Raw genomic sequence first — 57671 nt, forward strand, 5'->3', positions numbered from 1 at the left:
TTCTGCCACCACTTAGCTTACATGAAGCCTTAGAGACAACCAAGATTCATTCGGTGGCTGGTAAATTGGGGGTAGAAGCATCTCTCATAGCCAAGCGTCCCTTTCGTTCGCCTCATCACACCATAAGTGACGTAGCATTGGTAGGTGGGGGAGGAAATCCGCAACCTGGGGAAATATCCCTTTCTCACAATGGGGTATTGTTCTTAGATGAGCTGCCTGAGTTTAAGCGTACGGTACTTGAGGTGATGCGGCAACCCTTGGAGGAGCGAAAGGTGACGATTTCCAGAGCAAAGGTATCGGTTGACTTCCCGGCAAATTTCATGCTGATAGCCAGCATGAACCCTTGTCCCTGCGGTTATTATAACCATCCGGAAAAGGAGTGTGTCTGTGGTCCGGGAGTGGTTCAAAAGTATCTGAACAAGGTCAGTGGACCGTTGTTGGATCGCATAGATCTTCATGTGGAGGTGACACCCGTGAGGTTTGATGAGATGACATCCAATAGAAAGGCCGAGTCCAGCAGTTCCATCAGAGAGCGGGTCACCAAAGCCAGAGAAAGGCAGGTTACCCGGTTTGACGGGCAAAAGGAAATCTATTGCAACGCCATGATGCCCTCGCACATGGTAAAGGAAATTTGTATGATCAATGATGCTGGGAAGGCCTTGCTCAAGACAGCCATGGAGAGGTTGGGTCTGTCAGCAAGGGCCTACGATCGGATTCTAAAAGTATCAAAGACCATAGCCGATCTTGCGTGTAGCGACGAGATTAAAGTGGAGCATTTGGCAGAGGCTATTCAATATAGAAGTTTGGATAGAGAGGGCTGGGCTGGTTGAAAAGGTATTAGATATGCAATTTTTGACAATTTTCGCGGGGTTTCATTTGGAATCTTTGTAAAATATTCCTTCCTTTAAATCAGCAATTTAACAGCCTCCCACCTTTTCTAACTACTAAAGATTTGTTTGTCCTTGTTCTCGTATTACGAGATAGGCCTGTGGATTTCGTTTGAGGGATAGGGGTAGATTAGGCTCAATTGTCACTTTACTCAACAACCAACGATGTGGTCCAAAGATAAAAGAATTCAAGAAGAGCTAGGGTTGGCCAGTTCCACCTCCGTTTTTGCAGCCGGTCTAAGCATGACTGGAGAAATCCATTCCAAAAGTGATATTCGTATAGAGGGGGAAGTTAAGGGGATAATCGTAACCAAAAAGAAGTTGGTGGTTAGTCCGTCCGGTTGCATACATGGGGATGTGTGGGCCCATGAAGTGTGTGTGATGGGTGAAGTTAAAGGTAATTTGAACGTACAGGGATTGGCTCGACTAACCGCTACCTCTAAGGTTCGCGGAGAAGTGATTTCTGCCTCCGTAGAAATAGAGGCGGGATCAGATTTTGAAGGTGCAGTAAAGCGAATTGAGCAAAATCAAAAGGCAGAGCCTGTACTCAAAGAGCTGAAAATGATCAAACTCAGTAATACATCACTATCAGGAGGGAGGACATTAAAGCAAGTAGGAGAGCGATAGGGTTCACTTGCCTAAAGTTTTCAAACCAGACGCTAAGTCCTCCGTGAGGTCTGCTATGTTTTCTAATCCCACCGACATGCGTATGAGGTTTTCCGGAGATTTCGAATCTGGTCCTTCTACGTGTGCCCTCCGCTCAATAAGGCTTTCCACTCCCCCTAGACTGGTGGCATTGCTGAAATAACGGAGAGATTGTACAAATCTGTCACTTTCTTTAGCTCCACCCTTTACCAAGAAAGTGACCATGCCGCCAAACCCTCGCATCAGTTCTCCTGCAAGCGTATAGCCTGGATCAGAAGGCAATCCCGGGTAGATAACTTTCTCCACCAGTGGGTGTTGGTGCAGGTATTCTGCCACTGCTTGCGCATTGGCGCAATGTCCCTTCATTCGATAAGCGAGGGTTTTGATGCTTCTGCATAGTAGGTAGCAGTCAAAAGGAGAAGGGACTGCCCCTCCTATGGCCTGAACAGTTTTGATGCTTTGCCAGAATTCATCGGCTTCTTTGGTGACGAGTATTCCCGCTAGTACATCGCTGTGCCCTCCGATATATTTGGTCGCACTATGCATGACCATATCGGCACCAAGGGTCAGGGGATTTTGCAGGATGGGCGTGGCAAACGTGTTGTCGCAGATCATCCTTACCTTGGCTTCCTTCGCTATCTGTGCAATCAAAGGAATGTTTGTGATCTGAATCAATGGATTGGAAGGGCTTTCGACCCAAATTAAGCTAGTCTCAGGTTTGATGGCCGATCTAACCTGCTCCGGCTGCGTCATATCGACAAAAGTCACCGCAAGAGTATCCCGAAATACCTCCAAGAGCTGTTTTTTTAGTCCGTGGTACATATCCAATGGCGCGACCACATGGGAGCCCTGTTCGAGGCATTGAAAAACCGCCATGCCAGCAGTATTCCCCGAAGAAAATGCAGCTGCTTCCCTGCCAAGCTCCAAAGCAGCCATTACCCTTTCCAATGAAGCACGGTTTGGATTTGCAAATCGTCCATACACCAGCGAACTTTCTCCGTGTAAGTAGGTAGTAGAAAGTGTAATCGGTTGAATCACGGGCTGGTAAAGGTCATTGACCTGATTGGAAAGATGGATAGCGGCGGTTTCCGGTTTCATAGGTGTGAGGGTTACCGGATGCGATCCACCGACCTAACCAACATCTCATCTTTACGGATAAACCGGTTGGCCAACATATTCATGATAAGTGCAAAGATGATCGCATAAAACCCAATGATGTAGGCACCTGTCGCCTCTGGATTAAACGTTTCGTTTGCATTGTAGGTGATGAAAACCGTGGCTCCCAAGCATATTCCCATAACCAAGGAATTAATCATGTTTAAAAACATCTGCCTGGTTCTGTTTTTATATTGCAGTAAGCTGTAGACAGCTATGAGACCGGCCACGACCGCCAATATACCGATGAGGTAGTTATTGTTGTGTTCGATAATCTGCCCGGAATTAATGGATGTTGTCACCAGTGCCCATGAGGTGAGCTTCAATTGCTCGGTTTGGGAAGGATTGACCTGTACCCAAATGGTAAGAAACGGCAAGGAAAACATGGTGATTGCTACCAACAGCAGAAAAACGGATTGAAGACGTTGTATCATTTTTTATAAATTTAAACAAAGTAAGTTCGGAAAATCATTTTTCGCAAGGTTTACGCCGAAAGCAGCTTTAATTTTCAGGGTTGGCGTATCTTTGTGAACCAAAAGGAAGTTGATGAAAAGGTATTTTCTGGAGTTGGCCTATCAGGGCACAAATTACCACGGGTGGCAGATCCAAGAAAACGCTACTTCGGTGCAGGAAGTGGTACAGCGAGCCCTATCTACAATCCTGAGGACGCCAATTCAGATAATGGGCAGTGGTAGAACCGATGCCGGAGTCCACGCCAAGCAACAATTTGCCCACTTTGAATGTTTGAGCATTGGTGACAAGAATGACTTTCTGAAAAAGATCAATTCGGTATTGCCTCCTGATATTGGTGTATTCCAAGTGTATGAGGTGAAAGACGATGCGAATGCCCGTTTCGCAGCCCAGTGGAGGAGCTATGAATATGTGATCGGAATGCGAAAAAACCCCTTTGAAGATGGGTTAGTATGGAGGTGTTTTTATGAACTGGACATAACCCAAATGAACCTCGCGGCGGATTTGCTCCTTAACTACGATGATTTTGAGTCTTTCAGCCGAATAAAGACGGAGACGAAGCATTTTCGTTGTAAAATAAAAAATGCCTATTGGGAACAAAAAGACCACCATTTGCTTTTTCATATAACTGCAAACCGGTTTTTGAGAGGTATGGTGCGAGCTATTGTAGGTACCTTGGTTTTAGTAGGTAGGGGGCAATTGGGTTTGGGCGATTTTGAGGAGATCATTCAGGCCAAACGCAGGGTAGCTGCGGGTGCTTCAGCCCCGCCACAGGGCTTGTACTTATCGAAGGTGGTCTATCCAAGTCATATTTTTATTTAACGAGTAAGATTTTGAGTCTAGAGAAAGAAAACGTAAGTAGTGGCGAAATTCTGGACATGGATGTCCTGAAAAAACTTTATCTGTTCGTAAGGCCCTATCAGCGACATTTCTATTTTTTGGTGGTTTTGACATTGGCCTTAGCGGTTTTAGCACCTACACGGCCCTTGTTGATTCAGATTGCGATTGATGATTACGTTAGCGTTGGGGATGGGATGGGGTTGTTGAGAATCACAGGCTTTTTGGTAGGTCTGCTGGTGTTGCATGCCATCGTTCAGTTTGGACATACCTATCTATCTGGATGGATAGGTCAGGTCATTATACGGGACATCCGCACGAAGCTTTATCGGCACCTGCTCAAAATGCGGTTGAAATTTTTCGATAATACTCCCATCGGGCGCCTTGTGACTAGGAGTATTTCGGACATTGAAACGCTCGCAGACGTATTCAGTCAGGGTTTGGCATCTATCATTGGGGATTTACTGCAATTGGTGGCTATTTTGATAGTCATGTTTTGGGTAGATTGGAAGCTCACCCTCGTCAGTTTGAGTACGCTTCCTTTACTGATCGTCTCAACGTATGTGTTTAAGGAAAAGGTAAAGGAATCTTTCAATGAGGTCAGGAATGCCGTGTCTAATTTGAATTCTTTTCTCCAGGAGCACATCACGGGTATGAATATCATTCAGATATTTAACCGGGAAAACAGGGAGTTTGAAAAATTTAAAGATATAAACCGGGAACATCGCAAGGCACATTTAAAGTCTGTTTTGTACTATTCGGTCTATTACCCGGTTGCAGAGATCATTCAAGCGATCGGCATTGGGTTGGTAGTGTGGTACGGAGCCACTGGAGTGTTTGATCTGGAATTGAAAGTTGGTATACTCATTTCGTTTATTATGTACCTGCAGTTATTCTTCAGACCAATCCGAATGATTGCCGATCGATTCAATACATTGCAAATGGGAGTGGTGAGTTCTGCTAGGATTTTTAAGCTTTTGGAGAACAATGAACAGATTCCCGATGAGGGATCTTTCAGGCCAGATCGAATTCAGGGGAACATTTCTTTCCAAAATGTTTGGTTTGCCTATAACGACGAGGAATGGGTATTGAAGAATATCCAATTCGATGTGAGGCACGGAGAGACGGTTGCTTTGGTGGGGGCTACTGGGGCCGGTAAATCCTCTGTAATTAACCTGATGAGTCGGTTTTATGAAATCAATAGGGGTAGCCTGTTGTTGGATAACAGGGATATTCGGGAGTATTCGCTGGAGACCTTAAGAAAGCACATTGGGGTAGTACTACAGGATGTTTTTTTGTTTTCAGACACGATTTATTATAACATCACCCTGGGCAATCCAGATATATCGCGGGAGCAGGTAATGGCAGCGGCTGATTTGGTTGGCGCTAGACGCTTTATAGAGCGGTTGCCTGGAGGCTTGGACTACGATGTGAAGGAAAGAGGTGCTACGCTTTCCGTTGGGCAAAGGCAGTTGATTTCCTTTGTACGGGCGATGGTCTATGATCCCGAGATTATTGTATTGGACGAGGCCACGTCTTCGGTGGATACCGAAACAGAGGAGTTGATACAAGAGGCGATCGAAAAAATGATGCAGGGGCGCACATCCATTGTGATTGCTCACAGACTGTCTACCATTCAGCGGGCCGATAAGATCATCGTGCTGCACCAAGGTGAAATCAAGGAGTCCGGGACTCACGAGGAGCTGCTCCGAAAAGGTGGCTACTATGCCCAGTTGCATCAGATGCAGCTGAAATCCTTGGTTGTGGGATAAATTTTCGCCGCCATACATGATCGTACCGGGGGATTTCCCGTTATACTCAAAAAAAACTAAACCAAGATTATTACATTCATTGCTTCATGAAAAAACTACTGTTTTTGATTTTGGCGTTTTCGCCATTTTTTTCCTATGCCCAGCAACATCAACTGGGGCTTCGATTGGGAGAACCTTTCTCCATAACCTACAAGACGGATCTGGATGACCGCTTCTCGGTAGAGGGGCTCATCGGCAGGGGAAGCCCTAACAGTGCAGCGTATTACCGACGGGCATTCGAAAACAACCGCCCGCTTTCTTCGGCGGTATATCAGGGCCATACCGCCTCAGATGCCTTTTCTCTAAATGCCCGGGTGGCCTACCACGAGGACATAACATCTGAGTTTGACATCACGGAAGGCACGCTGCTCGCCTATGTTGGTGTGGGTGCCCAACTACGAAGTGTAAGGACGAACTACGTGTATTTCACTCCGAATCCTGCCGAGCAGACGGTTTACCGAAACGAGTCTAGAACCAATATAGATTTGGGCCCGGAGGGGTATATCGGTTCTGAGTATATTTTTCAGGACCTCCCAATGAGTGTGTTCGCAGAGGTCGGTCTTTTTCTGGAGTTGATAGACCGTCCCGGGCACCTTAAACTTCAAGGAGGGATTGGGGTTCGTTATTTGTTTTGAGGATGAAAAGGAAAGGTATCCTAGTAGTAGGCCTGTTGGTATTCGTGGTAGGGGTCTATTACCTTTTGGGTGGTTTTGCCCCGTTGGAAATAGAGATGTCTACCTGTGAGGATTTTCGGCTAACCGGGTTGTACTATCAAGGTACGCCGCAGGACGAAGCGCTGGGGGATACGTTCAGAAGTGTGGAAGGTCTGATCTCAAATCATGCAGGTAGTTTTCTGCATACGATTTACGAGGTAGAGCCAGCCGGAAAACTGGATACCATGCGTGTTTTTGTGGGTACGGTTCTGCCGTCTCATGAAGAAGGATTCGAATGGATGTCGGTTTCCTGCCGCGAGGCAATTGTGGCGACAATCCGTGCCCATCGGTTTGTGATGCCCAGTCCCTTATCGGTTAAGGCGCAAATACAGTCGTTTGCCGACGAGCAAGGCTTGGAGTTGTCGGGAGTGTTTATCGATAGGCTTCAGGGAGCCTCGGAGGTTTCTGTATGGGCTCCATTGGCGATAGAAGAATGAGTGATTTTCTAAATTTGGTATGATTTTAGTTTAGGTAGCTGTTGTACGTAAAAAGTTTGATTCTATGACGATAAAGATTGAAGGTTTGATAAGGTGGCCGTTGTTTGCAATGGCCCTAGCGTTTCTGGGTAGTTGTGAGGGCCCTGTAGGACCTCCAGGCCCTCCAGGTATGGATGGACTAGACGGTGTTACCATACTGGGTGAGGTTTTTGAAGTAGATGCCACATTTAATCAGCAAGGAGGGTTTAGCGTCCTTGGCCAATATGGATTTGAGATCTTTGAATCCGACAAGGTTATGATTTATCGGTTAGAAGGTGTGGTTGAGGGAAGGGACGTTTGGAGGCCACTACCCCGGATAGAGTACCATCCAAATGGTATCTTTAGTTATTCCTATGACTTTACAACAGTTGATTTTTCCATTTATCTAGAGGGGAATTTTAATCTAGCTACGCTAGGATCCGAATGGCTGCAAAATCAGGTTTTCCGTGTATTGATTCTTCCGGCTGACTTCATCAATGCACGTATGGACTTCAATGATATGGACGCCATGTTGCGGTTGATGGGCGTTCAGGAATCGGATATTCCAAGAATCGTGCTTTGATCTCAGAAGCGTTCGTAGAAAAATAAAAAGACAGCTCCTTATTTTTGGGCTGTTTTTTTTTGTCGATATATAAAGTTGTTGGAATTAAAAAAATATACGTCTATATTTCTACCTTACCTTCACATTATTAACTATCAGATTTATTTGTATGAAAAAATTTCTATTGATCGCATTGGTGCTGGGAATCGCGTTGTTTCCGGCTTGTGAGGGACCGGAAGGCCCTCAAGGTCCTCCCGGTTTCGACGGCCAAGACGGCCGGGATGGGGTAGACGGAGAAGATGGTGTAAGCTTCGTTGATTTGGTTTTCGAGGCTGAAGTGGATTTTAATGAAGAAAATGGTTTTACAGCTGTATTCAATTTCGGAGAAGGGGTTTTTGCAGATGACGGCTTTTTAGTGTTTAGGGAATTTGGGATCACCGAAGATGGGAGGTCTATATGGAGGCTGTTACCTCAGACCATTTATTTAGAGAATGGGATTTTGGTTTATAATTTTGAATTTATCACGCAGGTATTGGCCATATTTATTGATGGAGCTATAGATCCCACAACACTAGCTGCACAATTTACCCAAGATCAATACTTCAGGATTGTCTACATGCCAGGGTTTTTTGCCCAAGGTGGGGCGGCTGCACGTATAGACGTGAGTGACTTTGATAGCGTGATGAAGTATCTTGGTAAAACAGAGAAGGATATCGTGTCGCTGAAGCAGCGTTAACACTAACCTTCTGTTAATATAGAAACCCGGCGACCATCAATCCCGGGTTTTTTTATTATTGTTTGGGCATCATGGCGTATCTTTGCGCCATGCAATTGAAAAACGACTTATTGTTGCGCGTCATCAAAGGGGAGGAAGTAGAGCGAACACCCGTTTGGTTGATGCGGCAGGCAGGAAGGATACTTCCTGAATACCGTGCGGTACGTGACAGCGTTAGCGGCTTTATTGAGTTGGCCAAGACTCCGGAGCTCGCTGCAGAGGTTACTATTCAGCCTGTAGATATTTTAGGGGTGGATGCAGCGATCATTTTTTCAGATATTCTGGTCATACCAGAGGCGATGGGTCTTCCGTATGAGATGGTCGAAAAGCGTGGACCTTGGTTTCCGAATACCGTTCGCAGCGAGTCGGATATAAAAAAGATTCACATACCTGATGTCAAAGACAGCTTGTCTTATGTGTTGGAGGCAATAAAAATTACCAAAAAGGGGCTAAACGGAAGGGTTCCTTTGATTGGCTTTGCGGGTGCCCCATGGACTATCTTTGCCTATATGGTAGAGGGCTCCGGGAGCAAAACTTTTTCGAAAGCCAGGGCTATGTTGTACCAGGAGCCTGTATTGGCGCATTCCCTGTTGGAGATGATTACGATTGCTACGGTGAAATACCTCAAAGCCCAGGTGGAAGCCGGAGCAAACTTGGTTCAATTATTCGATTCCTGGGCAGGTATTCTTCCACCGGACCACTACCGTGAGTTTTCACTGAAATATATAGACACCATCTGCAATGCCATTACAGAGGTACCGGTGACAGTTTTTGCTAAGGGCGCTTTTTTTGCTCGACGTGAGATGGGTGAGTTAAACTGCGACGTAGTTGGGTTAGATTGGAATATGGACATTAGCGAGTCGCGGGAATTGGTGGGTAATCGTAAGGTCTTCCAAGGGAACTTGGATCCCGCCGCACTTTATGGTTCAGAGGATTCTATCAAAGCGGCTACTTCCCGTATGATGGCTTCCTTTGGTGGTGCGAGACACATTGCCAATTTGGGGCACGGTCTGTACCCGGATTTAGATCCGGGAAAGGTGAAGCTTTTTATTGACTTGGTAAAAAGTTACCCGAGGTAATTTTTTTTGGTTTGCGCAATAAATTGATTTTAAGCGTGAAAAGTAATTTTTTTCGTGGATAAATCGTACGTAGAATTCTTTTTGGTTTGTTTTTTGATATTATACAAAACCATAGCTTAATCCTGATTACGGTTTTTTTTTCGAGCGTTACATTTAGCAAATGGTAGGTGGGTTAACATTTGCATTCTAAGTAATTGCTGAATATATTTGCATAAATGTATTTTAAATACAAAAAATGGTTTGTCGTGGTTAAGGAGTTTTAAGTGTTAGCAGTATGGAGAAGTTTTTACAGCGATCAAAAAATGCCGACTTTTACTATGCAAACATCTCAGGGTTTGTGACTGCAAACGGAGATGTTTTTTTTACGGATCCATTTAAACTTTCCTTGAAAAGGGCAATGGACGTACTCGTTTCTTTGTTTTTGATTGTTTTTGTGATGGTATGGTTGTTTCCTTTGATTGCCATAGGAATTAAGCTGTCATCCAGAGGGCCGGTTTTGTTTAGGCAACGTAGACATGGAAAGGGAAACATGATTTTTGAATGCTATAAATTCCGAACGATGCGGATTAACAAAGACGCGGACTCCCGGCAAGCGACAAAAGAAGATCCAAGAGTAACCCAATTTGGAAGATTTTTGAGACGTACTAGTTTAGATGAGCTGCCGCAGCTTTTTAATGTTTTGAAAGGAGAAATGTCTCTAATAGGTCCTAGGCCTCATGCGGTTCCTATGAATGAATTGTTTGGTAAGGAAGTAGAGAACTATATGTTCAGGCATGTTGTAAAACCAGGAATTACAGGACTTGCGCAATGCAGAGGTTTTCGCGGCGAAGTTGAGAGTTTTTATGATATTTACGGTAGGATCAAGTTGGACCATTTTTACATTAAAAACTGGTGTTTTTTGTTGGATTTTAAGATCCTCTATTGGACTATTTTTACGGTGCTGTTCAAGCGAGAGAAGGCTTATTGAGAAGTTGAGCCTTTGTATGAATCCTTTTAGGCTTCATTTGTTGATATGCAACGGTTTTGTCGAAGGCGATCGATCAAAAGGTACTTAAGCGAAAATTGACCGTCTTTGCCCTGTAGTTCGATATTTTATTTTGGTAGAATCTTTGTTTCGGCTCGATTATTTTAGGAATGTTCGAGTTTTCCACACCTAAAGATTTTTAGATATTTAAAAATGTATTACATATACCAAAAAAAGTTTTTCAAATAATTGGCAAATCGTTTGGAACAGAACTGGTAAGGTTTTACATTTGTAAAAATGTATTTCAAATATACATTTATGTTTTTTAAAAATTATCGTGTAGGTAACGCAAATTATAACTGCTAATGTGATGGAAAATGTGCTAGTGAAGAGGGGTGTTGGCCAATTATTTGAGAAAGCTGAAAGAGCAGAGTCTCACGTTAAGGATTATCAAGGTTGTTTATCAGATTCAAAAAAGGTTTTTGCAAAGAGGGTCCTTGATCTTGCGATTTCATCGTTTACGATTGTTTTTGTAATGTCATGGCTTTTTCCTTTGGTGGCGATAGCCATTAAGGCGACCTCTAAAGGTCCTATTCTTTTTAAACAGCAGAGGCACGGGTTAAACAATAAACCATTTTTTTGTTACAAGTTTCGGACAATGGTGGTCAACAAAGAAGCAGATATTAAGCAAGCAACTAAGGGAGATTCCCGAGTAACTGTAGTCGGACGGTTTTTGAGGATGAGTAGTATCGATGAATTGCCTCAGATATTTAATGTGTTGAAAGGTGAGATGGCTATCGTAGGTCCGCGTCCCCATGCAGTGCCCATGAACATGGAGTTTGCTAGAGAGATTGATAATTTTATGTCTCGCCATAACGTAAAACCTGGTATTACAGGTTTGGCTCAATCAAAGGGCTTTAGGGGAGAGATTAGAAACTTCAATGATATTTATTTCAGGTATCGATTGGACGAATTTTACGTAAGGAAGTGGTGTTTGCTTTTTGACCTAAAGATTATATGGACTACGATCAAACTGCTGGTTTTGGGCAATGAGAATGCCTATTGACCGATAAATTTACTTACCTTATTAGTTTGGTGAATTACACCGAAGTTTCGAGTTGGTATCTTTCGTTTGTCCATTTGAGTCTCAGAAAAGATACCATAGGTGGAATGTTTGATAAGTTAATGATTTTCTGCTAGATTTGGGCATTGAAACAGCGCAAAGTTCAGGGTGTTTAGCACGGTCCTGTTTTCCTTGGCATTAGTTTTGATCGAAAGGAGATCAGTTGTTCGATCGCTCTTTAGGATGGATTCTCAGCGATTTTTTTTCCGACATAAAGGAAAACGGCTTGTTCTCTTATTCGATTTTGTTTTCATTTTAAAAAAATCCAAAATTTATATTTGAAAAGAATTAAATTTACGTCTATTCTAATTTTAACGAAGCGTATTATGAGAAATTGGCTTGTTGTTTTTTTGTTGGTTTGGGGGAGTATGGGTTGCGCAAGTCGAAATCTGGTTTTTTTCAGCGATATAAGTGAGTCTGATGTTTATTCGGTGAGGTATTCTGAAATGGTTCAGCCAAAAATTCAGAAAGATGACCTATTAAAGATAACGGTAAGTAGTGCTAGCGAGGAATCTAATTTATTATTCAACGCTGGCATAATGGATACAGGAGTGGAGGGAAGACTTACCCAGGCACAGCGGGCTTTGAATGAAGGATATTTAGTGGATGAACAGGGAGAGATTAACTTTCCCGTTCTCGGCAAAATACAGATAGAGGGCCTTACAAAGACCGAGGCGATAGCGATGATGACAGACAAGGTTTCTGAATATGTGAAGGATCCAATCGTCAACATTAGGTTCATTAATTTCAAAATAACGGTGATTGGGGAAGTGAACCGTCCATCGACCTTGGTAGTACCAACTGAAAAGGTAAGTTTATTGGAAGCTTTGGGTTTGGCAGGTGATATGACCATGTACGGAAAAAGGGAGAACGTTTTAATTATCCGTGAAACGGACGGAGAGCGACGTGCCACCCGCGTAAACTTAAACAGTAAGGAGTTTCTGGAATCTCCTTACTATTACTTGCAACAAAATGACGTGGTTTATGTTGAGCCCGATAGAATTAAAGCCGTTCAAGCGTCCACCAATCAGCGTTCATTGTCGTTGGTAGGCATATCAACCAGTCTGCTGCTGGCATTAATATTTAATTTGAGGATTTATTTAGAACGCAGATGAAAAACAAAGATATTTTATCGGACTTGTTGCTCGATGGATTTACGGAGGATAACGCTAAATCCACTGATTTCAAACAGGTGATATTCCAATATCTTAGGTATTGGTGGCTGTATTTGATTTCTGTTCTGTTTTTCGGGGCCCTAGCCTATGTGTATGTCTTTTTTTCAACTCCGATGTATTATGTGTCCAGCTCCATAATGATCAAGGTGGATAAGAGTTCTGATTTTTCCCAGAATATCGTATTCAGTGAACTGGAAGGATTTGAGACTACTAAACAGATTGAAAACGAAATTGAGGTTTTGGGTTCCTACAGCCTAATGCGGGATGTGATGGAGGAGTTGCCTTTCGAAACAACCTTTTATGTCGAGGATTCCTACTCACGACGTAAGGAGATATATGGATGGCAGGTGCCCGTTTCGGTAGAAGTACATGAGATCAATAGTATCATTGAAGAAGAGCCGGATGATTGGGCCATATACTTGAAATTGGAAGGCGACAAGTTGCTTTTCTTAGAAAATGGCGATTATCGGCCTTATGCTTACGGAGACACTTTGCGCAATTGGTATGGGGCATTTTCTATCCAGAAATCGGAGTCTTTTTCTGCGTTTTCCCCTAAAGATGTATTGTTTTTCTTTAACAACAAAGACCATCTGGCTGGCGCATACAGCGCAAAAATGCGAGTTTCCCTGTCTAGTAAGTTTGCTTCTGTTTTAACGCTTAGTTTGTTTGATGCAGTTCCTGAGAAGGGAAAGGATGTTATCAACAAGGTGATTGAGGTCTATAATAAACAGGCGGTTAGGGAAAAGAATACTACCGCGGAAAACACCATTGCTTTTATTGACAATCAGCTAGCTTCTTTGATCGATGAATTAAAGGAGGTCGAGCGTGAGATAGAGGTTTATAAGCGGCAAAATAATATTTCAGGGTTGGGGATTGAGTACACCGCGTTTGTGGAAAATTCGAAATCCTATGATGCTGACCTGTCGAGAAACCGGATTCAAATGGAGGTGCTGGCATCGATTGAAAAATATCTGGACAACTCCGATGGTTCCGACGTGGAGGTGCCCAGTACGCTTTCTATCGCTGATGCAACACTGTCTCAGTTGATTTCAAAATTTAATCAGCTTCAAAGCGAAAAAGCTAGAATTTCTCGAACAGTACAGCCCAACAGCCCTATCATGATGAATGTCGAGGACGAATTGGCATCTCTCAAAAGAAATATAAAGGCAAATATCAGTAATATTCGGAATAGTTTGGAAATTGAGAACAGGAACCTGTCCCAGAATATTCGGCAGATCGATGGGCGTATATCGAGAGTTCCTGAAATCGAACGTGGTTTGTTAGAGCTGCAGCGTACGCAAAGCAGAAAGCAAGATCAGTTTTTGTATCTTCAGTCAAAACGTGAGGAATCAGAGTTATCACTTGCTGCAACTACAGTTGCGAATGCGCGGGTAATAGATACTGCTTCGGCGGGAAGTATGCCGTCTAAACCAAATAAGCCGCTTTATTATGGCTTGGCAATAATTCTTGGATTTGGATTTCCCTTTGCATTTGTCTATTTGAAAACCAACTTAAGCAATAAAATCTCCCAGAAGTCTGAAATCACAGAGATTATTAATAGGCCGGTTCTCGGAGAGATTTCCCACAATCAGGACAAAAATTACTTAGTAATTTCAAAAAATAGAAGAAGTCCTATCGCTGAGCAGTTTCGATTGATTAGAACTAACCTCTCATTTTTGGCGGATGGTAAACCTGATAAGACTATAATGGTGACTTCCAGTATTTCTGGTGAGGGAAAGACTTTTTTCAGCTTGAACCTGGCAGTCAGCCTAAGTCTAACGGGCAAAAAGGTGGTTGTTCTGGAGTTCGACCTTAGGAAGCCTGCACTGTTCGACAACCTGAATTTGGATCCTGGGTTGGGTATCTCAGATTTTATAAATGAAAAATCGCTGGTGCCAGCTGACATTATCAAGAATTATGATGGGGTAGATGATTTAAGATTGATTTCCTGTGGAACTATTCCCGACAATCCTTCCGAATTGATGCTTAACGATAGAGTTGAAGAGCTTTTAGATTACCTGAAGAGTAATTTTGATTTTGTTATCATAGACACAGCCCCCATTGGGACGGTATCCGACGGGCTGAGTTTGGCGCGCTTGGTGGACTTGTCACTTTTCATTGTTCGGTACGATGTTACTGCTAAAGAGAATTTAGTTTTCGTGAAGGAAATGGAGCTACACAAAAAACTCAACAGGATGTATTTTGTCGCAAATGATACAAAAATTGGGGCTGGGTATTACGGATACGCTTATGGGTATGGATACGATGATGTAAAGAACCGAAAGAGGAGGAAGGCTTATTCTTAATTCTTTTAAGGTATTGTGAGCATTTTTGATGAGGAGTGTTTTGGGTTTTATTAGGGAAAGGGTTGGTCGCTTCCTTACAGATGGTAAGGAAAGGACTGTTAGGGCCAAAAAGAATATTTTAGGGTCTATTCTTATTAAAGGGGGGAGTATTGTAATCAGTTTGGTAATTGTTCCCCTGACAATAGACTATGTTAATCCTACCCGATATGGGATTTGGCTTACGCTTAGTTCGATTGTCGGGTGGTTTAGTTTTTTCAACGTTGGCCTTACCCATGGTTTGCGGAATAAGTTTGCCGAGTCTCGAGCGAAAGGAGATATTAAGGCTGCTCGAATGTATGTCAGTACGACCTATTTCATTTTAGCGCTAATATTTACGGTTGTTTGGGTTGTGTTTTTGATTGTTAATCCATTTTTAGACTGGGTACAGATTCTGAATGTTACCAGTGAGATGAGGAATGAAGTATCGACCTTAGCTGTTATCGTTTTCACCTATTTTTGCCTTCAGTTTGTATTGAGAATCATTAATACGATGTTGACAGCAGATCAACATCCAGCTAAAGGGTCGCTTATTGATCTTTTAGGTCAGGTTTTTTCGTTATTATTTATAGTTGTGTTGGTAAAAACAACTGAAGGATCTCTGGTTAACTTGGGGATGGCACTTTGTCTATCTCCCATTCTTATTCTTGTTGGGGCTAATTTATTTTTTTTTCGCGGGACATATCAGTCTTTCCGCCCAAGTTGGTCTGCCGTTGATCTTAGGGAATCCAAAGGTTTATTCAATTTAGGGCTGGTTTTTTTTATTATAAGTATTGCGGGCTTGATTCAATATCAGTCAGCCAATATTATCATTGCTCAAAATTTCGGGACATATGAAGTTACGTCCTACAATATAGTTTACAAATACTTTAATATTTTGGGCATGGCTTTTGGTATATTCTTGTCGCCTTTTTGGTCAGCTTCCACAGATGCTTTCCTTAAAAATGATATAGCATGGATCCGCACTGCTATCCAAAAGTACATGCTATTAATCGGATTATTGGTGTTCGTTGGGGTAGGGATGCTGCTGATTTCTCCACAAGTTTATGAGATTTGGTTAAAGGGACAAGTTCAAATAGACTTCATACTTTCATTTTGGGGGTTTATGTTTATTTTATCCTTTATGTTCGGAAACCTGTTTGTCAACTTTCTGAACGGGATCAGCGCTTTGAGGATTCAATTTTGGTGCAGCATATTAAGCCCAATTGTTTACATTGGAGTCGCAATATTAATGATAAAATATTATGAGATGGGAGTGTACTCATTGTTTATCGCTTCCCTGATTGCTAATTTTAACGGGATTTTGATTGCACCAATTCAATATTACTTAATTGTATATAAGAAAAGAAGAGGGATATGGATAAAGTAGTGGGGGATATTAAGGGAAAGAGAATAGTTCATTTGCAGTTTGGGAGTAGTCCTTCGGGCAATTACACCATTCGATTGCATGAGGCCTTTTTGGAGTACGGTTTCGATTCGTACGTTTTGTCCCTCCATTCAGACGTACAGGGTGACCCAAGGATTGTTTCGTTAGGGAAGTTCGCAAAGAATTTGCGTAAGGTAAATCAAAAAATCCAGGATTTTTTGACCAGAAAAAAACCGCAGGATGCTGGTGCATTTTCGCTTTCATTCTTGGGATCTGACATAAGTGGTCATGAATTAGTACAAAAAGCCGATATAATATATGTTCATTGGATACTGGGAGGTTTTCTCAGTGTACGCAATTTAAAGCAAATAGCAGCGCTAGGAAAGCCAATGGTAATGATCTTGCACGACATGTGGGCGATTACCGGGGGCTGTTCCTATAGTTTTGACTGTGATAAATTTCTGACCCAATGTGGGAATTGCCCGATTTTTCCCGAAGATAAAGAAGTCGATACAGCGTTTCGTCAACATGTGGAAAAAAAGAGGTTGTACGCATCATTCAATAATATATTTTTCGTTTCCCCCAGCCATTGGTTGAGCGACCTGGCAAAAAGGTCGGAGATTACTATGAATAAGCCTGTTTTCCGGATCCCTAATCCGATCGATAGGAGGCGGTTTAAGCCATTCGATAAGCGTGTTGCAAAGGGTATTTTGGGCATGGAAGAGTTCGATTTCGTAATTTGTTTTGGGGCAAATAAAGTGCATAGCCCCTATAAGGGATGGATGTATTTAAAAGAGGCAGTTTCGAGATTGGCGGAACGGGTTGAAGGGAGTAAGATTGGTGTGTTGATTTTTGGAAGTGTCGCCACGGAGGAAATTATGCAGTCAATTCCATTTCCGACCAAGTTTATGGGATTTATTCGTGATGACTACACGACAAACTTAGTATACAATGCTTCCGATGTTTTTTTGGCTCCGTCGTTGGCAGATAATCTTCCTACTACGATCATTGAGAGTTTGTGTTGTGGTACTCCAGTAGTTGGTTTTGATACGGGAGGGATTCCGGAAATGATTTCCCATGGTAAAAATGGATATGTTGCGAATTATAAGGACGCAGAGGACTTCAGCAAAGGAATCGAATATTGTTTGCAAAACCGTTTGGTGGGAGAGCTGTTGCCGGAATTCAACACTGATGTTGTTATGGGCCATCACATGGATCTAGTCTCCTTTATCGAAAAAGAAATAAGCGTTGGAGATAACAACTAACATAAAGCAACGAGTCAAGTCTTTACTTACTTACAATAGGGAAGAGCTCATCACACTTAACCTCTTTTGGATAGGCTTTTTGCTGTATACGCTGGCGTGGACCATAACTGCAACCCGTCAGATTAACTATATAGTTTTTCAGTCTATTCAGATATTGGGTGTTTTGCTGATGGTCCCAGCTGCATTTAGACTCATTAAGTTTGAGTTTGATAATCAGTATCAAAAAATAGTATTTTTCTTGATTGTTTTTTGGGCGTTTTTCATCTTTTTTAGAGGGTTTTATTTTGATAAGGACGCATTGAAGCAAATGATTTTGAACCCTTGGTTTGGGGCTTTTTTATATTTTGTTCCTTGGGTGATGCTTTTTCCCAGAAAGCTGATTTATTATAAAAAGATTTTTAGCGTAATATTGATAAGTGGTCTGTTTTTTGTCCTTTACTCCTTGAAGTATCGTGGTTTTCTATTAGAACCTGAGAAGAACGTTCTCAGCCGTGATATTGTGGAGTATTTCTCCAAGACTCTCGCGGTTACTGTTAGTTTTATCTTGATGACCTATGTATACCATACGAAAACCAAAAACCTTATTGCTCTGGGCATATTATTATTATGCATTTTTTTTGCTTTGGTTAGGGCAAGGAGGGGTTTGCTTTTTATGACCGTAGGAAGCCTTTTCCTAGTATTTGTCCTTTTTTGGATAAACACAAAATATAAAGTGGTAATGTTTATGGTATCCGGAGGATTTTTATTTGTTTTGGGGTCAGTAGCGGTGTACCTACTTACGAGTTCAGATGCGGAGTTTGTTACTTTTCTTCAACAAAGAGGTACGGAAGATACCCGCACAGGGGTGGAAGTTTACTTTTACAAGGATATGGAGGGGTTGGATTGGATAGTTGGTAGAGGGATGTTTGGGGCCTATTATTCTCCGACAATGAGTGAGGGAAACTATCGGGGGACCATTGAGACTGATTACCTGAATATGATTTTAAAAGGGGGGCTGATCCAATTGGTGTTATTTCTTCTTATTTTCCTGCCGGCAATATACAAGGGCTTATTTCAGTCAAGAAATACGCTATCAAAGGCAGCGGCTCTTTGGATTTTGTTTTGGTTAATTAATACCCATCCTTCTACTGTTCAAGTATTTGCTCTCAATTATTTGATCGTATGGTTTTCTGTTGGTATTTGTTATTCAGATACTATTCGGAATTTGTCAGAAAAAGGGTTAAGGGTTTATTTTAGATCTTGAGGTATGGTTAAGGGTGTGGAGAAATTAAAAGTAGCCATTGTAACAAAGCCGACTTTTGCAAGCCCAAGGGTCTTGTCAGACTGCTTGGCGGCATTTCTACAGGAGCGGGGATTTCATGTTTCTACATATTACGATATTGATTTTTTTAAGAGACTGCTCGGCTATGCAAGTGTGAAGCAGCGGTATTCTCGCTTGGCATGGTATGGATATCGACTGCTGAACTTTTTCAGAGACCGAAAGCTTGTTAGGCAATTAAAGACATACGATCTACTTATTATCGCAGAAACGAGTCCAAAGTGTTATTTAACGGATGAATATGATTTTGTAAAGGGGAAGCGAGTTCTTGGAAACATCCCCATGGTGTACCACGGTGTCTACTATCTGGGAAATGCTCCTACCATCGAGGAAATGTTTAAGAAAGAAGGGCACAACAATGCGTCCATTTTTGATTGGCATTTAGTGGTTTCATCCGTTACTGAGATCCGTTCTAATCCAACGCCACCCTGGAATCAAATTGGAATGTACCTTAGACATACCGGGCTTAAGCCAGCACGCAAAGCGCGCACCTTTGCTGTGGTTGATTTTGAGAGGGAAGGCAGAGAACATATTCGGAATGAGCAAATCCAAGTGTTGACTAATTTGGGCATTCCATTTGTGGCGTTGAGTGGAACAATGTCTATCGCCGAGATACGGGAAATATACAGACAGGCCACCTATTATTTTATCCAGTTTCCAGAGTCTTTTGGTGTTCCAATAGCGGAGTGCCTAAGCTGTGGGGCCTACATATTTATGCCCGATAGCTCTTGGGCTATGGCTTGGAGGCTCGATGAAAACCCAGAGATACACGGTCCCGGCACACTGGCAGATTGCTTTGTGGTTTATGAGGGGGTAGAAGACCTACAGTCCCGCCTTGCGCAGATAGAGGTAGCCTATGATTTAACCGAAACGCCCCGAGAGGTATTTTCCATATTTCTTGCGAATTATCGATCTTATTACGAAGGAAATCAGCAAGAATTTGAGAAGTTTACCACCTACCTCGAGAGCAATATTTTAACAAAATAAGCATCGGTAAGAATATGAGCAACGAATTACCCAAGGTGTTGATTCTAAACCAGCCGTTTAATAGTAATACAGGAGGAGGGATTACCTTAACAAATTTGTTTTCGGATTGGGACATGGATAAGCTTGCTGTTGTGTGCCCAGCGTACCTTATCAATCAAAGCACGCAAACCTCTATTTGTTCCAATTACTACCAGTTGGGGTCTAAAGAACACAGGTGGGTTTTTCCGTTTCGTGTGATTGCAAGGAAGTATTATTCAGGTAGGGTTTCCTTTCGTTCCACTTCCTCTGAAAGGGTGAGTCAGGTGAAGAAATCACCGGCGCGCGTCAACTTCATCAAGAAGTACCTGAACCCAACTTTAGAAAAGTTGGGACTAATCCATCAGATTTCCTCCTATGAATTGTCTCAAGAATTGAAAGACTGGATTCAGGAATATAATCCAGATGTGCTTTACGCCCAAGCGCAACGCAGGGAAAATTTGCTTTTTTGTTTTTTAATTCAACAATACCTACAAAAGCCCATGGTATTTCATATGATGGATGACTGGGTTGAGTGGATTCCTAAGGGCAGTATACTCGGGAGAAACTGGTATAGGCAAATTGATTACGATTTCCGAAAGGTGTTGGCGAATACTACATTACACCTGTCTATTAGTGACCTCATGGGGGAGGAATATGAAAAACGGTACGGGTATAGATTTCAAACTTTTCACAATCCGATTAACTTGGAGTTCTGGAAGTCGGGGCAACGTAGTTCATATGATCTCTCGAGTTCGCCTGAAATTTTGTATGCAGGACGTATTGGGCTTGGAATTAGCAATTCACTAAAGTTAATGGCGGAAGCTGTATCTTTTTTGAATCATACGTTTGGTTTAGATCTACGCTTTGTGATTCAATCCAGTGAAAGTGAAGATTGGATGACTGAATTCGAGGCAGTGGAGCATCGTGCGTTTGTGCCTTATGAAGAGCTACCGATGCGTTTTGGACAAGCAGATATTCTGTTTTTGCCCTATGAGTTTTCGGAAGAGTCGGTAAAGTTTTTTAAATATTCCATGCCAACCAAAGCTTCGGAATATATGATCAGTGGCACGCCAGTTTTGATATTCTCTCCCGATGAAATGGCTTTGGTTACCTATGCCAAGCACTACCAATGGGCCAGAGTGGTGACTGAACCGAGCTCCGAAGCACTATGTGGAGCGTTGCATCAGTTACTTTTGCAAAAGCAGGAAAGACAACGCCTCGCTGCCACCGCTATGTCAATAGCAAGCCTCCGGCATGATGGGGTAGTGGTTAGGAGAGAGTTTATGGAGCAATTGGTGCAATTAGCTAAGAATAACCCCTAAGTGATGCAAAATGTGTTTTTATACCCACTTAACCAGAAGGTCAAAGGTTCTCCAAATCCCTACATGGAGCACTTTAGAATCGCGTTTTCCAGGTCTGCTAAGATTGTGAATGCAAAGACACCGCATCGCGGTGTTTTAAATCTTTATTTTTTATTTTTTCGCACCGACGTCTTCATTTTAAACTGGATTGAATTTATCGAGGAAAAACGATTTGGTAGTCTACAGGTGTTTTTTTTAAGAAGGTTCTTAACGTTAGCGCGTATTTTTGGCAAAAAAATTGTTTGGGTGCTGCATAATAAAGGGTCGCATTATCGTGGGACGGGGGGGGGAACCAAACGTATGTTTATGTTAATGATGAAGAAATCGGATCATATTTTGACCCATTCAGAGGAAGGGCTGACATTTGTTAATACCAACTATCCCTTTGCCGCCGAAAAGGTGACGTTTTTGCTTCATCCGATGCTACCTCCCTTTAAAGATGAGGAACCAGTTGAGAGGGAATTTGATTTGATGATATGGGGAGCGATTCACAAATACAAAGGGATCGACCTTTTTTTCAAGTTTGCCAAGGAGAGTCTCGAATTTAGTCAACTGAAAATCTTGTTGGTTGGGAAGTGCTTTGATGAGGCATACAAGGAGATTGTTCTGGAGAATTTAACTGAAAACACCACCTTTTTCGATCAGCTATACCCATTGGAAAGGTTATCACAATTTGCATCAAGGTCAAAATTTGTTTTGTTTACTTATATGTCAGAAACGGTTATTAGTTCGGGGGCATTGATGGATACCTTACGGATGAATACGCAGATAATTGGACCGGATTATGCGGCTTTCAAGGATTTAAGCTATCTTCCATGTGTTCAGGTCTTTCAGGATTTTTCCGAGATCCCTATAATGGTAGAGGCTTATGATAAAAACAGAAATTTAACATTTCAAATGAGAGAGAAATTTTACCTTGAAAATAGTTGGGATTGTTTCATAGATCAGGTTTCGGAAATAGCAATAGAGCCCCGGTAAAAATATTGAAATGGTCAAACTGACAGGACTATTGTGAGGAAAATTCAAAATTTTTCTGTAATTATGTTTATTATTTAACGTTGGCAATTTGATGGAATCTGATTTTAAGGACAAAAAGATAAAAGATTCGTACTTAAGACTGTTTACATATTGTGACAGGGAGAATTATAAGGGTTACGATCCATATGACAGCCTGAATAGCAGGTTTTTTAATAGGATCCCCGTGATTTCGAAGAATTCACTGGTTAAGTTAGCCTGGACTCAGTTTTTTAAGCGTTCCCCCATTAATTTGCGTAAATACGTCGGAATAGATAAAGAATATAATCCAAAGGCAGTGGGGTTGTTTCTTCAATCGTTTTGTATCCTTTACAAGATAGAGCCCAAGCCAGAGTATCTTGATAAAATCAGGCATTTTTCGGACCTATTGTTGGAAATGCAAACTCCAAATTGGTCCGGAAGTTGTTGGGGGTACAATTTTGACTGGCAGTCTAGAGCGTTTTTTCAACCAAAGTTCACGCCAACAGTCGTAGCGACTACGTTTATTGGATCGGCAATTTTGGACGCGTATGAGGCTACTTCGGACAAGAAATATTTAGACACCGCTAGAAGTGCTTGTGATTTCATCCTGAAGGATCTAAATAGAACCTATGATGAGAAGCGGGAAGCATTTTCGTTTTCCTATTCTCCTCTTGATCAAAGTGTCGTTTACAATGCGTCCTTGTTAGGTTCTAGATTATTGTCTCGTGTCTACAGTTTCACAAAGGAACCTGAGTTAATAGAAGAAGCAAGAAAGTCGGTGCTTTTTGTTTGCCAAAATCAACAAGACAATGGTGCATGGTCCTATGGTAGATATGATTTCCATCAATGGATAGATAATTTTCATACCGGGTATAACCTAGAGTGCATAGCGGAGTTTTTAAAGCATGCTGAGTCAGATGAGTTCTCTGAATGTTTGAACAAGGGCTTGGATTACTATTTGAATACGTTTTTCACTGAGGAAGGAATTCCCAAATACTACAGTGATAGCATATATCCAATAGATATACATGCCCCTACCCAGCTTATTATTACTCTTCATAAACTAGGCCTCTTTCAGCAATATAAAGAAATGGCGCAAAAGGTATTGGCTTGGACGATCGATCATATGCAGGATCCTGAGGGATATTTCTACTATCAAATTAACCGCTTTTTCACCTCTAAGATTTCTTATATGAGATGGTCCCAAGCTTGGATGTTTTTAGCGCTAAGTATTTATCAGTTGGAGGACAAAAAGGGAGGAGATCGATGAAGATATGGATCGATTTTATTAATAGCCCTCAGGTGAGTTTTTTTGAGCCTCTAATCGAAGAGCTGACAAGTAGAGGTCACGAGTTTGTTCTCACCTGTAGAGATTCGGCAAATACGGTAAAGCTGGTAAGGCAAAAAGGCTGGGCCCACCAAATTGTTGGAGACCGAGTAGATAAATCCCTTTGGAAGAAGCTAGTCGCATTTCCTTCTCGAATTCATAAACTGCGAAGTTATTTAAAAGGGCGATCAGTAGATGTGGCCATTTGTCAGAGCAGTTTTTACTTACCGTTGACCGCCAGGCTTCTAGGAATTCCTTCCATTTATACAAATGACAACGAGCATGCAATTGGAAACATACCCAGCTTTCTGTTTGCTGATAAAATATTTATTCCTGAGAATTTGTCTATTGAAAAGATCAAACGTCAAGGGGCACGAATGAGTAGAACCTTCCAATACCCAGGAATAAAAGAAGGTGTTTATCTATGGGTCAAGGGTTCCAAGATAATTGCAGAGCGGTCGAAGCATGAAGGGGATCAAAAGGTGATTTTCATCCGTCCTGAACCACAGACGGCGCAATATTATTCAGGAAAGTTAAACTTCTTAGACGATTTATTACTTGAGTTACAGAAGGAATATAAGGTCACTATTTTGGCTAGAGATCGTTCGCAGCTAGAGCACTATACTCAGCCAAAATTTGAAGGAATTTACGTTCCAATTGATCCAATTCCCTTCGACGAGGTAGCGATCAATTGTAGACTTTTTATCGGTGCCGGTGGTTCAATGACTAGGGAAATGAGTATGATAGGAATTCCTACTATTTCGGTTTATCAGGGGGAATTATTGGATGTAGATAAGTTTCTGATTCAAAATGGGTATATGGTTCATCAGCCGGATCTGAGCCTTGATTTTATTTACAATATCCTAAATCAATCCAAAGAAGCAGGGGCTAACAGTGCTTTACTAATAGAAAAGGGCAAAGAGGCCTATGAGTTATTTAAGTCTGAATTATTAAATCTTAAGAAATGATAAGAGCTGGAATTGTCGGATTAGGTAAAATGGGCCTTTCCCATTGCGCGATCTTGGGAGCAAATCCCCGCGTTAATCTAGTAGCAGTTTGTGATACCTCTACCTTAGTGATAGATGGATTCACGAAACACACGTCTGTTGCGTGTTTTACTGATTACAAGAAGATGATAGATACGTCTGATCTTCAATGTGTAGTGATTGCTTCTCCGACCAAGTACCATTCGGAGATGGTACATTACGCATTAGACAACAACCTACATGTATTTTGCGAGAAGCCCTTTTCGTTAAAGCCCTCAGAGGGCAGGATTCTCGCAGAAAAGGCGGAGTCACTTGGGCTGGTCAATCAGGTAGGATATCACAATAGATTCCTTGGTACGTTTCAAGAGGTTCAACGCTTGTTGAAAGAAAATGTACTTGGGGAGCTCTATCATTTTCTGGGGGAATCGTATGGGCCCGTAGTCCTTCGCGAAAAAGGCAGCACTTGGCGATCTGAAAAAGGTCAAGGTGGTGGCTGCCTGTATGACTATGCTTCTCATACCATTGATTTAGTTCATTTTTTATGTGGAAGAGGGGTGAAAGTTGGTGGAACTAAGTTGAAAAGCATCTATTCCAAACAAGTGGAGGACGCAGTTTACAGTACGCTAGAGTTGGAGAATGGGCTGTCAGGACAGTTATCTGTGAATTGGAGCGATGAGACTCACCGCAAGATGAATACACAGGTAACGATATTGGGTAAAAAAGGAAAAATCATTGCAGATGCAACAGAGGTTAAGATTTACCTTAAGGAAGCTAACGAAAAGCAAAAGTTACGAAAAGGGTGGACTGTCAAATATTTAACCGATCTTACTGATCCAGTAGATTTCTATCTGAGGGGTGAGGAATACAGTTCGCAGATAGATCATTTTGTAAAGTGCATCGAAGATCGTTCGATTCAAAATAAAAGTACATTTAGAACAGCCTCATTTACTGATGAGGTGATTGGATTATTGATTTCAGATTCAACGGTATAAAATTATGGACAGAGTATTATTTGGTGATAACCAGTTTTTTGGTGTAAATCATGCTTCTGATGAAAAAGCCCGAGCCCAGACCATCCGTTTTCAGGATAACCGAGCGATCATGGATGTGTTGGACATTGCTATTGATGAAGGCATAAACACCTTTATGTGTACTACCCATGATAGAATTGAGTATATATGCAATGTAGTGCGGGATAATCCTAAATACCAGGACTTTAAGATTTATCCTTGTATGCCTTATGCCCACAAATATGCAAACGCTGTCACAGAATTAGGGATATTGGGAACGGTTAAGCAGTTTGTGCCAGGCAATGTGTTCAGCACGTTTGCTAAGGGAGGTGTTGCTTTCATGAAGAAGGATTTTGCCAGTCTTGCCAAACTCATGATAGATGCGGAGCTCAAAATGTTCAAAGGTATCAATACTCCGGTAATTTGGATGCAGAATGTCATTACCGACCTACTTCTCGGGCTTGGCATGGTCGATTTTCTGGTTGCGTTTTATGATCATGTAAAAGAGAAGCACGGTGCGGAGCCCGGCTTTATTACGATGAACCTTCCCTTATTACTCGATACATTGGAGCAGGCAGGTATTAGAAATCCTACGATATGTGCTTCCATCAATCAGATAGGATTTAGGATGTCTGGTGGCAAAGAGCTGTATGAGAAGGTAATAGCCCAAAAGAGGTGCAAATTAGTGGCCATGCAGGTACTTGCAGCTGGGGCAATCCCTCCTAAGGAAGCTTTTCAATATGTCTGTTCTTTGTCTGGCGTCGATTCAATCCTATTTGGAGCGTCCTCACGTGCAAATATCAAACAATCAAAGGGGTTAATTGATTCTTTTAGTGCCAGAAGAATTTAGTTGATGGTGAATTAGGAATTTGTATTTTGAGCGTACGTCATTTTATAGGAGTATGAGGGTTTTTTTGGTCAACAATTATTCAATGGAAAACGCCTTTCGTTTGTGGAAAGAAGGGACTAGTGGAAGTCATCACGTTTGGGGCAAAGTAGAGCTCGACGAACGCGGAACGGTAGAGATGATTTTGTTTCCGCACGAAAAATACAGGTTTCTAAACAAGATCGGAAAATTGTTTGGCATCTCACACCTGGACCAGCAAATTAGGATTCTGGGGAGCCTTAGTGAGTTTGATGTGCTATATGCGCCCTATTCTATGGCGAATACCAAGCTTCTTGCGGTACTCAAAATTTTCGGTCTTTTCAGAAAGCCGATTGTAATAGCGGTTCATCAACCCTTTTTGTTTGCTAGATCAGAGAGCCGTTGGATGCGCTGGATTTCGAAGGTAATTTTGATGCAGTTTGAGTCCGTGATTTTTTTGAGCGAGCCATTGATGCGTGATACGGTAGGTCGGTTAAATATCCCTCCAAAAATTGAAAAATCCCGTTTCTCCACGGCCCATTGGGGCCCGGATCGCCGTTTTTATAAGAAGTTTAAAATCGACATTCCCCTAGAGTCTTGTGATTATGTGATTAGTGCTGGCAATACCGATCGAGACTATGAGACAATTATTGAGGCTTTCAGGTATATTGATTTTAAGTTGAAGATCTTTTGTAGCAAGAAATCTCTTCCGAAAATAGATAATCTGCCTCCAAACGTAGAAATTCACTCGGAGGTTATCCCCTATTTTCAACTTTCGGACCATTATTTGCATGCACGATTGATTCTCATACCCTTTTTGTATCCTATGAAAAAGGAGGGTTGCCAAGGAATGACAGGGATTCAAGACGTATTGGCATTTCATAAGCCTGTTGTTATAACAAAAAACCCCTACCTGAATATGGATGTAGAGGAAGAGGGGTTTGGTGTTCAAGTGGAAAAGCAAGACGTAGAGGGGTGGAGAAATACCCTAAATGGACTGATCGAAGACTGGGATAGATTAAAGACTATGCAGAGCCGTACCAAAGTCGTACTTGAGACAAAAATGAATTCGGATATTTACGCGGAAAAGTTAGAAGAAGTGCTTTTAAGTCAGAAAAATAAGAAATGATCAAACTGAATTTTTCCAAATTTTATTTTTGATATTTGTTTTCATGAAAATATTGTAATCAGGAATTATGGATTTGAATGAATTTGAGAACATCATTTATGATAGTAACTCTCTTTATTCATGGGATCGGCTGAATGAAGCTAGATTTTTAAATAAAGTATTGTTTGAACTTCATGAGCTACTGGGTAGTGGTTTTCATGATTATGTGTTTTTTGTATTTTCGGACCACAATAAGGGTAGGATTCCGAGTAGTTTACACTTTATTACCCCAAAAAAGAAGATATTAATTTTTGTGTCGGATGAAACTGGGGCTGATCCGAGTAGGTATTCAGAACACTACCATGCAATATTCAAGGCCTATATTGGCGAGGGTGATTTTTCTAAAAATGTATTTCCATTTCCACTGGGATACGTAAATGAAGTTCCTGTTTTTAAATCCTTACCTGTAGTTGAAAGAAGCATCAGTGTGTTTTTTAGAGGAAATTTGAATACTAATAGAATTGATTTTTATAGGAGCCTTTCAGCGTGGTTTCGGGTTTTCCCTTCCAAAAGGCTCTTGAGTCATAAGATTTACAAGCGACTGTTGCTGTGGCTAAGACGGGATTTTAGTCTAAGTGTGCCGAATTCCATTTTGATTTTCAACGAAAGTTTCAAAAGTGGGTATTCTCTTGAGTGTTACGGTAAGATTTTATCCGATAGTAAAATTGTGTTATCACCAAAGGGCTTTAGTAGTACGGAGTGTTTTCGGATTTACGAGGCTATGCGGGCTGGTTGCGTAATCATTTCGGAAAAGCTTCCCAATATATTTTTTTACAAGGAATCTCCGATCATTCAGATCACTAATTGGAGAGAGGGGCTAAGAATTGCAAACGAACTGCTGGGCGATGAGGAACGGCTCCAGCGCTTACAAGATGAAACAATGGCATGGTGGGAATCTAAATGTTCGGAAAAGGCCACGGCTTCTTACATGTTGAGCAATTTGTTGAAATTGGGCGATAGTGTCGTAAAGTAACCGAGTATGCGACTGCTAGAGCCATATTCTGTGGTATAACCAACTGGTTTTCCATTTTAACAAAAGAAATCAGGCTGCCAACGGCAGCCTGATTTCTTTGTTTAAATAGTGTTTTGGATATGAGCCTTTCCTGCCAAGGGTTAGCAAGCTCATCTGCCAAACTTTAAGGCTAATGTTGGACAATAAACCTCAATCGCTGTGCTTCGCCTTTCTTATTCGAAACACTCAACAGATAGGTGCCATTTTTCAAGTCAGCAGTGGATATTGTGATTGTTCTATTGGAACCCATCACGAAATCAGCGGGATGAATTGCTTTGACAAGCTGACCAGCCATGTTGTGAATCAGGATGAATTGAAGTTCGCTATCTGAGTCAACGACTAGGTTGGTATATTCATTGGCTGGATTTGGATACAACAATGCACTTGTCTTGGACTCAAGGACCTGAACCACATCCTCTGTCTGGGCTTGTTCCATTTCGCGGTAGCCCCTCATATTGTTTCCAGCAAAAAGGACCCTGCCTGTTTCATCCACGATTCCGATTCCTGCCACTATCGCATTGTTTACACTGGCGATAAAGTCTAAATTGAGAGTGCCATCTGTCACGGAGATGTTTTTAAAGGTCAGTTTTACTTCTTTGTTTCTGAACTCAGCAAACATGTCGAGGTTCGATTTCACTTTTACACCTTCTACCAAAATATCAAATACTCGTTGACCGGCCCTTTCATCTCTTCCATTGAGACCAAAATAGGTTTCTTTGTGGTAGGTCTCTACCGTATAGATACCATTTGGAACAGGAATTGCGTAGTTTAGACGCGGAGCAAACCTACCGCTTATGAACAGGGGTTCAGTGCTTGCAGTTGAGTTGTTGCTGATGTTGGTTCCGCTGGTTTTAAGATAGTCAGCAGGAATTCGGCTAAACGATGCATTCTGGTAAGATACGTTTCCTTGGCTGCCTGTGCTAAAATAGATTCCGATAGGTTGGGTCTCGGTGCTGGTTTTAACAATCGTTTCAGTGCTAGTCTTTTCTGTTGTTTCCGTGATTGGGACTAGCATGAAGCCAGATATTATCGCATTGTTTGCTGTTGCACGCAAATCCAGGTTTAATATGTTATCCTTTATTTCTACTATACCAAGATCAAGCTCTATTTCTTTGTTAGCAAACTCTACGAACATGTCTAGGTTTCTCTTCACTACCTGTCCTTCCACCAGGATGTCAAACACTCTTTGACCGCTTCTTGCAGTAGGGCCAGTTTTACCAAAATAGGTTTCGTGATGATAGGTTTTCACTTGATATTTGCCATTGGTAACTGGGATTTCGTAAGCGAGGTGTGTAGCGAATCGTCCTGCCTGAAAAAGCGGCTCTTTGCTAGCAGCAAGATTTGTGGAGATCCCTGTACTGCTGGTTTTTAGGTAGTTGCTTTGTGCGCCAAACCCGACTCCTTGGTAAGAAATTTCCGCATTACGGAATGTGTTTACAGCAATTGCAGGTATGTTTTGCTCAGGTGAAGGAGCAGGTGTTGTTTTATCTTCAACAGGTTTATCTGCAAGTGACGATTCATCGTATTCAGTTATTGAAATCCCTGAGATGATCGCATTGTTGACTGAAGCGGTTAATGTGATATTAAGCACATTGTTCGTTACGTTCACCTGATGGAATGTGAGAACTGTTTCCTGATTTGCATTTTCAAGGAATAGGTCAAAGTCCTTTTTAACGGTAGTCCCCTGTAAAGCGATGTCAAATACTCTTCTATTTGATCCACCAGGGCGCCCGTTCATTCCAAAGTAGGTCTCGTGATGATAGGTTTTAACAGTGTATGTTCCGTTGGACACAGGAATAGTCAATACCATGGTGGAGCCAAATCGTCCATTTTGGAACAATGGTTCGTTGCTCGCCTGCACATTGTTGCTGATACTGCTAGTTGACACAAAACAATTCAGGTTTTCGCCCTCGAAATTGTTGCCAGCAAAATCCACCGCTTCTGAGCTTCCTAGATTCATGAACAGTCGGGTGACGTTGGAGTCTCCTGTTTCGATAGGGGTATTTGAAGGAGCTTCTTTTTGTGGTTCGTCTCCACCGTCAACCGTTTCAACGTTCTCCTCAACTTCTTCTACAACCTCTTCGGTTTCTTCCGTATTCTCTATCTCCTCAATTTGTTCGTCAAGCAGGTCATTGCCTAATTTGAATAGTGCCACGGAGCTAAATGGCTGAATGTCTACTTTCCCGGTGAACAGTTCTTTTTGGGCATTGACAAAGGATCCGTTTAGAGCGATCGTCTTTATTGACGCTTGGTTGTTGTATTCGAACAGGATTTTTTCTTCAGGTAGTATATTATGTACGTTTACAGAGACTATTTCCAAATCGTCTAGAAGGTAGGTGAGGTTGGTCTCACTGGTTGCTATCATTAAGGAGGTTTTTTCAAGATCAATTTGAGGTGTCAAAATGGTTTGAAACTCTGTCGTTCTAGTGTCCAATTCAAACGTCGTCATGGAAGACAGATTGGCCCAAGGAGACCCTGTATGACGGAAATATACCCGAAGGGGTGCTTTTCGCTCGCCCTTTGCCTTGAATCTTACCAGATAGGTTTTGTCTTTTGAAACCTGTCCAATATCAATCTTCAGACTTGAACTGGTTGATCCTGTCCTCACCTGTAGTGTTCCACCTTCGATCCCGTCTTTTGACCAAGTTACAGTTGAGCTATTAGGTCCTACTCCGGAGGTGTTTTTGTCAAATCCTTGGTTTGGAAACAGGTTGTTACCGGTTTTTTCTTTTACTACAAATTTTTCAAAATCAACTGTGTTACTTTTGGAACCGGTATCTTTTCCCATTTCTTTGGCCCAACGATCCAAATTGTAAAAGTTTTCCACAAACGTTCCGGAACTGTTAGGGTTTCGGGTATAGATGCTGAATTCATCTCCGAATGGCCTAAAGAAGGTGTTGTTCCTAAGTTCTACCATTTGGGATATATCGTTCTTGTAGCTTCGGAAGGTGTAGGAGTTTTGATCAGCATATTTTGAAAAGAATGTATTTCCTTCAATTGTGATATTTCTTGTGTCTTTTCCAATATTGCTGTTTCCGATATTCAATAGCATATTTGAATTGAATATGGTGTTGTTTCGTACTTGCACATTGTACGAATTGGACATTTTGATGCCACTGTTTGCGTTGGCAATCGTGTTTCCAATGATCTCAATGCCGTTTGAATTATCATCTAGGAAAATTCCTTCAGCCTGCGGGTTAAAACCACTTCGTGTCATGTAAGCTAGACCACCTTTGCTACCGATACCATTTAGGATGATATTTCGCTCTATTTTTCGGCCATGGGTATCCGGGTTATTGTGTCCTCCGTAGGTATAGACTCCCCCACCATCGCCTTTAATCAAGCAGAAAGTATCGATGAAGTTTTGTCTTACCACGGTACTGGTACCATTGAATTGAATGCCATTGTATCCGATATTCGTCACCTTGTTTCGCTCGATTAGAATATTTTCAGACACCGCGAATATTCCAACGCCGCTACCATCACCGTTAGCGTTTCTGCCTGGGATGGACGCAGCGTCATTTACGGAATTATTTCGAATGATCGCCCCAGGATTGCCAAATCTTAAAAACATACCGTTGTTATAGGTACTGGATGCACTACTGCCGTCAATCTCCAAATTGGTGTGGCTCAGGATGTGCATGCCATTTTCGCCAGTAAATTCGACGTCTACACCTTTGATCTTGAGGTCGTCCCCGTTTCCGGAAAAGTATATGGCGTCTTTATTAGCACCAGAAAGGTGAAGGTTTTCCAACACTATGTGGTTTACCCTGCTGTTTTTGGTTAGTAAGTAGGGTAGGCTGGCATATTCTACTTTTGCCGAGGAGGTGTTTACATTTCCAAAAAATAGGCGGAGTTTTTTGGTCGAAGGGCTGAAATACCATTCGCCAAATTGATCTAGGGTATTTGGGTGATTTTGTATAAAGAAGCCAAACCCCTCTTTCGGAGAATAGGAACTACCTGAATTATCAAAGGTGATGGTGCTACCGGAATGGTTGGTCACTTTATGCGTGTCAATCACCCATTGAACCTTCTTGATCACGACCTCAGCATTCTGCCAATTGGACGATCCACTGGGAAATGTTCCAGATACCGTATTTGATCCATTCGTTGTGGCAATGGTAATGTATCCTTCATTTGAGGTATTGGCATTTGGAAACCGACCTAATTCAACTCGTTTTCCGTTCACTAGTACTACATTAACCTCACCTGTCGCCAACACGGACTTGCTTTCAAATATTGAGTTGCCGAGGTTGTTCCAGTCTTTCAACTCTCGAAATGATGTGATGATCGGTTTTGGGCCTGTGCCATATGCTCCAATTTTTATTGGATTGCCAGGACTACCTGAGTTTGTAATGTGGATAGTACCATAGAACCGCTCACCTCTCTTAAAGAAGATATTGTCTCCACCCTTTAGGTTAGGGAATATCTGGTTTAGTTTTGCGACACTTTTCCAAGGAGTGGAGGGGTTTTGTGCTTGAGTGCTTGTCCGATTATCATCTCCAGAGATATCTGAAAAATAATAGTCCACAGCAAATGCTGACTGGCAGAAAAATGCCAACCAAGCCAACATCATCAGTTTTACCGCTTTCGTTTTCATTGCCTTATTGTTTAAATTCCAAACTTTTAGTTTTTTTCGTTTCTGATCGCCAGTTACTTGGGTATTCATTTTGTCGGCGGTTTTTCGATCTTTATATTTCAAAATCGGTATTTTGATATTTGGAATTAAATTTTTTGCCTTTTGTATTATGCAATATGAAATTCTAATATCATCGCCTTATTGGATAATAAACAATAAGAAATTTTAAAAAACAAAAATCAACAATCAGGTATTTTTCGAAAACAACGGTGGGGAAGAAGAGCGTTTGGAGTACAAAAAATCTTTTTTGCGTTTTGCAACTTTAAAACTGTGGAACCTCCAATTTTCCGCTTGAAAAAATTTTTTCAATTTTTTTTGCAAAACGTCGCAAGTCTCGATCCTTCAGGTGAAGGCGAAATAAAAAGGTACAGTAGAAGTAAAGTGGGACAAATTTTTTCTGGTTGGCTGCTAAAAATAATACAGCCTTTCAATCAAGGGTGAATTGAATGTCTCCGATCTGAATTTCACGAAGTCTGCCCGCAGGATCCTGTGATATTTTCGTAGGCAGTTGCATTGCTTTCCCAGGATACTGCTCCCATAAGAGTTTACTAACTTTAAAGGTAGGGGAACTGGATTCAACCTTTACCATCAGAACTGCATTTGGTTGGGGTATAATGTTTGAAAAAGATAGGTTTTTTTGGTTGCTTCCAGCTTGAAGTTTAAAGGTGTGTGTCTCGGAAAGCGTCGCCCATGGGTTACCGACATTTCGCAGGTATAGTTGAATGAGTATGCTATCATTGCTTTCTAGGTCAATGGTTAGCTTGTAATGTGAAGAACTCAATAAGGGGCCTGTCTCAATTCTAACCCCAAGCGTGGATGAATTGCCCACAACAGACAGCGATTTTTGATCATATTTCACATCTGTACTGTTATTGATGGGGTTGATTTTTCCGGCCGGGAGTGACAGCAGATTGACAGACGCATTAGGAGAATGCCGCTCGATAGTTGGTGGACCGGTCAGAACTTCAATTTGAGGTTCAACCTCATGAACCATCCATTCATTTCGGTCAATATGGCGATCCTCTAATCTAAAGGGGAATTCACAGAAGGATGGATGAACGTGGCGGTTTCCTTTAAAAGCGATTTGGCCACTGAAATCTTCTTTACCAACAGCTACTCTGATTGATTTTTGTAATTCGTTTGTTGTGATCAAAAGATTGTTGAAGACGGAAATTTCCGAGATTGGATCTCCTAAGCTGTCATCTGAAAATGACAATAGATTGAGGCAGTCGAAAACCGTATTATCGTATAGTTTAATCTGGCGTGCATTGTGAATATTGATCCCGTTTCTGCTCATTTGACCAATGTGGTTACCACTTATTTCGATCCCTGATGCATTGTCATCAATATAAATCCCCTCGGCTTGTGGCCATTCTACCGAATGCTCAAATCGATTACCTTGTCGGGTTCCTGTTCCATTTAAGATAGTGTTGTCCCGTACTATACGGTTCACGAATGGTTGATTTCGTTTTCCTTCATAGGTGTAGATTCCACCTCCATCGTTTTTGGTGATACAAAAACCGTCAATGAGATTTTTTTCTACGATGGTACGGTTGCCTCCAAAGAAAATTCCCGTGTAGCCAATGTTAGTAAGTGTATTGTTTGAGATTTTACAGTTGTCGGAGCGAAGGTATATACCTATTCCAGATTGATCTCCGCTGTTTCCCATTCCAGCGAAAATGTTGACGTCTGATACCGTATTATTAGAGATAAGGGAATTTGGGGTCCCATACCGCAGAAATATCCCATTGTTGAATGAGTTTGAAATATGGCTATCCAGTATTTTCGAGTTTGAAAGATTTAGTATTCTGATTCCATCCTCTCCCGATCCAGAAACCAAACAGTTTTTGATCGTAACGTTGCTTCCTCCATCTAAGTAAACAGTGGATTTTGTGGACCCTGAAAAGCTCACATTCTGTACCTCAACATGGGAAATTCTCTTTGAATTTATCAGCAGATGATCCAGAATACTAATTTGAACAGGTAGTGGGTTTTTGTTTAGTTTGCCAACAAACACAGACAGGATTTGTTGGTTCATATCATGGTACCATTCCCCCGGTAGATCTAAGGTTTCGAGATGGTTTTGGATGAAAAAGCCATAATTGTCCGATGGATTGTAAGAGGTTTCCTTCTCAAAATGAATTCTTTGGCTATTTATAGAGGTAATCTTGCCTTTGTCGAGAATCCATTCGTTCATTCGCAAGACGATCTCTCCGTTAATAAACGGATTTAATTTTTCACCTTCCTGGTGAAGGATATGGTTGCCCTCGTCTGCAGTACGGTATTTCAAATATCCTTGGTTGGGAAATCTACCCATTTCTTTAATTTCTCCTCCATATGAAAGCAGCACAATCCGGTTGGATATTTCTGGGAGGTAATCAGATAGGTTAAATTTAGCGATTCCAGAGGAAAGATCGCTGTAGGTTGGAAGGGATAACCAGCCTGAAATAATTGGGGGATTTCCCTGTCCATAGGATGAAATCACTATTGGGGACCTAAGGGTGCCGGAGCTTTTTAGGGTAAGTTGGCCAAAAAACGTGTCGCCACACTGGAAGAAGATAGAATCCCCAGGTTGTAGTTTGTCCGAAATGTCGTTGAATTTCTCAATGCTTTTCCACGGTGTCGCAGGGTTGGATGCCTCCGATGCTGACCGTTGATCATCTCCTGATGAATCTGAAAAAAAGTAATTGGTAGCCTTACTTGTTGGGCAATTGAACACAATTGACCCAATAAGTAAAAGTATACTTGTGGAGAAAAGTTTCTTCATTACGTAAAGGATATGACGACCTTGAACAAGCTTAAAAATACCGATTTAATTTTTGAATAAAAAAAGCCTGCGTTTTTTGACGCAGGCTTATATATGAAGTAAGGATCGCTAAGGATTTACCAATATCTTATGTCTGAGTAAGACCTCGTTATTGGTATGTACTGAGAGAATATACATTCCTTTATTCAGTTGGCCAACTGGGATTTCGTATTTCCCTGTGTTATACAGGACACTGTGGGAGGGATATGATTGAATCACCTGCCCATTTGTGTTGGTCAATTGAATGCTAAATTGTGAATGGTCACTTGGGAATTCCAAATAGACAAAATTAGTTGCTGGATTCGGGTAGACTTTAATTTCCTTTGCCGTATATCGACTTATTTCTTCATCTAATATTTCCAGAATTGGTTCTTCAATCACCTGTTCAGACACTTGTCTGAGATTGCTTGTTCCCATTGCATTGGTGTTGCCTTGAGGGATTACAGCAATGCCGGAAATGGAAGCGTTGTTTACAGATGCAGCTAAATCGATTTCCAATAACCCGTCACTGACCCATATATTTTGAAAGGTTAGTGATATCGGCCTATTTCCGGATTCTACAAACAAGTCTAAGTTGCTTTTCCTGACTTCTCCCTCTATAAAGATGTCAAATACCCGTCGCCTTGGCCCGGTGACATCAACTTGTTTTCCAAAGTAGGTTTCATTGTGGAATGTAATCACCGTGTAGCTGCCGTTTGGAACAGGTATTTTATAGCTCATGTTTGCTCCAAATCTGTGGGATTGGAAGAGCGTCTCGTTGCTAGCTCCCGTAAAGGAGCTTACGTTAGTGCTACCAAAGAAAAAGGGCGTATCGTAATCCGAACTAAAATTGTAGCCACTGTAGGATGCGGATTCTCTACTTCCTGTATTTAAGAAGAATGATGCCCCTCCAAATTCTTTAGAGCTGGTAGTGCCCATTGAAACGATCGCTATTCCGGAAATAATCGCGTTATTCGTGGAAGCAGATAACCTCAAGTCTAACTTTCCGTCATTCACTGTGATATTATCAAACACCAAGGTCGTCTCGCGGTTTGATGTCTCCAAGAACATATCCAGGTTACTTTTAACAACTCTCCCTTCAATCAAAATGTCGAAAACCCGTTGTCCTTCTCGTGCAGGAATATCGTTTGATCCGAAATAATTCTCTTTGTGATACGTAATTACTCGATAGGTTCCATTTGGTACTGGAATGGAATAACTCAAATCCGGCGCAAAACGGTGGGTTTGAAACATTGGGAAAGAACTTGATATGCGGTTCTCATTTGTGAATGAAGAGGAAAAATAGGGTGGATTAGAATCGCTGATGAACGTATTGCCTTCATGCGCCACATCCCTTGCCCCTCCAGCATTTATAAAGAGCGAAAACTGACCCTCAAGCTTTTCAGACACTGGGATATTAGGGATTACCTTAATCGCAGAGATGATTGCGTTGTTTGAACTGGCGGCTAATTCAACCGTCAATATTCCATCATTTACTAACACATTGTTGAAGATCAATTGTGTTTCCACATTGTTGAATTCTTTAAACATGTCAAAGTCCTTTTTAACGACCTTACCTTCTATGGCTATGTCAAAAACCCGTTGACCCTCAGCTGCGGCTGGCCCCGATACTCCGAAATAAACTTCGTGGTGATAGGTTACCACGGTATATGACCCATTTGGAACTGGGATGTCGAATTTCAGATTTGGAGCAAATACCGCAGATTGGTAGATGTCTTTTTCGCTAGACTCTGCTCTGACGGTGTTGGTAAAGCTTGATGCGGATATAGTGGATTGTGATATCGGAGAAAAGGTGAAACCTTGGTATTCTGCGGTGCTATTTCCGCCCAAATTCACCCCAAATGTACCTGGGTTGTCCGTTGGATTTTCAACGATCGCATCCATTTGAGATGATGCAGAAATGCTTACTGTTTCCGAAAAGCTGCGGAGTCCATTTCTGTCAACAGCCTCTGCACGTAGTCTATGGGTTCCTGCAGTTGCAGTCCACCTGATAGAGTAGGGGGCAGTGGTGGAGTTTCCGATGAGCTGATCTCCGTTGAAAAAGTTTACACGTTCTATGGTGCTTCCTGTAGAGGACGCTTCTGCCCGAAGTGTAATACCGGTTCCTGTTTCAAATCTTTCATTATTGGAGGGAGATGTTAACCGAACTGTTGGTGCCGTATTGTTTTCCGTTTCGTTCTTACCATCAATTCTAACCAATACCGCCGATGTGTAGGGTTCTAGTTCGATTCGTGACGAATACGACCTATTCATCGCATCTACGTAGGTTCCATTCAGTGGGACCGTTTTTTTCGATTTAGTTGGGTTGTGTTCAAACAAGAATACTTCTTCAGGCGTTGTTAATCTAACATCAGCTTCTCGTAGCTCAAGATCATCTAGCCAGTAGGTCCAATTTCCATCGTCAGACACTAGCATAATAACTGCATCCTCGACACTGATTGGAGAAGTTAAATGCACATTATATTCTCCACTTCTCGTTCCTAAACTTACAACGGAAGTATTTGAAAATTGCTGCCAAGGAGATCCGGCATGCCTGAAGAAAATACGCAGAGAACCTGGATTACTGGCAAGCCCTTTGAATGAGAGTATATAGTCTTTATTTGCAACGATAGATTTCACCGAAACTCTAGCTACCGAATAGCCTGGACTAGTAATTTGCAAGGCGTAGCCCAACAGCTTTCCAAGTACCCGTGAAATTTGGCAATTGCTACAATTTACACCGTTTGAATTGCTCTCGAATGTACCCGAGGTATAAAGTGAATTGCCTTTAAACCCAAGGACTTCAAAGGGTTGGATGCTTGGAACAAAAAACCTGGAATTCTGATCTTTGCTGAATCGGGATTGCCAACGTTCCAGGTTAAGTATTTCGGTCTGCTGTGTACTGCCAGATTGATAGGTAACTGCAAAATTGCGGTTGTGCCCCAGAGGGCTGGTGTAGCGATTATTGTCAAAATTGGCTAGTTGCGATACGTCATCTTTGTTGGTTCGAATTGTTACGGCCGCTTGGTCACCATTCTTTGAGAAGAAAATATTGTTTGTAATCGTGATATTCCTAGTGTCTCCTCCGTTATTACTGTTTCCCAATAAAATGTGACTTTCTGTATCATAAAAGGTATTTCTGTCAACGACAATATTTCTGACATTGGCAAGCTTGATTCCGGTATAATTAGTATGGGCTATTGTGTTATTCATAACACTCACTCCTGTTACATTGTCATCTAAGAATACGCCACTTGCATGTGGTTTGTAGTTAAACTCATGCGCTCTCGGTGTACCGGCATTTGATGCCATTCCATTTAAAATGATGTTGCCTACAACTTCTCTCCCGCTGAACACGGTACCATCTTGGCCACCGAATGAATATATTCCACCTCCATCATTTTTATGAAGGCAATACCCATCGACTAAGTTGTTTCTAATTTTTGTTCGGTTTCCGCCAAAATGAATGCCGTTGTATCCTGTATTTATTACTTGATTGTTTTCAATAAGGACATCATCAGACCCCGCGAAGATTCCGATTCCGTTATTATTGCCACTTTGCGAGCCGCCTTGAAAGACAAAACTGTTTTCTACGATGTTATTGGTTACCTTTGCTCCTGGATTCCCGAATCGCAAGTAGATCCCAGTGTTAAGAGAATAATTGATTTTGCAATTATCGATCTCGAGTTCCTCAACACTGGTTACAAATAGTCCATTTTCACCGGCAAATTCTACATCGGAGTTTTTCAGCTTGATGCCTGACCCACCATTGAGGTGAACGGCGTCCTTGTTTGCGCCCCGAAACTGGATGTTTTCAATGGTTACGTAACTTGCGGAGGAGTTTTTTGTAAGCAAATGATCTAGAGAGCCAACAGACACACTTCGAGAGGATGCATTGGAAGACCCAAAAAACATATTTAACCGTTTGGTAGAGCGGTTATAGAACCACTCTCCTGCTTGGTCCAGCGTATTGATGTGATCTTGAATAAAGAAACCCCAATTTACGCTTGGGGAATATGAACTGGATCCTGAATAATTAATAGAGCCTCCGCTGTGGGATGTGATCCGGTGTCGATCAACGATCCATTGCACTTTTCTGATCACTGCTTCGCCTCCATTAAAACTCGGGCTTGAGCTAAGTTGACTGCTGGATACTGAGTTATTACCGCTCACTCCAGTTATATTTAAGTAGCCGCCATTTGCAGCATTTTTATTGGGGTACCTGCCCATTTCCATTAGATCATCATCCATAATGACCACACTAACCTCAGATGGAGAAAACGTATTGCTGCTTTCAAATATTCCATTTCCAATACTTCTCCAACCTGTTACCTGCGCCAAGCCAGTAATGATAGGTTTAGAGCCTGAGCCATACGCGCCAATTGTAATTGGGTTGGTTCTTGAGCCAGACGCATCGATATGAATTGTACCGAAAAATACATCGCCTCTCCTAAAATAAATAGCATCTCCAGGTCTAAGACTGGAGAAAATGGCATTTAATTTGTCTATAGAACGCCAGGGGGTATTTGGGTTCTGGGCTTCTGCGGCTGTACGCGAGTCATTTCCAGAGGACGATGAAAAATAATAGTTTACAGCTTGGGTGGCATTGGTGGTTAGGCCCAATAGTAATACGATGAGCACCAGGTAGGTTAAATTTGTTTTCATTTAACTTAGGTTTTTAAAGGTGTAATTTCTGTGTAATGGTTGGTCCTATGTCTGTTTTTTGGACATAATAGCTTTGTTAGTCCAAACCAAAGCGGGTCGAACGTAACGTTTTCAACTTGTGGGAGAGCTAACTATTGGGTGATTAGCTATGCTCTTTTTGGGCGATAGTTTTCAGCTAAACTGTTTAACTACTCGCAAGAACCTAAACGATCAAATGAATTTCGCATCTAGTTTACAGTTTGTAATATTAATAAAAAAGTATTTGATAAACCAATACTTAAAATATTAATATAATACTTTGTTTGTCAATTTACTGGTGGGTTTACGAACCGTAGCAATTGATGTCTAAAGTGCTGCAAAAACCGGTGCGGTATTCAGGTTTAAATCGGTCGGTTTCGCCCCTTAGGACACCCAATCCTTTTCGAACAAATCAATACTTTTGCTGTAGCTATTGAATTCAATCTGTTCTATACCCAGGTCTAGCCCACTGTAAACGTCATTGCCATTCTCCTGAAACCTAGGGTGTGGAAGAACGGTGTCATTAATGTGATGATAGAGGTGTTTTGTATTGACTTTTATCCAGAGATTTACCCCATTAAGGATTAGCTTAACACTACCTAAACTCTTCTTGGGGCCCCTCAAGAATGCTACCTTTCTCAATAGCCAACGGATAGGATTAATTGGGATGGTATTTGTTGGGTGTTCCAGATTCCGGTTTGAGACACATTGATCTGAGAGGGTGGCTAGACCAGATTGTGTCAAAAAAATATGTGGTTTGTAAACCGGATCCCTTAGTCTTACGTAGAAGACATATAAATGATGGAATTGAATCCATGCGTACCGCAATAAAAACGGCGAATCCTCCAGGAGAGAATAGATGATTTTTGACTTCATTGGTCAGTAGGGTTTGGTGGTGTGTTTGTTCTATTTAGGTTATATTTCTTTGTCGCGTGGTAGTTTTCGACAAAACTGACCAACAGGGAAAATCATGCCAGAAATGAAATTTTTTCTGCCAATTAGTGAGTAAGTCTCATGTTTCCCATGTCAATTTGACATGATTTCCCAGAGGGCGCCGCTTGGCACACGGGTTGATAGTATGGTTTTCATAACAATCGAAATCATAAAAATCAAAAACATACATCATGGGAAAAATTATTGGTATTGATTTGGGTACGACCAATTCATGCGTGGCCGTAATGGAAGGGAGTGAACCCGTAGTAATTCAAAACAGCGAAGGACGGAGAACCACGCCTTCTATAGTTGCTTTTTTGGACAACGGTAATGGAGAGCGAAAAGTGGGTGATCCGGCCAAGCGCCAGGCAATAACCAACCCGCAAAACACCGTATCATCTGTGAAGCGATTCATGGGAAAAAAGTTTTCGGAAATATCTGAGGAGAAGAAGCACATTTCGTATGCAATAGACAAAGGATCCAATGATACTGTCGTCGTAAAAATAGGAGACCGAAACTATACCCCCCAGGAGATTTCCGCAATGATCCTTCAAAAAATGAAGTCAACAGCAGAGGATTTTCTTGGTCAGGGAATCACGGAAGCGGTCATTACAGTTCCCGCCTACTTTAACGATGCAGAGCGTCAGGCTACAAAAGAGGCCGGACAAATAGCAGGACTGGAAGTGAAGCGCATCATCAATGAGCCTACCGCTGCGGCATTGGCATACGGGCTTGACAAGAAAAACCAGGATATGAAGATTGCCGTCTACGACTTGGGTGGTGGTACTTTCGATATTTCTATACTTGAATTGGGCGATGGGGTATTTGAAGTGAAATCTACCAATGGGGACGTGCATCTTGGTGGAGATGATTTCGACCAAGTGATCATCAATTGGCTTGCCGATGAGTTTAGAGCGGAGGAGGATATGGATTTACGTAAAGACCCCATGGCTCTTCAGCGATTAAAGGAAGCTGCGGAGAAGGCTAAGATCGAATTATCCAGTTCATCCAGTACAGAAATTAATCTTCCTTACATCACCGCGACCCAGTCTGGTCCCAAGCATTTGGTCCGTAACCTGACCCGTTCAAAATTTGAGCAGCTTTCCGAGAACCTGATTAGAAGGTCTCTCGAGCCAGTTAAGAAAGCAATGAATGATGCCGGTCTTTCTCCATCAGATATCGATGAAGTGATATTGGTAGGTGGGTCTACCCGTATTCCAAAGATTCAGGAGGAAGTTGAAAAGTTCTTTGGCAAGAAGCCTTCTAAAGGAGTTAACCCGGATGAAGTAGTAGCCATTGGGGCGGCCATTCAAGGCGGTGTCTTAACCGGTGAGGTGAAAGACGTACTCTTACTGGATGTTACTCCACTTTCTTTGGGTATTGAGACTATGGGAGGTGTATCTACCAAGCTGATAGAGGCAAATACAACTATTCCAACCAAAAAGTCGGAAGTTTTCTCCACTGCAGCTGACAATCAGCCCGCAGTAGATATACATGTGTTGCAGGGTGAGCGACCGCTCGCGAAGGATAACAGGAGCATTGGAAGGTTCCAGTTGACCGATATTCCGCCAGCACCCAGAGGCGTGCCTCAAATAGAGGTGACCTTCGATATCGATGCAAACGGGATTTTGAGTGTCTCTGCAAAAGATAAAGGAACCGGTAAAGAGCAAAAAATTAAAATTGAGGCTTCGTCAGGGCTTTCTCAGGACGAGATTGAACGGATGAAGAAGGAGGCCGAAGCCAATGCAGCGTCTGATAAGGCCGAAAAGGAACGCATTGACAAGGTGAACCAAGCTGATTCCCAGATTTTCCAAACGGAAAAGCAACTGAAGGAATATGGTGAAAAATTGTCTGAGGGAAACAAATCCGCTATAAATTCAGCGCTAGAGAAATTGAAAGCGGCTCACCAATCTCAGGATTTAACCGGAATCGATGCTGGAATTGAGGCGCTTAATGCTGCCTGGGCGGCAGCCTCCCAAGAGATCTACAATGCTACCCAAGGCGCACCTGGAGCAGAGGCTGAGGGATCGCAGGGAGGACCTGGCAACGCTGGGGGCGACGGCGTATCGGACGTAGACTACGAAGAGGTAAACGAAGAAGATAAGAAGTAAATTACCTTCATTCGGTTTTGAAATTAACGGCGTTCCATGATTTGGAATGCCGTTATTTGTATAAACCCCGCTGCTTATCAGGCGGACTTGATCAATCATGCAAACGAAACTGTATCAGAAAAAGAGACCATCATGGAGTTAACCTCAGACAACAAGTTAAGAAAACTGATTATCGTGGGTGATAGATTGTTGATAAAGCTGAAGAAGCCCGATCAAAAGACTTCCAGTGGGCTTTATCTCCCTCCGGGTGTGCAGGAAAAGGAAAAAATCCAGCAAGGGTATATCATAAAAGCGGGTCCGGGCTATCCGATTCCACTTCCGGTTGAAGACGATGAGCCTTGGAAAGACCAAGGTGAAGGAGTAAAGTATATTCCGCTGCAGGCGAAGGAGGGTGATCTAGCCGTTTTTCTTCTGAACGGAGCTTATGAGGTTGTCTATGAAGGCGAGAAGTATTTCATTGTGCCTCAAAATGCCATTTTAATGCTTGAAAGAGAAGAAGACCTTTAGGGTAAGCAAATCAGACATTCAATCCTAGTTAAACCATCCAGGCGATTTCTAAGTCTGGATGGTTTTTTTGTTTCTGGCTAAAAGGAGCGTTGATTTTTTGATAAGCTAATATATTTGTAAAATTCGTTAAAATAAGTATAATACAAAATAAACATCTAAAATAATACCAATGAAAGCGCCTTAAATAGTGATTAATTAAAATTTAGTTGTTTTTATATGGATTAATAAAGTAACCATAAAATTATTAATGAGGCATAAAAGTGAAGGGTATGGTAAAAAAATAAACTAAATTTGTTTGAAAATTTGCGTAATTCGCAATTAACGGTTAATATTGAACTCATAAAGAATACCTAGTTGAATACGAATAATATTCTGTTTTAATTTAAGTTCTAAAAACAACCTTAATCAATCAAGAAGATGAAAAAAATCGACATTCCAGCTTTCTCAAAGGTATTAGTAGCCTTTACCATGTTATTGTGTCTTGCTGCATCTCCCGCATTCTCGCAGTCAGATGACAAATTTAGTTTTGACGTGACATTAAACTCTGACCAGTTCTTTGGATTTTATCCCTTCTTCGCTGGGTCCTACGAGGTTTCAGAGTCTTCCGCTTTTACCTTTTATGGTATTCTCTGGTCTGGTGGTACTGGCGGAGGCTGGGGTAACTGGACCGAATTCGGTGTGGGTATGAACTTCACCGTGGCAGAGGGTTTAGATGTAAATCCACAAATTGGTGTATTGGGAGGTAATCTGTTATCTTCTGGAACTGATGGCGCTGCAGTTTTCGGCGATGGTATTGTTCCTAACCTGACTATTGGATTGGATAAGTCATCCGTGGAAGGTGAGTTTTACCTTGGATACTATGCACCTCTGCGAGATTTGGCTCCAGCTAATGGGACTACTCTTTCTTACCTGCACTATTGGGCAAACTTTGGCGTAAAAGCCAGCGACTTCTTCTCAATTGGTGCACACTGGGAGCAACTTTCCAACACTGGAGGGTCTAATGTTGCTAGTTCTTCATCGGTTTATCAGTGGATAGGCCCCTACGTTCAGTTTTCTGCTCCTTCTGGAAAAGCATTTGCTAGGTTAGCAGCGGGGGGTGATTTGGTAGAAGGAAATGACTCGTTCTTCAAGCTGACTACAGGTTTCAGCTTCTAAGATTTTCGATTTAAATAGCATTAAAAAACGCCAGGCATTGGATGTCTGGCGTTTTTTATTGTTAGAGAGTCTACGTTTGGTTAATTTCGTTGTTTTTGTAGCTGTGCAAATTCTTTGGCAAAATAACTCAGTATGATATTCGCGCCTGCCCGTTTGATACTGAGGAGGCTTTCCAGCATTGCCCGTTCCCCATCCAGCCAGCCATTCGCAGCCGATGCTTTTATCATCGCATATTCGCCACTGACATTATAAGCGGCTATGGGAATGTTAAAGTTGTCTTTGAGTAGCCTGATGATATCCAAATAGGCTAATGCGGGCTTCACCATTAAAAAATCAGCCCCTTCGGTAACATCCAATTCCGCCTCTATCAACGCCTCCGATATATTCGCAGGGTCCATCTGATAGGTTTTTTTATCTCCCGCTTTTGGGGCTGAGTCCAAGGCATCCCTAAACGGATTATAGAATGCACTGGCGTATTTGGCTGTGTAGGACATAATAGAAACATCCTGAAATCCATTTTGATCCAGTACGTTTCGGATATACCCAACCCTTCCGTCCATCATGTCTGATGGCCCCAATATATCTGCCCCAGCTTCGGCCTGTGCCAGGGCCATCTTTCCGAGTATTTCCAGGGTGTCGTCGTTTACGATCTTTCCATCGATCACCAGTCCATCGTGGCCGTCGGAGCTATAAGGATCCATGGCGACATCGGTCATCACACAAGCCTCGGGGAAGTGATTTTTGACTGAGGAAATGGCTTTCAGGTAAAAAGTGTCCGGGTTATAGCTTTCAGTGGCGGTTTTGTCTTTTTTGGACTCTGGATATGCCGGGAAAATATCAAATGCCATGATTCCAAGGTTCATACAGCTTTCGATTTCTTTTAGTAGCAGATCTGAAGAGTATCGATAGATCCCCGGCATGGAAGCTACCTCTATTTTTTGGTTTTTCCCATCGAGTAGAAAGAGCGGTAGGATAAAGTCTTTCACCGATATTCGGGTCTCTTCGACCATGTTTCGGATTACTTCTGACTTACGGTTCCTGCGCGGTCTTCGGAGCATATTCATACACGTTGGATTTGGTTTAACGTTATTGCAGCCCAAAGGTACCAATTATTAGCCGATACTGTATGGAATCAGAAATTTACCTGTGCTTGAAGGCGTAGTAGGCTACCTCGCTGCCGATTGGAGGGGTTTAGAGAGTTTTCAAAGGTTCTATCTGAAACCGTGTACATGGCTACTAACTCAAAATTGCGGTTTGGTTGCCATTCTACGCCGATTTCCCATTCTTTGACCCGGTGTTTCGTCGCGTCAAACTCGTGTTTTTTACCTCCGCTGTAATAATGGTATCTGGAAAAGGGAATATACAGGCTTTTTCTGGATGTCACATAATAGGAAGCGAGCAGGTATCCTCCTTCCAAGGGTTTGTTGTCGATGTCTCCCGTTGTTGGGTTGAATTCAGGGCCTCTGCCCCAATTATATTCCGCTTGTAAGCCAAAAGGCTGTGGGAATACCACCAACGTAGCTCCATATCGGTATTCCCTGAATTCGGTCGGGCTATCATCTACCAACATTTGCCTGTTGATGACGAATTTGCCGGAATAGCCCTGTAGGGATCCCTCGATGAACTGACCATTACCGAGCTCAAATGGATAAGAAACTCTACCTACGGTATGCAGCGAGTTGTTCTTTTCGGGCTGGTTTGCGGTTTGTCCGTTGTATGCACCGATGGCCAACACACCGTAATCTCCGGATCCTTTTAACCCCGATGAGACCAAATACCGGAAACGTTCGCGGATTTTACTGGGGGCGAAGTACAGCATAAGCCCAATGTCGCGTTCGTTTGCTACGGCACTGTTCAAACCGTCATTTCGGTCCAGTGGAATGCGGTTTTGGCTGGACTGAAGATTCTCATACCCGAAAGGAACTTTGCTCTGGCCAATGCGGAGACGGAGTTCCTGTTTGGCATCCAATGCCAGGTCAAAATAGGCATCCCGAATCTGCGCCAAATGGCTGCCCCCAGAGGCGAAATCCGGTTGAATATAGAAATAGATGCGTTCATGGATGTCTCCTGAGAAGATCATTCGGATCCTTCGGAAGAAGAACCCACCATTTTCACCCCATGATTTGTCACATTGATCACACGCTAAGAGAGGATTGGTTTCCAGCAGTCGATTGTACCGCAATTGGGCGTATCCCCGGAATTTGACAACCTCAGACCAGTTTTTTCCGACTATAGGCAGGTCTTCCATTACCGAGTCTATGGGCATAAAGGAAGAGGCCCTTAATTCTGCCAACATCATGAGCTTTGCCATAATGAGCCAGACGAAAAGGTTTCGCATGAAGAGAATAAGTTTTATTAATACAGCGCTGCAAAGGAAGACAGCAGACAGTCAAAAAAGTAGCTTTATACTTTATCAATTTGTTAAAAATAGCTGCGGTTTATTATTCTCACATGGACGTCATTTCGGTTAAATAAATAAAAATGTCCCCAAATACGAGTTTTGAGGACATTGTTGTGTTATCGAATTGTTAATTTCATCAGTCAATTACCAGCATAATCCCACGTAGTTGGGAAGGTCCTCAAGTGCCGGAATTCTGACCAAATCTACCACAGCTGTTTTTTCTTTCAAGATTTCCTTGTATTTCCCGCCATCGAAATTTCTATGGTTGATCAAAACGACTTCGGCTTGCAAAATGGCCTGTTCTACCTGACCAACGATGAGCTCGGAGAGGTGCGGTAGGTGCTCATCAATAAATGATTTGTTGGCACCCACTAACTTGGATAGATGAACGTTTTCGTCGAATATGGTAATTTTATATCCTTTTCCAATAAGCTTTTCTGCAAGATCTACGGATGGGCTATATCTCAAATCGTCAGTCCCTTCCTTAAACGAAAGACCAATAAAACAAATGTTTCTTTTGCCGGTTCTCTCGATCAGCTCATAGGCAATTCTTTTTTGGTTTTCATTCGACTCGTGGACACCACTTAAAACCGGCGTCGCAACATATTGGTCATGGCCGAGTGTTACTAAGCCTTTGAGATCTTTTGGCAGACAAGAACCTCCATACGCAAAACCAGGCTTGAAATATGCTGGAGATATATTTAGGTGAGTGTCTTTGCAAAACAAGTCCATCACTTTGTGAGAGTCTATATTAAGTGCTTTTGAAATATTTCCAATTTCATTTGCGAAGGAGATCTTCAATGCATGAAAGCCATTGTTTACGTATTTGATTATTTCAGCCACTTCGATGTCTGTAATTTCAATGGGTGCATCCAAATGTCTGTACAGGGAGGCTACCTTTTCCACTACTGCGGGATTATCTCCTCCCAACACGGTCACAGACGGGTTATTATAGTCCTTGACGGCTGTTCCTTCTCTTAGAAACTCCGGATTCGAGACAACGGTAAAGTCTTTTCCACGTTCCTTATTGGAAAATTGGCCGATGATTTCGCCAAACTTTCTGTTGGTTCCCGGTAATACGGTGCTTCGAATAACAACGGTATGAAAAGAGTCCTTTTCACGCAGCGCTTCCCCAATTTGCTCTGCGGTTTTGAATATATAAGAGAGGTTTAGATGCCCTTGCGGTGAAGATGGGGTACCGACGCAGACGATACTTATCTCGGAATCAAATACTGCCTGCTTGGCATCCGTAGTGGCGGAAATCCTTCCTGCGTCAAATTGCTCTTTGATTATCCTGTCGATGTCCTTTTCAACTATCGTAGGCTGTCCTGAATTTATCAAGTCCACCTTAAAATCATTGATGTCTACTCCGATAACTCTATGTCCGTTGTTTGCCAGACACCCCAGGCTTACACAGCCCACATACCCCAATCCAAAAATCGAAATGTTCATTTTTTGTAATTTTTACGTTTGCGATAAATTTCAATACGACGTAGACGGACAATTTTACGTAGCTTCTAACGAACTGCTTTCTTTCGTTCAATAGCAAAATTGACTGCATCCATAAAGCCTTTAAACATATTTGGAATAGCCGCTTTGTTTTCAAATGTTTCCCTACAGTTCTCTGTAAGTCTACTATAGGCGGTTTGATCTTTTTGCATCGTTTCTATAAACGTCCAAAAATCAGGCATATCTTTAGCCAGGTATCCGTTGTAACCGCTTTTGAGGTAGTAGACCTCCACTGAGTGTGGGCCGTCCAAAGCTACTACCGGTTTTGCCCAGAATAATGCTTGATTAAGTGCCAACCCAAGATCTCCCGGCGTTGTGAAATAACTTGCAGATTTAAAAAGCGCATTCATTTCATAATCATCATAGGGTACCTGACCAATGTAATAGTAGTTCTCCAGCTCGTTTATTTTATCCTTTTGCTGTTGGTTTATTCCCCTCCCTGCCACTACAATGGCTATATCCTTATTCGTACAGGGGAAATTTAACAGAGCATCCAGATTTTTGTCTGGTTTGATGGTCGCCGCAAAAAGGACAATGGTATCTTCTCGAATACCATATTTTTCTTTCACATAGTCCAGCCCCGGGACTTTCTCTTTATCAAAACTGTCAAAGGAAAGGGTATTGTAGCCGAAGAATACCTTAGGGCGGTTCTTTTCCTGCACATACTTTATTTCGTTCGGCGTGTACAGTACCATCGCGTCACTTAAATCATGCAGTTTGTGGTATAAAAAGTTTTTAATGAGGTGGTTGGGTGTTTTGATGTCGATGCTTTTTGTCCATGTAACGAGCGGAATATTTTTTGCCCTGCAAAATATAGATATCGGAAAATTAACCAGATCCTTCAACGTAAGAAAGGTGATGACTGTGTCTGGTTTTTCTCGTTCCAAATGCTTGATATAACTCAATACACGCGACTTTTCTATAATAGTACGAAATTCTAATTTGTCGTCTATATCGTCTTTTCCTTCTGTTAGCAGGATAAACTCGTACCCTAATTCCCTAAACCTTTTTGAAAAATAATTATAAACTTTTAATCGGTAGTGAAAAGTATAGCTTGAAACCAATATGATTTTTTTCATTTAGACATTATTTTTTTGCCAGGAATAAACAAAATTAGAATGGTTGAGTAATTTAAATTACAAAATATCTACTTCTGAGGAGAGCTTTTTGATAGCTTTCAACAGGTTAAAAGGTGATTTTTTTCGGCAACAAATTTAATAAACTTTAAAGATAAATCTGTTAAAATCTTGTTATACTTTTCAATTACAGACACTTTGGTGTGGGTCATACGGTGTTCTCTGTTATATCGAACGTCTCCAATGGATTGGACATGGTGCTTGGGTTTATTTCGATAGAATCTCCATTTTTTTTGAAGGTTGTACCCAAAGGTTTTCTGATCGATCGCTAGCATATTGAGAGGCTACCTTTTAGCAAAAATTCGTTCCACGAGTTTGATATCTACGTCTTGGTAGTCATTGATGTAATAGCTGCATGGGGGTAGTTCATCCCGTGTGTGCGACGACAATACGCCGACAACCCGCATTCCGGCGTTTAAGGCCGCAGAAACACCTGAGTGAGAGTCTTCAAATACCAAACATTGCGAGGGGGGAGTCTCTAGATTGGAGGCTGATTTAAGGTAAATTTCCGGATCCGGCTTGTGGTTGGTTACGTGTTCGCTGGCTAGGATAGATTCCATTTTAGGTTCAAAGCCAAGTTTAGACATGATGAGTGCCAAATTGGCGTAGGGTGCAGAAGTAGCTACTCCGGTTTTCAAACCTTCAGTTTTCAGATCATTAAAAAACTCCATAAAACCAGTGATAGGCGTGACTTTTTCTGCATAGATCTCTCTAAACAACCCTTCTTTTTCTTCCTCCAAAGCTGCAAATTCGTCTCCCAAGACTTCCCTTCCAAGGAAGTGCCTAAATATGTAGCTGTTGCTTTTTCCATACATGTGCTGGGAGAATTCTTCTTCTGTTGGGTGTAAGCCTCGCTTTGCAAAGAATACCTGAAAGGCTTTGGAATGATACGGGTTGGTGTGGCAAATGACGCCATCCATGTCAAAAATAACTGCTTTGTTACTCATTGTATAATCAATAGATATCGGTTATTCTTCCTAAAAGCCCAAAATAGTTGTTTCGATGATATCGCAGCAATCCGAAAGCTGTTCCTCGGTCATTACCAATGGTGGGGCGAATCGAATGATATTGCCGTGAGTGGGCTTTGCCAGAAGTCCGTTGTCTCGTAAGGCTAAACATATGTCCCATGCCGTGGAGCTTTCTGAGGGGGAATTGATCACGATTGCATTTAATAGGCCTTTGCCGCGAACGGCACTGACCAATGGAGATCTATCTACCAGCGCTTGCATCCGCTTTCTGAAAATATGTCCAAGTTTTCGGGCGTTTTGGGCTAATCTCTCCTCTCTGATTACTTCTAAAGCAGTCATGGCGACTTTTGCACCCAATGGATTGCCTCCAAATGTAGACCCATGTTGGCCTGGCTGTATGACCTCCATGACCGAGTTATCTGCCAATACGGCGGAAACGGGAAAGAACCCACCCGAAAGGGCTTTTCCAAGTATCAAGATATCCGGCCGTATGTAGCTTTCCTGTTTTTCGCAGTGGTTTTCGCAGGAGCAGTTGCCGCAAACCGCCAGGAGGGAACCTGTACGGGCAATGCCAGTCTGGATTTCATCAGCGATAAAGAGTACATGGTGCTTCTGGCATAGCGCAGCGGCTTTCGCGAGATAGTCCTCTGCTGGAGTAAATACGCCAGCCTCTCCTTGAATGGGTTCAACTAAAAACGCAGCGATGTCCGGATTTTCTAGCAGGGTCGACTCTAGTGCCTGAAGGTCGTCATAGGGAATACCAATAAACCCTGGTGTAAAAGGGCCAAAATTCTTACGCGCATTGTCATCACTGGAGAATGATATGACCGTGGTCGTGCGGCCATGAAAATTGTTATCGGCAACTACTATTTTGGCTTCGTTTTCGGAAATACCTTTTCGTTCGTATCCCCATTTTCTTGCTATTTTAATCGCAGTTTCCACTGCTTCTACTCCGGTATTCATGGGTAGCACTTTATCAAAGCCAAAATAGTCCGTCAGGTATTTCTCGTAAGGCCCAAGCACATTATTATAGAATGCCCTAGACGTAAGTGTCAGTGTTGCTGCCTGATCTTGCAGGGATTTCAATATGCGGGGATGACAGTGCCCTTGGTTTACAGCTGAGTAGGCAGACAGAAAATCATAGTATTTTTTTCCTTCCACATCCCAGAGAAAAACCCCCTTTCCTTTGGTGAGAACTACAGGAAGCGGATGGTAGTTATGTGCTCCATGTTCGTTTTCTAAGGCGATAGCTTGTTCACTGGCTGTGATTTCATCAAACATATTCAGTTTTTTTTCGGTTTGCAGGCTTCCGTTGATCGGATTACGTTCAGGGGCAAATATAGGAAATGCCCTTCGGAATAAAGAACGGATACCAAAAAGATGAATTACAAGTGTTTATCAAATAAAAATGCAATGCTGTTTTTGGAATTCCATGAAAACTTCCGATATTTGCAGACTCAAAAGTTAAAAGGCTAAAATTTAGACACTTCATATAGATCATGGCAAAAGTTTGTGACATCACCGGAAAGAGGCCTCGGGTAGGTAATAATGTATCCCATGCGAATAATAAGACAAAGCGGATGTTCTACCCAAACCTGCATAAGAAAAGCTTTTATATTCCTGAGGAAGATGCTTGGATTACCCTTAAGGTATGTTCCAAAGCACTCAGGACAATCAACAAGAAAGGTATCACTGCAGTATTGAAGGATGCGCAGAAAAGCGGTGCCATTATCATAAAATAAGACTTACCTATTTAAAAAAGACATAAAAAAGCGATGGCTAAGAAAGGTAACCGAGTACAAGTAATATTGGAATGCACCGAGCACAAAACCAGTGGTCAGGCAGGCACATCCAGGTACATTACTACCAAGAACAGGAAGAATACCACAGAACGTTTGGAGTTGAAGAAATTCAATCCGATTTTGAAAAAGATGACTGTTCACAAAGAAATTAAATAAACCCGCTTTCTCTTCATTAGTCAGAGGGTTGATGATTGAAAGCAGTAAAACGAACAAATCATGGCAAAGAAAGTAGTTGCAACATTAAAGAAAGAAGGTGGGATTACCTATTCCAAAGTTATAAGGGCCGTGAAGTCTGAGAAGACAGGTTCATACACCTTTAAAGAAGAGATGGTTCCCTCCACATTGGTTCAGGAGACCTTGAAAAAATAAGGATTGTTTTACGAGTAGTGTTTTCATAGGATCCCTTTCGATTAACATCGAAAGGGATTTTTGCCTATATTCGGGACTGAAAAAAAATAACATATGGGAGTCTTCGGTTTTTTTTCCAAAGAGAAAAAGGAAAGCTTGGATAAGGGGCTGGAAAAGTCCAGTCAAAATCTATTTTCAAAGCTGGGAAAGGCAATCGTCGGTAAATCCAAGGTGGATGATGAAATTCTCGACGAGCTGGAAGAAATCCTAATTACCTCGGACGTAGGGGTAGAGACAACCATTAAAGTGATACGCCGGATTGAGGAGCGGGTAGCAAGAGATAAATATGTGAATACAGCCGAGCTTGATGCCATCCTTCGAGAGGAAGTCGCTGGTCTGCTAGAGGATAATAATACTGAGGATCTGGCGGATTTTGACCTTCCCGAAACAAGCAAGCCCTACGTAATTATGGTAGTAGGTGTTAATGGGGTAGGAAAGACAACTACCATCGGAAAATTGGCCCATCAATTTAAGCAGGCAGGCAAGTCAGTTGTCCTGGGAGCAGCAGACACCTTTAGGGCGGCAGCGGTGGATCAATTGATTCTCTGGGGAGATCGAGTGGACGTGCCTGTGATTTCGCACGGAATGAACACCGATCCCGCTTCGGTGGCGTTCGATACGGTAAAGAAAGCGGTGGATATGAAAGCCGATGTTGTCATCGTCGATACCGCTGGAAGGTTGCATACCAAGGTAAACCTGATGAATGAACTCACCAAGATAAAGAGAGTCATGCAGAAGTTTATCCCAGAAGCTCCTCACGAGATTTTGTTGGTGTTAGACGGCTCAACTGGGCAGAACGCATTTATACAGGCAAAGGAATTTACTAGAGCCACAGACATCACTGCGCTTGCCATAACCAAATTAGATGGCACAGCTAAAGGCGGGGTGGTGATAGGTATTTCAGATCAGTTTAAGATACCCGTCAAATATATAGGTGTGGGGGAAAAAATGACTGACCTGCAGGTTTTCAACCGAAAAGAATTTGTGGATTCACTATTTAGGAAAAAATAGAAACTGTTTGCGCTTTTTTGACTAGTAGCTGAAATTAGTTTATTTCTAGGTTAAGCTCCAGTTCATCTATTTCGATCGGCATTTGCCAATCTAACCTTCCTCTGATGATAGAACCTCCGTAAATGGAGTGAAAGGATTGAAAATAGATGGTTCCGTCCTCTGCTTGGACGATTGCTTCCAAGCGGGCTTTTTCATTCTTTCCGTCATAGGCAGGAATACTCAAAAGTTCTGCAACGGTCACAATTCCTTCCGCATCCTCGTGGATCCCAAAAACTCTCCCCAGGTTATCTCTTGTCTTATACCGGCGAAATCCCTCAGAGGTACTGGAAAGTAGCGTTACGGTTTCTCCATTGGATGTTTTCACATCAAACACAGACCAATGGGATCCATTGGTAAGGTTAGCAATCATTTCCTTCCTGTTGTAATATGGATCAGTGACTGCTATTACCTGATTGTGGTCAGATAATTCTCTTTCTTTCGTTTCTGTATATTTTTCACCCCGTGGGACAGGAAAATAGTCGTTTAGATTTTCAGAATAGACCAAGTAGTCCACACCAATCTTTGTCACGCCAGCATTTAAAATCGGAGTAATTGATTTGTTCTCGTTTAGGTCGCTTCTCTTGATTCTAAATATCATTTGATCTGGATAGGTCTTGTCCATGTTCCAGTAGATGTAATTTTTAGTAAACCAAAATCCTAGTGTTCTGTATTCCTGTGAACCAGTTCCAACTAAATTAAACGTGTTCCCATTATCCGTTGATCGTTTGATAATAGCTTGATTGTCCATGTCACCTGTTCCAAACCAAACATCGCCCGTATATGGGTCTACTTTAACAAGATGGAAATGTCTCGCTGCACGCAGAAGATTACCGGAGTCATTTTGAAGGTCTGTTTCGGGCTTTAGCGTAAAAACTGTTTCCCAAGTTGGTTTTTTGGTAGGATCTACTGTTCCTCTATAAAGTAAATGGGTAGCTCCCGGAATAACGGAGTATTCTGAGGTGTAGACATATACCTTGTTTTCCTGCCTATCATGCCAGAAATCCATGTTGTCTAAGAGCCATGCGGGATGGTTGGTCGTCAGGCTGCATTCCCAAATTTCCATGTCGCTTGAATAGTAAACACATTTTTCACCTCTCAGAAAGTAGCCGAGAGGCGTTACTAACATGCGTTGTTTTCCCGGGCGAAAAGGTAACCTAGCAACAAGGGTTTGGCTTTTGAAATTATCGCTTGTTTTATATAAGTTTTTGTTTTTAGAAAAATAGACTACCCCTTCTATACTTGCATGGACGACCATACTGGGTAGAATAAATTGGGTGCTTAACCTGGTGTCAGGATAATGGATTTTTAGTCCGAAGATCTCAAACATAGGAGTTGCATCAACATCGCTAATCTTTGACCCATTTGTTGTCCATGGTACTATGGTGACATTATAGGAGCAGCTGACAGCGTTGTTTTTTTTAGAAATCGCAGTTATCTGAGCATTTCCGTCTGGAAAGTATTTGTCCTCAACGGCGAGGACCTGCCCTCCCTCATTTACAGTAACATTTGGATTGCTTGATTGCCAATGTATGTCGGTTTCGTCGCAGTAAAGTTGATAGGGGACTCCGGCTGTTACCGAAAGATTGGTCACATCTATGGATCTCTCAATAATCAGTACTCCAAGTTTTATCATTAATATGATAAAAATCAGTATCGTTACAATAGGTGTGAGTAAAATTCCTAGTAATTTAGTTTTTCTCATTTCCCCGCAATTAGTACATTATCGATAAACTTGGTTCGTACGGCGATTTAGCAAGGCAACATGCCAAAAATCTAAGATCGATCAACTCCAAATATAAAATCTATTTTCTTAAAATATTCGGGGATGAATAAAAATAGTTTGAGTCAATTTTGTTGAATGCCTAATCAAAGGATGGTTTGTTCGTGGAATATGATCGATAGCAGAGATCCTTTAAAAAGGATAGAATAATTGCACATTTGTGCAATTATTCTATCCGCTGAATGCTCGCTCCCAACGCATTTAACCGTTGGTCTATGTACTGATACCCTCTGTCAATTTGCTCGACGTTGTCAATGACAGAGGTCCCCTCTGCCGACATAGCCGCGATGAGCAGAGCTACTCCCGCCCGGATATCGGGGGAAGTCATTCGGATACCTCGGAGCGGATACTTCCTATCCAGCCCGATTACAGTCGCCCGATGGGGGTCGCAGAGAATGATCTGGGCTCCCATATCGATCAGTTTATCTACAAAGAAAAGGCGGCTTTCAAACATCTTTTGATGTACCAGCACCGTGCCTTTGGCCTGCGTGGCGGTTACCAATACAATACTGAGCAAGTCTGGCGTAAATCCAGGCCAGATGGCATCTGCGATGGTCAGAATGGAACCGTCTATGAAGGTCTCTATTTCGTAGTGTTTTTGCGCCGGAATATGGATATCGTCTCCATTGATCTCCAATTTAATGCCCATACGCTGGAAGATTTCCGGAATGATACCCAGTCGCTGTACCTGCACGTCTTTGATGGTGATTTCTGATTGGGTCATGGCTGCCAATCCGATAAATGAGCCAATCTCGATCATGTCAGGCAGCAGTGTGTGAGTAGTACCTTTCAAAGCCGTTACTCCCTCAATTTCCAGCAGGTTAGACCCCACTCCGCTGATTTTTGCACCCATGCGGTTTAACATGGCACACAGTTGCTGAATATAGGGCTCACAGGCGGCATTGTAGATGGTGGTCTTTCCTTTGGCCATTACAGCGGCCATTACAATGTTGGCTGTGCCGGTAACGGAGGCTTCGTCCAATAGCATGTAGCATCCCCGCAGTTCACTTCCGTCAATGTGGTAGATTTCCTTTTTCTTATCGTAGCGAAAGGTGGCCCCGAGTTTTTGAAATCCGGTAAAATGGGTATCCATTCGTCGCCTTCCGATCTTGTCTCCTCCAGGCTTTGAGA

The 57671-nt window shown here is 42.1% G+C and carries 46 protein-coding genes (2 of these 46 running past the window's edge); 32 read left to right on the forward strand and 14 right to left on the reverse strand.

Features of this window, described 5'->3' with window-relative positions; all coding sequences use genetic code 11:
- Both JJU34_RS20600 and JJU34_RS20605 read left to right on the forward strand, forming a co-directional pair.
- Window positions 1-830, forward strand: partial view of a YifB family Mg chelatase-like AAA ATPase gene (locus JJU34_RS20600; RefSeq protein WP_228694322.1) — the 3' portion only. Its footprint begins 709 nt before the window's first position; the window shows 830 of its 1539 coding nt (coding positions 710-1539); the start codon falls outside the window, past its left edge; its stop codon occupies window positions 828-830.
- 222 nt (window positions 831-1052) lie between these two features.
- Window positions 1053-1514 (forward strand): polymer-forming cytoskeletal protein, encoded by a 462-nt coding sequence (locus JJU34_RS20605; RefSeq protein WP_228694323.1) that lies wholly within the window; start codon window positions 1053-1055, stop codon window positions 1512-1514.
- A gap of 3 nt (window positions 1515-1517) precedes the next feature.
- Here the strand turns inward: JJU34_RS20605 and JJU34_RS20610 are convergent, their stop codons facing one another.
- Both JJU34_RS20610 and JJU34_RS20615 read right to left on the reverse strand, forming a co-directional pair.
- On the reverse strand, window positions 1518-2630 hold the full coding sequence (locus JJU34_RS20610) for an aminotransferase class I/II-fold pyridoxal phosphate-dependent enzyme (RefSeq protein ID WP_228694324.1): 1113 nt from the start codon (window positions 2628-2630) through the stop codon (window positions 1518-1520).
- An 11-nt stretch (window positions 2631-2641) separates the two neighbouring features.
- The gene (locus tag JJU34_RS20615) at window positions 2642-3121 is read right to left on the reverse strand and encodes a DUF4293 domain-containing protein (RefSeq protein ID WP_228694325.1); all 480 of its coding nucleotides are present in this window, start codon (window positions 3119-3121) and stop codon (window positions 2642-2644) included.
- Window positions 3122-3233: 112 nt separating this feature from the next.
- On the opposite strand from JJU34_RS20615, the gene truA reads away from it, so the two are divergent.
- The 23 genes from truA (at window position 3234) to JJU34_RS20730 (ending at window position 28634) form a co-directional block, all read left to right on the forward strand.
- Window positions 3234-3980 (forward strand): tRNA pseudouridine(38-40) synthase TruA, encoded by a 747-nt coding sequence (gene truA, locus JJU34_RS20620; protein ID WP_228694326.1) that lies wholly within the window; start codon window positions 3234-3236, stop codon window positions 3978-3980.
- 11 nt (window positions 3981-3991) lie between these two features.
- The gene (locus JJU34_RS20625; protein WP_228694327.1) at window positions 3992-5767 is read left to right on the forward strand and encodes an ABC transporter ATP-binding protein; all 1776 of its coding nucleotides are present in this window, start codon (window positions 3992-3994) and stop codon (window positions 5765-5767) included.
- An 86-nt stretch (window positions 5768-5853) separates the two neighbouring features.
- The gene (locus JJU34_RS20630; protein ID WP_228694328.1) at window positions 5854-6441 is read left to right on the forward strand and encodes a hypothetical protein; all 588 of its coding nucleotides are present in this window, start codon (window positions 5854-5856) and stop codon (window positions 6439-6441) included.
- Window positions 6442-6443: 2 nt separating this feature from the next.
- Window positions 6444-6956 carry a hypothetical protein gene (locus tag JJU34_RS20635; protein WP_228694329.1) on the forward strand — a complete coding sequence of 171 codons (513 nt, stop codon included), beginning with the start codon at window positions 6444-6446 and terminating at the stop codon, window positions 6954-6956.
- A 64-nt stretch (window positions 6957-7020) separates the two neighbouring features.
- Complete coding sequence (locus tag JJU34_RS20640; RefSeq protein WP_228694330.1) at window positions 7021-7557, forward strand: hypothetical protein; 537 nt, start codon at window positions 7021-7023, stop codon at window positions 7555-7557.
- A gap of 148 nt (window positions 7558-7705) precedes the next feature.
- Window positions 7706-8272 carry a hypothetical protein gene (locus tag JJU34_RS20645; RefSeq protein ID WP_228694331.1) on the forward strand — a complete coding sequence of 189 codons (567 nt, stop codon included), beginning with the start codon at window positions 7706-7708 and terminating at the stop codon, window positions 8270-8272.
- An 89-nt stretch (window positions 8273-8361) separates the two neighbouring features.
- Complete coding sequence (hemE, locus tag JJU34_RS20650; RefSeq protein WP_228694507.1) at window positions 8362-9390, forward strand: uroporphyrinogen decarboxylase; 1029 nt, start codon at window positions 8362-8364, stop codon at window positions 9388-9390.
- A gap of 274 nt (window positions 9391-9664) precedes the next feature.
- Window positions 9665-10357: a sugar transferase gene (locus JJU34_RS20655; protein WP_228694332.1), complete on the forward strand. Its 693-nt coding sequence runs from the start codon at window positions 9665-9667 to the stop codon at window positions 10355-10357.
- 367 nt (window positions 10358-10724) lie between these two features.
- Entirely contained in the window at window positions 10725-11420 is a 696-nt protein-coding gene (locus JJU34_RS20660) for a sugar transferase (RefSeq protein ID WP_228694333.1), read from the forward strand.
- A gap of 503 nt (window positions 11421-11923) precedes the next feature.
- Complete coding sequence (locus JJU34_RS20665; protein WP_366512734.1) at window positions 11924-12592, forward strand: polysaccharide biosynthesis/export family protein; 669 nt, start codon at window positions 11924-11926, stop codon at window positions 12590-12592.
- Window positions 12589-14958: a tyrosine-protein kinase family protein gene (locus JJU34_RS20670; RefSeq protein WP_228694335.1), complete on the forward strand. Its 2370-nt coding sequence runs from the start codon at window positions 12589-12591 to the stop codon at window positions 14956-14958. The genes JJU34_RS20665 and JJU34_RS20670 overlap by 4 nt, the downstream gene beginning before the upstream one ends.
- A gap of 28 nt (window positions 14959-14986) precedes the next feature.
- Window positions 14987-16363, forward strand: a complete 1377-nt coding sequence (locus JJU34_RS20675) for an MATE family efflux transporter (protein WP_228694508.1) — start codon at window positions 14987-14989, stop codon at window positions 16361-16363.
- Window positions 16364-16578: 215 nt separating this feature from the next.
- Window positions 16579-17625, forward strand: coding sequence for a glycosyltransferase (locus tag JJU34_RS20680; protein ID WP_228694336.1), 1047 nt, complete (start codon window positions 16579-16581; stop codon window positions 17623-17625).
- Window positions 17626-18343: 718 nt separating this feature from the next.
- Window positions 18344-18868 carry a hypothetical protein gene (locus JJU34_RS20685; protein WP_228694337.1) on the forward strand — a complete coding sequence of 175 codons (525 nt, stop codon included), beginning with the start codon at window positions 18344-18346 and terminating at the stop codon, window positions 18866-18868.
- A gap of 72 nt (window positions 18869-18940) precedes the next feature.
- A complete protein-coding gene (locus tag JJU34_RS20690) occupies window positions 18941-19930 on the forward strand; it encodes a hypothetical protein (RefSeq protein ID WP_228694338.1) in 990 nt (329 codons plus the stop codon).
- A gap of 14 nt (window positions 19931-19944) precedes the next feature.
- Complete coding sequence (locus JJU34_RS20695) at window positions 19945-21270, forward strand: group 1 glycosyl transferase (RefSeq protein WP_228694339.1); 1326 nt, start codon at window positions 19945-19947, stop codon at window positions 21268-21270.
- Between the two features lie 3 nt (window positions 21271-21273).
- Window positions 21274-22287, forward strand: a complete 1014-nt coding sequence (locus tag JJU34_RS20700) for a hypothetical protein (protein ID WP_228694340.1) — start codon at window positions 21274-21276, stop codon at window positions 22285-22287.
- Window positions 22288-22576: 289 nt separating this feature from the next.
- A complete protein-coding gene (locus tag JJU34_RS20705; protein WP_228694341.1) occupies window positions 22577-23575 on the forward strand; it encodes a delta-aminolevulinic acid dehydratase in 999 nt (332 codons plus the stop codon).
- On the forward strand, window positions 23572-24600 hold the full coding sequence (locus JJU34_RS20710) for a DUF354 domain-containing protein (protein WP_228694342.1): 1029 nt from the start codon (window positions 23572-23574) through the stop codon (window positions 24598-24600). Before JJU34_RS20705 ends, JJU34_RS20710 begins: the two co-directional genes overlap by 4 nt.
- Complete coding sequence (locus JJU34_RS20715; protein WP_228694343.1) at window positions 24597-25610, forward strand: Gfo/Idh/MocA family oxidoreductase; 1014 nt, start codon at window positions 24597-24599, stop codon at window positions 25608-25610. Before JJU34_RS20710 ends, JJU34_RS20715 begins: the two co-directional genes overlap by 4 nt.
- 4 nt (window positions 25611-25614) lie before the next feature.
- Window positions 25615-26478: a hypothetical protein gene (locus JJU34_RS20720; RefSeq protein ID WP_228694344.1), complete on the forward strand. Its 864-nt coding sequence runs from the start codon at window positions 25615-25617 to the stop codon at window positions 26476-26478.
- A gap of 82 nt (window positions 26479-26560) precedes the next feature.
- On the forward strand, window positions 26561-27622 hold the full coding sequence (locus tag JJU34_RS20725) for a glycosyltransferase (protein ID WP_228694345.1): 1062 nt from the start codon (window positions 26561-26563) through the stop codon (window positions 27620-27622).
- A gap of 67 nt (window positions 27623-27689) precedes the next feature.
- A complete protein-coding gene (locus JJU34_RS20730; RefSeq protein WP_228694347.1) occupies window positions 27690-28634 on the forward strand; it encodes a hypothetical protein in 945 nt (314 codons plus the stop codon).
- 169 nt (window positions 28635-28803) lie between these two features.
- Here the strand turns inward: JJU34_RS20730 and JJU34_RS20735 are convergent, their stop codons facing one another.
- From JJU34_RS20735 to JJU34_RS20750, 4 genes are all read right to left on the reverse strand, one after another.
- On the reverse strand, window positions 28804-33273 hold the full coding sequence (locus JJU34_RS20735) for a malectin domain-containing carbohydrate-binding protein (protein ID WP_228694348.1): 4470 nt from the start codon (window positions 33271-33273) through the stop codon (window positions 28804-28806).
- Between the two features lie 466 nt (window positions 33274-33739).
- Window positions 33740-36079, reverse strand: coding sequence for a right-handed parallel beta-helix repeat-containing protein (locus tag JJU34_RS20740; protein ID WP_228694349.1), 2340 nt, complete (start codon window positions 36077-36079; stop codon window positions 33740-33742).
- Window positions 36080-36187: 108 nt separating this feature from the next.
- A complete protein-coding gene (locus JJU34_RS20745; RefSeq protein WP_228694350.1) occupies window positions 36188-40762 on the reverse strand; it encodes a malectin domain-containing carbohydrate-binding protein in 4575 nt (1524 codons plus the stop codon).
- 402 nt (window positions 40763-41164) lie between these two features.
- Window positions 41165-41656 carry a hypothetical protein gene (locus JJU34_RS20750; protein WP_228694351.1) on the reverse strand — a complete coding sequence of 164 codons (492 nt, stop codon included), beginning with the start codon at window positions 41654-41656 and terminating at the stop codon, window positions 41165-41167.
- Between the two features lie 248 nt (window positions 41657-41904).
- Here JJU34_RS20750 and dnaK point away from each other — a divergent pair, with 248 nt between their 5' ends.
- The 3 genes from dnaK to JJU34_RS20765 all read left to right on the forward strand — a co-directional run bounded on the left by dnaK (window position 41905) and on the right by JJU34_RS20765 (window position 45486).
- Window positions 41905-43824 carry a molecular chaperone DnaK gene (dnaK, locus tag JJU34_RS20755; protein ID WP_228694352.1) on the forward strand — a complete coding sequence of 640 codons (1920 nt, stop codon included), beginning with the start codon at window positions 41905-41907 and terminating at the stop codon, window positions 43822-43824.
- Between the two features lie 132 nt (window positions 43825-43956).
- Window positions 43957-44331, forward strand: coding sequence for a co-chaperone GroES family protein (locus JJU34_RS20760; protein WP_228694509.1), 375 nt, complete (start codon window positions 43957-43959; stop codon window positions 44329-44331).
- A 417-nt stretch (window positions 44332-44748) separates the two neighbouring features.
- On the forward strand, window positions 44749-45486 hold the full coding sequence (locus JJU34_RS20765; protein WP_228694353.1) for a DUF6733 family protein: 738 nt from the start codon (window positions 44749-44751) through the stop codon (window positions 45484-45486).
- 80 nt (window positions 45487-45566) lie between these two features.
- On the opposite strand, the gene hemB is transcribed toward JJU34_RS20765, so the two are convergent.
- From hemB to rocD, 6 genes are all read right to left on the reverse strand, one after another.
- Entirely contained in the window at window positions 45567-46550 is a 984-nt protein-coding gene (gene hemB, locus JJU34_RS20770; RefSeq protein WP_228694354.1) for a porphobilinogen synthase, read from the reverse strand.
- Window positions 46551-46618: 68 nt separating this feature from the next.
- Window positions 46619-47824, reverse strand: coding sequence for a porin (locus JJU34_RS20775; RefSeq protein WP_228694355.1), 1206 nt, complete (start codon window positions 47822-47824; stop codon window positions 46619-46621).
- A 207-nt stretch (window positions 47825-48031) separates the two neighbouring features.
- Entirely contained in the window at window positions 48032-49339 is a 1308-nt protein-coding gene (locus JJU34_RS20780) for a nucleotide sugar dehydrogenase (RefSeq protein WP_228694356.1), read from the reverse strand.
- A 65-nt stretch (window positions 49340-49404) separates the two neighbouring features.
- On the reverse strand, window positions 49405-50475 hold the full coding sequence (locus tag JJU34_RS20785; protein ID WP_228694357.1) for a glycosyltransferase: 1071 nt from the start codon (window positions 50473-50475) through the stop codon (window positions 49405-49407).
- A gap of 341 nt (window positions 50476-50816) precedes the next feature.
- The gene (locus JJU34_RS20790; protein WP_228694358.1) at window positions 50817-51479 is read right to left on the reverse strand and encodes an HAD family phosphatase; all 663 of its coding nucleotides are present in this window, start codon (window positions 51477-51479) and stop codon (window positions 50817-50819) included.
- Between the two features lie 30 nt (window positions 51480-51509).
- The gene (gene rocD, locus JJU34_RS20795; protein ID WP_301005426.1) at window positions 51510-52781 is read right to left on the reverse strand and encodes an ornithine--oxo-acid transaminase; all 1272 of its coding nucleotides are present in this window, start codon (window positions 52779-52781) and stop codon (window positions 51510-51512) included.
- 218 nt (window positions 52782-52999) lie between these two features.
- Between rocD and rpmB the strand changes: the two genes are divergently transcribed.
- The 4 genes from rpmB to ftsY all read left to right on the forward strand — a co-directional run bounded on the left by rpmB (window position 53000) and on the right by ftsY (window position 54721).
- Window positions 53000-53242: a 50S ribosomal protein L28 gene (gene rpmB / locus JJU34_RS20800; RefSeq protein ID WP_228694359.1), complete on the forward strand. Its 243-nt coding sequence runs from the start codon at window positions 53000-53002 to the stop codon at window positions 53240-53242.
- 33 nt (window positions 53243-53275) lie between these two features.
- On the forward strand, window positions 53276-53458 hold the full coding sequence (gene rpmG, locus JJU34_RS20805; RefSeq protein ID WP_228694360.1) for a 50S ribosomal protein L33: 183 nt from the start codon (window positions 53276-53278) through the stop codon (window positions 53456-53458).
- A gap of 60 nt (window positions 53459-53518) precedes the next feature.
- Window positions 53519-53671: a DUF4295 domain-containing protein gene (locus JJU34_RS20810; RefSeq protein ID WP_209329543.1), complete on the forward strand. Its 153-nt coding sequence runs from the start codon at window positions 53519-53521 to the stop codon at window positions 53669-53671.
- Window positions 53672-53764: 93 nt separating this feature from the next.
- Window positions 53765-54721 carry a signal recognition particle-docking protein FtsY gene (ftsY, locus tag JJU34_RS20815; RefSeq protein ID WP_228694361.1) on the forward strand — a complete coding sequence of 319 codons (957 nt, stop codon included), beginning with the start codon at window positions 53765-53767 and terminating at the stop codon, window positions 54719-54721.
- A 34-nt stretch (window positions 54722-54755) separates the two neighbouring features.
- Here ftsY and JJU34_RS20820 read toward each other — a convergent pair whose 3' ends face one another.
- A complete protein-coding gene (locus JJU34_RS20820; RefSeq protein WP_228694362.1) occupies window positions 54756-56462 on the reverse strand; it encodes a hypothetical protein in 1707 nt (568 codons plus the stop codon).
- A gap of 244 nt (window positions 56463-56706) precedes the next feature.
- Window positions 56707-57671, reverse strand: partial view of a UDP-N-acetylglucosamine 1-carboxyvinyltransferase gene (gene murA, locus JJU34_RS20825; protein WP_228694363.1) — the 3' portion only. Its footprint extends 343 nt past the window's final position; 965 of the gene's 1308 nt are visible here — the last part of the coding sequence; its start codon lies off the right edge, out of view; the stop codon is at window positions 56707-56709.

The sequence above is a fragment of the Lunatimonas sp. genome (assembly GCF_020832325.1).
In the GTDB taxonomy this organism is placed as follows: Bacteria; Bacteroidota; Bacteroidia; order Cytophagales; family Cyclobacteriaceae; genus Lunatimonas.

Bases quoted from the DNA above. Each gene is read 5' to 3' on its own strand.
- JJU34_RS20605 (WP_228694323.1), top strand. From the start codon at position 1,053: ATGTGGTCCAAAGATAAAAGAATTCAAGAAGAGCTAGGGTTGGCCAGT.
- JJU34_RS20610 (WP_228694324.1), bottom strand. From the start codon at position 2,630: ATGAAACCGGAAACCGCCGCTATCCATCTTTCCAATCAGGTCAATGAC.
- JJU34_RS20615 (WP_228694325.1), bottom strand. From the start codon at position 3,121: ATGATACAACGTCTTCAATCCGTTTTTCTGCTGTTGGTAGCAATCACC.
- truA (WP_228694326.1), top strand. From the start codon at position 3,234: ATGAAAAGGTATTTTCTGGAGTTGGCCTATCAGGGCACAAATTACCAC.
- JJU34_RS20630 (WP_228694328.1), top strand. From the start codon at position 5,854: ATGAAAAAACTACTGTTTTTGATTTTGGCGTTTTCGCCATTTTTTTCC.
- JJU34_RS20635 (WP_228694329.1), top strand. From the start codon at position 6,444: ATGAAAAGGAAAGGTATCCTAGTAGTAGGCCTGTTGGTATTCGTGGTA.
- JJU34_RS20640 (WP_228694330.1), top strand. From the start codon at position 7,021: ATGACGATAAAGATTGAAGGTTTGATAAGGTGGCCGTTGTTTGCAATG.
- JJU34_RS20645 (WP_228694331.1), top strand. From the start codon at position 7,706: ATGAAAAAATTTCTATTGATCGCATTGGTGCTGGGAATCGCGTTGTTT.
- hemE (WP_228694507.1), top strand. From the start codon at position 8,362: ATGCAATTGAAAAACGACTTATTGTTGCGCGTCATCAAAGGGGAGGAA.
- JJU34_RS20655 (WP_228694332.1), top strand. From the start codon at position 9,665: ATGGAGAAGTTTTTACAGCGATCAAAAAATGCCGACTTTTACTATGCA.
- JJU34_RS20660 (WP_228694333.1), top strand. From the start codon at position 10,725: ATGGAAAATGTGCTAGTGAAGAGGGGTGTTGGCCAATTATTTGAGAAA.
- JJU34_RS20665 (WP_366512734.1), top strand. From the start codon at position 11,924: ATGGTTCAGCCAAAAATTCAGAAAGATGACCTATTAAAGATAACGGTA.
- JJU34_RS20670 (WP_228694335.1), top strand. From the start codon at position 12,589: ATGAAAAACAAAGATATTTTATCGGACTTGTTGCTCGATGGATTTACG.
- JJU34_RS20675 (WP_228694508.1), top strand. From the start codon at position 14,987: ATGAGGAGTGTTTTGGGTTTTATTAGGGAAAGGGTTGGTCGCTTCCTT.
- JJU34_RS20685 (WP_228694337.1), top strand. From the start codon at position 18,344: ATGTTTATGGTATCCGGAGGATTTTTATTTGTTTTGGGGTCAGTAGCG.
- JJU34_RS20695 (WP_228694339.1), top strand. From the start codon at position 19,945: ATGAGCAACGAATTACCCAAGGTGTTGATTCTAAACCAGCCGTTTAAT.
- JJU34_RS20700 (WP_228694340.1), top strand. From the start codon at position 21,274: ATGCAAAATGTGTTTTTATACCCACTTAACCAGAAGGTCAAAGGTTCT.
- JJU34_RS20710 (WP_228694342.1), top strand. From the start codon at position 23,572: ATGAAGATATGGATCGATTTTATTAATAGCCCTCAGGTGAGTTTTTTT.
- JJU34_RS20715 (WP_228694343.1), top strand. From the start codon at position 24,597: ATGATAAGAGCTGGAATTGTCGGATTAGGTAAAATGGGCCTTTCCCAT.
- JJU34_RS20720 (WP_228694344.1), top strand. From the start codon at position 25,615: ATGGACAGAGTATTATTTGGTGATAACCAGTTTTTTGGTGTAAATCAT.
- JJU34_RS20725 (WP_228694345.1), top strand. From the start codon at position 26,561: ATGGAAAACGCCTTTCGTTTGTGGAAAGAAGGGACTAGTGGAAGTCAT.
- JJU34_RS20730 (WP_228694347.1), top strand. From the start codon at position 27,690: ATGGATTTGAATGAATTTGAGAACATCATTTATGATAGTAACTCTCTT.
- JJU34_RS20735 (WP_228694348.1), bottom strand. From the start codon at position 33,273: ATGAAAACGAAAGCGGTAAAACTGATGATGTTGGCTTGGTTGGCATTT.
- JJU34_RS20740 (WP_228694349.1), bottom strand. From the start codon at position 36,079: ATGAAGAAACTTTTCTCCACAAGTATACTTTTACTTATTGGGTCAATT.
- JJU34_RS20745 (WP_228694350.1), bottom strand. From the start codon at position 40,762: ATGAAAACAAATTTAACCTACCTGGTGCTCATCGTATTACTATTGGGC.
- JJU34_RS20750 (WP_228694351.1), bottom strand. From the start codon at position 41,656: ATGAAGTCAAAAATCATCTATTCTCTCCTGGAGGATTCGCCGTTTTTA.
- dnaK (WP_228694352.1), top strand. From the start codon at position 41,905: ATGGGAAAAATTATTGGTATTGATTTGGGTACGACCAATTCATGCGTG.
- JJU34_RS20760 (WP_228694509.1), top strand. From the start codon at position 43,957: ATGGAGTTAACCTCAGACAACAAGTTAAGAAAACTGATTATCGTGGGT.
- JJU34_RS20765 (WP_228694353.1), top strand. From the start codon at position 44,749: ATGAAAAAAATCGACATTCCAGCTTTCTCAAAGGTATTAGTAGCCTTT.
- hemB (WP_228694354.1), bottom strand. From the start codon at position 46,550: ATGAATATGCTCCGAAGACCGCGCAGGAACCGTAAGTCAGAAGTAATC.
- JJU34_RS20775 (WP_228694355.1), bottom strand. From the start codon at position 47,824: ATGCGAAACCTTTTCGTCTGGCTCATTATGGCAAAGCTCATGATGTTG.
- JJU34_RS20780 (WP_228694356.1), bottom strand. From the start codon at position 49,339: ATGAACATTTCGATTTTTGGATTGGGGTATGTGGGCTGTGTAAGCCTG.
- JJU34_RS20785 (WP_228694357.1), bottom strand. From the start codon at position 50,475: ATGAAAAAAATCATATTGGTTTCAAGCTATACTTTTCACTACCGATTA.
- JJU34_RS20790 (WP_228694358.1), bottom strand. From the start codon at position 51,479: ATGAGTAACAAAGCAGTTATTTTTGACATGGATGGCGTCATTTGCCAC.
- rocD (WP_301005426.1), bottom strand. From the start codon at position 52,781: ATGTTTGATGAAATCACAGCCAGTGAACAAGCTATCGCCTTAGAAAAC.
- rpmB (WP_228694359.1), top strand. From the start codon at position 53,000: ATGGCAAAAGTTTGTGACATCACCGGAAAGAGGCCTCGGGTAGGTAAT.
- rpmG (WP_228694360.1), top strand. From the start codon at position 53,276: ATGGCTAAGAAAGGTAACCGAGTACAAGTAATATTGGAATGCACCGAG.
- JJU34_RS20810 (WP_209329543.1), top strand. From the start codon at position 53,519: ATGGCAAAGAAAGTAGTTGCAACATTAAAGAAAGAAGGTGGGATTACC.
- ftsY (WP_228694361.1), top strand. From the start codon at position 53,765: ATGGGAGTCTTCGGTTTTTTTTCCAAAGAGAAAAAGGAAAGCTTGGAT.
- JJU34_RS20820 (WP_228694362.1), bottom strand. From the start codon at position 56,462: ATGAGAAAAACTAAATTACTAGGAATTTTACTCACACCTATTGTAACG.